Origin of the sequence: Viridibacillus arenosi (genome assembly GCF_001955655.1) — a bacterium.
GTDB lineage: Bacteria > Bacillota > Bacilli > Bacillales_A > Planococcaceae > Viridibacillus > Viridibacillus arenosi.
This window is the reverse complement of the sequence record NZ_MSPW01000013.1, coordinates 1-57671: the sequence shown is the minus strand read 5'-3', so window position 1 is coordinate 57671 and position 57671 is coordinate 1. Positions and strand designations below refer to the sequence as shown.

Annotated in this window: 59 protein-coding genes, 1 pseudogene and 1 riboswitch; of the genes and pseudogenes, 38 read left to right on the top strand and 22 right to left on the bottom strand. The window is 36.2% G+C overall.

Going from position 1 to position 57671, the window contains the following annotated elements; translation table 11 throughout:
• The 8 genes from BK137_RS18770 to BK137_RS18735 all read left to right on the top strand — a co-directional run bounded on the left by BK137_RS18770 (position 1) and on the right by BK137_RS18735 (position 8405).
• Positions 1–597 carry a VanZ family protein gene (locus BK137_RS18770; protein ID WP_051448535.1) on the top strand — a complete coding sequence of 199 codons (597 nt, stop codon included), beginning with the start codon at positions 1–3 and terminating at the stop codon, positions 595–597.
• A gap of 57 nt (positions 598–654) precedes the next feature.
• Entirely contained in the window at positions 655–807 is a 153-nt protein-coding gene (locus tag BK137_RS18765) for a Fur-regulated basic protein FbpA (RefSeq protein WP_076035144.1), read from the top strand.
• A gap of 214 nt (positions 808–1021) precedes the next feature.
• Positions 1022–2842, top strand: coding sequence for an asparagine synthase (glutamine-hydrolyzing) (asnB, locus tag BK137_RS18760; RefSeq protein WP_038178612.1), 1821 nt, complete (start codon positions 1022–1024; stop codon positions 2840–2842).
• Positions 2843–2898: 56 nt separating this feature from the next.
• Positions 2899–3870: a C39 family peptidase gene (locus BK137_RS18755; protein ID WP_081729987.1), complete on the top strand. Its 972-nt coding sequence runs from the start codon at positions 2899–2901 to the stop codon at positions 3868–3870.
• Between the two features lie 131 nt (positions 3871–4001).
• Positions 4002–5222: a carboxylate--amine ligase gene (locus tag BK137_RS18750; protein WP_038178610.1), complete on the top strand. Its 1221-nt coding sequence runs from the start codon at positions 4002–4004 to the stop codon at positions 5220–5222.
• A gap of 3 nt (positions 5223–5225) precedes the next feature.
• Positions 5226–5927, top strand: coding sequence for a cysteate racemase (cuyB, locus tag BK137_RS18745; protein WP_038178608.1), 702 nt, complete (start codon positions 5226–5228; stop codon positions 5925–5927).
• Between the two features lie 100 nt (positions 5928–6027).
• On the top strand, positions 6028–7173 hold the full coding sequence (locus BK137_RS18740; RefSeq protein ID WP_038178606.1) for a DEAD/DEAH box helicase: 1146 nt from the start codon (positions 6028–6030) through the stop codon (positions 7171–7173).
• Between the two features lie 2 nt (positions 7174–7175).
• Entirely contained in the window at positions 7176–8405 is a 1230-nt protein-coding gene (locus BK137_RS18735) for an aminopeptidase (protein WP_038178603.1), read from the top strand.
• Positions 8406–8636: 231 nt separating this feature from the next.
• Here BK137_RS18735 and BK137_RS22725 read toward each other — a convergent pair whose 3' ends face one another.
• From BK137_RS22725 to BK137_RS22710, 5 genes are all read right to left on the bottom strand, one after another.
• A complete protein-coding gene (locus BK137_RS22725) occupies positions 8637–8771 on the bottom strand; it encodes a hypothetical protein (protein WP_235175658.1) in 135 nt (44 codons plus the stop codon).
• A 58-nt stretch (positions 8772–8829) separates the two neighbouring features.
• Positions 8830–9093 carry a hypothetical protein gene (locus BK137_RS18730; protein WP_235175657.1) on the bottom strand — a complete coding sequence of 88 codons (264 nt, stop codon included), beginning with the start codon at positions 9091–9093 and terminating at the stop codon, positions 8830–8832.
• Between the two features lie 120 nt (positions 9094–9213).
• Positions 9214–9744 carry a M20/M25/M40 family metallo-hydrolase gene (locus BK137_RS22720; protein WP_268746449.1) on the bottom strand — a complete coding sequence of 177 codons (531 nt, stop codon included), beginning with the start codon at positions 9742–9744 and terminating at the stop codon, positions 9214–9216.
• Positions 9690–9824, bottom strand: a complete 135-nt coding sequence (locus BK137_RS22850; RefSeq protein ID WP_268746448.1) for a peptidase dimerization domain-containing protein — start codon at positions 9822–9824, stop codon at positions 9690–9692. The genes BK137_RS22720 and BK137_RS22850 overlap by 55 nt, the downstream gene beginning before the upstream one ends.
• Before the next feature lie 85 nt (positions 9825–9909).
• On the bottom strand, positions 9910–10275 hold the full coding sequence (locus BK137_RS22710; protein WP_235175656.1) for a M20/M25/M40 family metallo-hydrolase: 366 nt from the start codon (positions 10273–10275) through the stop codon (positions 9910–9912).
• A 146-nt stretch (positions 10276–10421) separates the two neighbouring features.
• Positions 10422–10527, top strand: a riboswitch (TPP riboswitch).
• A gap of 134 nt (positions 10528–10661) precedes the next feature.
• Here BK137_RS22710 and thiT point away from each other — a divergent pair.
• Positions 10662–11222 carry an energy-coupled thiamine transporter ThiT gene (gene thiT / locus BK137_RS18720; RefSeq protein ID WP_038178602.1) on the top strand — a complete coding sequence of 187 codons (561 nt, stop codon included), beginning with the start codon at positions 10662–10664 and terminating at the stop codon, positions 11220–11222.
• Positions 11223–11425: 203 nt separating this feature from the next.
• On the top strand, positions 11426–12178 hold the full coding sequence (gene map, locus BK137_RS18715; RefSeq protein ID WP_038178600.1) for a type I methionyl aminopeptidase: 753 nt from the start codon (positions 11426–11428) through the stop codon (positions 12176–12178).
• Positions 12179–12237: 59 nt separating this feature from the next.
• Here the strand turns inward: map and BK137_RS18710 are convergent, their stop codons facing one another.
• Complete coding sequence (locus tag BK137_RS18710) at positions 12238–12966, bottom strand: tryptophan-rich sensory protein (protein ID WP_038178598.1); 729 nt, start codon at positions 12964–12966, stop codon at positions 12238–12240.
• Positions 12967–13186: 220 nt separating this feature from the next.
• Here BK137_RS18710 and BK137_RS18705 point away from each other — a divergent pair, with 220 nt between their 5' ends.
• From BK137_RS18705 to BK137_RS18695, 3 genes are all read left to right on the top strand, one after another.
• Positions 13187–13957 (top strand): polyphosphate kinase 2 family protein, encoded by a 771-nt coding sequence (locus BK137_RS18705; RefSeq protein WP_038178597.1) that lies wholly within the window; start codon positions 13187–13189, stop codon positions 13955–13957.
• 63 nt (positions 13958–14020) lie between these two features.
• Positions 14021–15811: a M3 family oligoendopeptidase gene (locus BK137_RS18700; protein ID WP_038178595.1), complete on the top strand. Its 1791-nt coding sequence runs from the start codon at positions 14021–14023 to the stop codon at positions 15809–15811.
• A 6-nt stretch (positions 15812–15817) separates the two neighbouring features.
• Positions 15818–16363 carry a GNAT family N-acetyltransferase gene (locus tag BK137_RS18695; RefSeq protein WP_038178593.1) on the top strand — a complete coding sequence of 182 codons (546 nt, stop codon included), beginning with the start codon at positions 15818–15820 and terminating at the stop codon, positions 16361–16363.
• Between the two features lie 162 nt (positions 16364–16525).
• Here the strand turns inward: BK137_RS18695 and BK137_RS18690 are convergent, their stop codons facing one another.
• The 4 genes from BK137_RS18690 to BK137_RS18680 form a co-directional block, all read right to left on the bottom strand.
• Positions 16526–17086 (bottom strand): beta-class carbonic anhydrase, encoded by a 561-nt coding sequence (locus BK137_RS18690; protein WP_038178591.1) that lies wholly within the window; start codon positions 17084–17086, stop codon positions 16526–16528.
• Positions 17087–17158: 72 nt separating this feature from the next.
• Positions 17159–18166, bottom strand: coding sequence for a rod-share determining protein MreBH (mreBH, locus tag BK137_RS18685; protein ID WP_038178589.1), 1008 nt, complete (start codon positions 18164–18166; stop codon positions 17159–17161).
• Positions 18167–18406: 240 nt separating this feature from the next.
• On the bottom strand, positions 18407–18541 hold the full coding sequence (locus BK137_RS22845) for a hypothetical protein (protein ID WP_255511482.1): 135 nt from the start codon (positions 18539–18541) through the stop codon (positions 18407–18409).
• A gap of 192 nt (positions 18542–18733) precedes the next feature.
• Positions 18734–19966 carry an aminopeptidase gene (locus BK137_RS18680; protein ID WP_038178582.1) on the bottom strand — a complete coding sequence of 411 codons (1233 nt, stop codon included), beginning with the start codon at positions 19964–19966 and terminating at the stop codon, positions 18734–18736.
• Between the two features lie 191 nt (positions 19967–20157).
• Here BK137_RS18680 and motA point away from each other — a divergent pair, with 191 nt between their 5' ends.
• The 4 genes from motA to BK137_RS18660 all read left to right on the top strand — a co-directional run bounded on the left by motA (position 20158) and on the right by BK137_RS18660 (position 23832).
• Entirely contained in the window at positions 20158–20961 is an 804-nt protein-coding gene (gene motA, locus BK137_RS18675) for a flagellar motor stator protein MotA (RefSeq protein ID WP_038178580.1), read from the top strand.
• Complete coding sequence (gene motB / locus BK137_RS18670; protein WP_038178578.1) at positions 20945–21730, top strand: flagellar motor protein MotB; 786 nt, start codon at positions 20945–20947, stop codon at positions 21728–21730. Before motA ends, motB begins: the two co-directional genes overlap by 17 nt.
• 98 nt (positions 21731–21828) lie before the next feature.
• On the top strand, positions 21829–22920 hold the full coding sequence (locus tag BK137_RS18665; RefSeq protein ID WP_038178716.1) for a carbohydrate kinase: 1092 nt from the start codon (positions 21829–21831) through the stop codon (positions 22918–22920).
• 3 nt (positions 22921–22923) lie between these two features.
• Entirely contained in the window at positions 22924–23832 is a 909-nt protein-coding gene (locus BK137_RS18660; RefSeq protein WP_038178576.1) for a pseudouridine-5'-phosphate glycosidase, read from the top strand.
• A 55-nt stretch (positions 23833–23887) separates the two neighbouring features.
• Here BK137_RS18660 and BK137_RS18655 read toward each other — a convergent pair whose 3' ends face one another.
• Both BK137_RS18655 and BK137_RS18650 read right to left on the bottom strand, forming a co-directional pair.
• Positions 23888–24112: a DUF1128 domain-containing protein gene (locus BK137_RS18655; protein ID WP_038178574.1), complete on the bottom strand. Its 225-nt coding sequence runs from the start codon at positions 24110–24112 to the stop codon at positions 23888–23890.
• 71 nt (positions 24113–24183) lie between these two features.
• Positions 24184–25523 (bottom strand): annotated as a pseudogene (locus tag BK137_RS18650) (alanine/glycine:cation symporter family protein).
• A gap of 208 nt (positions 25524–25731) precedes the next feature.
• Between BK137_RS18650 and BK137_RS18645 the strand changes: the two are divergent.
• Together BK137_RS18645 and BK137_RS18640 are read left to right on the top strand one after the other, a co-directional pair.
• A complete protein-coding gene (locus BK137_RS18645) occupies positions 25732–26088 on the top strand; it encodes a hypothetical protein (protein ID WP_038178572.1) in 357 nt (118 codons plus the stop codon).
• Positions 26089–26111: 23 nt separating this feature from the next.
• Entirely contained in the window at positions 26112–27053 is a 942-nt protein-coding gene (locus BK137_RS18640) for a YihY/virulence factor BrkB family protein (RefSeq protein WP_051448533.1), read from the top strand.
• Between the two features lie 23 nt (positions 27054–27076).
• Here BK137_RS18640 and BK137_RS18635 read toward each other — a convergent pair whose 3' ends face one another.
• From BK137_RS18635 to BK137_RS18625, 3 genes are all read right to left on the bottom strand, one after another.
• Positions 27077–28981: a heavy metal translocating P-type ATPase gene (locus tag BK137_RS18635; protein ID WP_038178570.1), complete on the bottom strand. Its 1905-nt coding sequence runs from the start codon at positions 28979–28981 to the stop codon at positions 27077–27079.
• A gap of 244 nt (positions 28982–29225) precedes the next feature.
• A complete protein-coding gene (locus tag BK137_RS18630; protein ID WP_038178568.1) occupies positions 29226–30761 on the bottom strand; it encodes a fumarate hydratase in 1536 nt (511 codons plus the stop codon).
• A gap of 136 nt (positions 30762–30897) precedes the next feature.
• Positions 30898–31086, bottom strand: coding sequence for an SE1561 family protein (locus BK137_RS18625; RefSeq protein WP_038178566.1), 189 nt, complete (start codon positions 31084–31086; stop codon positions 30898–30900).
• A 427-nt stretch (positions 31087–31513) separates the two neighbouring features.
• Here BK137_RS18625 and BK137_RS18620 point away from each other — a divergent pair, with 427 nt between their 5' ends.
• From BK137_RS18620 to BK137_RS18610, 3 genes are all read left to right on the top strand, one after another.
• On the top strand, positions 31514–32680 hold the full coding sequence (locus BK137_RS18620) for an MFS transporter (protein WP_179078291.1): 1167 nt from the start codon (positions 31514–31516) through the stop codon (positions 32678–32680).
• Between the two features lie 136 nt (positions 32681–32816).
• Positions 32817–33707, top strand: a complete 891-nt coding sequence (locus BK137_RS18615; RefSeq protein ID WP_235175655.1) for a D-alanyl-D-alanine carboxypeptidase family protein — start codon at positions 32817–32819, stop codon at positions 33705–33707.
• A gap of 111 nt (positions 33708–33818) precedes the next feature.
• A complete protein-coding gene (locus tag BK137_RS18610; protein ID WP_038178562.1) occupies positions 33819–34661 on the top strand; it encodes a class I SAM-dependent methyltransferase in 843 nt (280 codons plus the stop codon).
• A gap of 44 nt (positions 34662–34705) precedes the next feature.
• Here BK137_RS18610 and BK137_RS18605 read toward each other — a convergent pair whose 3' ends face one another.
• The 4 genes from BK137_RS18605 to BK137_RS18590 form a co-directional block, all read right to left on the bottom strand.
• Positions 34706–36454, bottom strand: a complete 1749-nt coding sequence (locus BK137_RS18605) for a methyl-accepting chemotaxis protein (protein ID WP_038178560.1) — start codon at positions 36452–36454, stop codon at positions 34706–34708.
• Positions 36455–36720: 266 nt separating this feature from the next.
• Positions 36721–38091: a 23S rRNA (uracil(1939)-C(5))-methyltransferase RlmD gene (gene rlmD / locus BK137_RS18600; protein WP_143691088.1), complete on the bottom strand. Its 1371-nt coding sequence runs from the start codon at positions 38089–38091 to the stop codon at positions 36721–36723.
• Between the two features lie 33 nt (positions 38092–38124).
• Complete coding sequence (locus BK137_RS18595; protein WP_038178558.1) at positions 38125–38946, bottom strand: polysaccharide deacetylase family protein; 822 nt, start codon at positions 38944–38946, stop codon at positions 38125–38127.
• A gap of 51 nt (positions 38947–38997) precedes the next feature.
• Positions 38998–39897, bottom strand: coding sequence for a TIGR01777 family oxidoreductase (locus tag BK137_RS18590; protein WP_038178556.1), 900 nt, complete (start codon positions 39895–39897; stop codon positions 38998–39000).
• A 181-nt stretch (positions 39898–40078) separates the two neighbouring features.
• Between BK137_RS18590 and recX the strand changes: the two genes are divergently transcribed.
• From recX to BK137_RS18575, 3 genes are read left to right on the top strand one after another with little or no spacing between them, the layout of a single operon-like run.
• A complete protein-coding gene (gene recX / locus BK137_RS18585; RefSeq protein WP_038178554.1) occupies positions 40079–40888 on the top strand; it encodes a recombination regulator RecX in 810 nt (269 codons plus the stop codon).
• Positions 40881–41207, top strand: a complete 327-nt coding sequence (locus BK137_RS18580) for a YfhH family protein (protein WP_038178552.1) — start codon at positions 40881–40883, stop codon at positions 41205–41207. The genes recX and BK137_RS18580 overlap by 8 nt, the downstream gene beginning before the upstream one ends.
• A 1-nt stretch (position 41208) precedes the next feature.
• Complete coding sequence (locus BK137_RS18575) at positions 41209–41469, top strand: YfhJ family protein (protein WP_038178550.1); 261 nt, start codon at positions 41209–41211, stop codon at positions 41467–41469.
• A gap of 237 nt (positions 41470–41706) precedes the next feature.
• Here BK137_RS18575 and BK137_RS18570 read toward each other — a convergent pair whose 3' ends face one another.
• Positions 41707–42684, bottom strand: a complete 978-nt coding sequence (locus BK137_RS18570) for a metal-dependent hydrolase (protein ID WP_038178549.1) — start codon at positions 42682–42684, stop codon at positions 41707–41709.
• A 128-nt stretch (positions 42685–42812) separates the two neighbouring features.
• Between BK137_RS18570 and mutY the strand changes: the two genes are divergently transcribed.
• The 9 genes from mutY to BK137_RS18525 all read left to right on the top strand — a co-directional run bounded on the left by mutY (position 42813) and on the right by BK137_RS18525 (position 52429).
• On the top strand, positions 42813–43886 hold the full coding sequence (gene mutY / locus BK137_RS18565; protein ID WP_038178547.1) for an A/G-specific adenine glycosylase: 1074 nt from the start codon (positions 42813–42815) through the stop codon (positions 43884–43886).
• A 65-nt stretch (positions 43887–43951) separates the two neighbouring features.
• A complete protein-coding gene (locus tag BK137_RS18560) occupies positions 43952–44140 on the top strand; it encodes a gamma-type small acid-soluble spore protein (protein WP_038178545.1) in 189 nt (62 codons plus the stop codon).
• Between the two features lie 136 nt (positions 44141–44276).
• On the top strand, positions 44277–44822 hold the full coding sequence (gene ntdP, locus BK137_RS18555) for a nucleoside tri-diphosphate phosphatase (RefSeq protein ID WP_038178543.1): 546 nt from the start codon (positions 44277–44279) through the stop codon (positions 44820–44822).
• Positions 44823–44877: 55 nt separating this feature from the next.
• Positions 44878–46626: an ABC transporter ATP-binding protein gene (locus tag BK137_RS18550; protein ID WP_038178541.1), complete on the top strand. Its 1749-nt coding sequence runs from the start codon at positions 44878–44880 to the stop codon at positions 46624–46626.
• Positions 46627–46790: 164 nt separating this feature from the next.
• Entirely contained in the window at positions 46791–47810 is a 1020-nt protein-coding gene (locus BK137_RS18545; RefSeq protein WP_038178539.1) for an ABC transporter ATP-binding protein, read from the top strand.
• Entirely contained in the window at positions 47785–48768 is a 984-nt protein-coding gene (locus tag BK137_RS18540) for an ABC transporter ATP-binding protein (protein WP_038178537.1), read from the top strand. The genes BK137_RS18545 and BK137_RS18540 overlap by 26 nt, the downstream gene beginning before the upstream one ends.
• A 31-nt stretch (positions 48769–48799) precedes the next feature.
• Positions 48800–50413 (top strand): ABC transporter substrate-binding protein, encoded by a 1614-nt coding sequence (locus BK137_RS18535; protein ID WP_038178535.1) that lies wholly within the window; start codon positions 48800–48802, stop codon positions 50411–50413.
• A 97-nt stretch (positions 50414–50510) separates the two neighbouring features.
• Positions 50511–51515, top strand: coding sequence for an ABC transporter permease (locus BK137_RS18530; RefSeq protein WP_038178533.1), 1005 nt, complete (start codon positions 50511–50513; stop codon positions 51513–51515).
• Positions 51516–51532: 17 nt separating this feature from the next.
• Positions 51533–52429, top strand: coding sequence for an ABC transporter permease (locus BK137_RS18525; protein ID WP_038178531.1), 897 nt, complete (start codon positions 51533–51535; stop codon positions 52427–52429).
• Between the two features lie 50 nt (positions 52430–52479).
• Here BK137_RS18525 and BK137_RS18520 read toward each other — a convergent pair whose 3' ends face one another.
• Entirely contained in the window at positions 52480–53571 is a 1092-nt protein-coding gene (locus BK137_RS18520) for an FUSC family protein (RefSeq protein ID WP_038178529.1), read from the bottom strand.
• 189 nt (positions 53572–53760) lie between these two features.
• On the opposite strand from BK137_RS18520, the gene bcp reads away from it, so the two are divergent.
• The 3 genes from bcp to perR all read left to right on the top strand — a co-directional run bounded on the left by bcp (position 53761) and on the right by perR (position 55871).
• Positions 53761–54234, top strand: a complete 474-nt coding sequence (gene bcp / locus BK137_RS18515; RefSeq protein WP_038178527.1) for a thioredoxin-dependent thiol peroxidase — start codon at positions 53761–53763, stop codon at positions 54232–54234.
• A 2-nt stretch (positions 54235–54236) separates the two neighbouring features.
• Complete coding sequence (locus tag BK137_RS18510; protein WP_038178526.1) at positions 54237–55181, top strand: D-2-hydroxyacid dehydrogenase; 945 nt, start codon at positions 54237–54239, stop codon at positions 55179–55181.
• A gap of 246 nt (positions 55182–55427) precedes the next feature.
• Complete coding sequence (perR, locus tag BK137_RS18505; protein ID WP_179078290.1) at positions 55428–55871, top strand: peroxide-responsive transcriptional repressor PerR; 444 nt, start codon at positions 55428–55430, stop codon at positions 55869–55871.
• 117 nt (positions 55872–55988) lie between these two features.
• On the opposite strand, the gene BK137_RS18500 is transcribed toward perR, so the two are convergent.
• Complete coding sequence (locus tag BK137_RS18500; RefSeq protein WP_038178495.1) at positions 55989–56345, bottom strand: YgzB family protein; 357 nt, start codon at positions 56343–56345, stop codon at positions 55989–55991.
• 140 nt (positions 56346–56485) lie between these two features.
• Between BK137_RS18500 and BK137_RS18495 the strand changes: the two genes are divergently transcribed.
• The gene (locus tag BK137_RS18495) at positions 56486–57361 is read left to right on the top strand and encodes a nucleotidyltransferase-like protein (protein ID WP_038178493.1); all 876 of its coding nucleotides are present in this window, start codon (positions 56486–56488) and stop codon (positions 57359–57361) included.
• The last annotated feature ends 310 nt before the right edge of the window (positions 57362–57671 follow it).

Here is a 57671-nt window from a genome sequence, read left to right as displayed (position 1 = left end):
TTGTCAGATATACTGTATTACCTACTTGAAATGATCCCTGTTATGATTGTGGCGATTCCTTTTGTCGTTTATTTACGATTCAAGTCTCGCAAAAGAAAAGGGAATCCTCCGACTAATAGGTGGCATGAAATAGGGTTATTGTTCTTTTCTGTGTATGTAATTGGTTTGTTCTATGAAACAATCGTACCTAGAAATGGCATGAGTCTACAGCATCTTCAAATGCGCTTCCAAGAGGATATGATTTTAGGTGTGAATTTAAAATTGTTCCAAGTGTTCACGGATGTGTATAACGCTATTCATTATTTAGATTTATGGCAGCCATTTTTCATTAACTTTCTTGGTAATATAGCCATTTTCATGCCAATTGGTTTTTTACTACCACTGTTATGGCGCAAGATGGAGATGTTTCCTTATGTTTTTATTACAGCTTTGAGTTTATCTTTCTTTATCGAAACAATGCAACTACCACAAATGCGTAGTACTGATGTAGATGATCTTTGGTTAAATACATTGGGTGCGATATTAGGCTATCTTGTATACAAAGGGATGAAAAAGGGGTTGCCAAGTATCGGGTCAAAATGTAAGCAAATTGTTTAATTTACGAACTTTCGGGTATGGATAATGGAGCAATTTATGTAAGAAAGGGTTTTTTAAATGATTGAACAACGAGAACAATTAGAAGAAAATAAAAAGATGCATATTATAGATGATTTAATGGCGTTAGGTGTTTTTAAAGTTAATGATCAACAGCTTTATCAAGTATCTATAGAGGAGCTTGTGGAAGAATATCAAAAGCATTGTCAATAAAAGATTGCTACTTGGTGGCAATCTTTTTCGATTTTGCGAGGAAATAGTATAATAATCGTGGATACTAGGCGATAAAATGACTTTGTTATCATAGACAAACATTGGAGAAATAGAGAAAATAGCGTATAATTACTATGTGATTTTTTATTATAAAGCAAACTAGTGCGTGTTAAAATATATGACTGAATGTAACAAGATAGGAGAATTTAAATATATGTGTGGATTTACAGGATTTATAGGTGAGGTTTCAAACCCTGACGTAGTGTTAGAGAATATGATGAATCAAATTATTCACCGTGGACCAGACTCTGCAGGTACTTTTACAGATGGTGAAGCTGCACTTGGTTTCCGTCGTTTAAGTATTATTGACTTAGAAAATGGTAGCCAACCTTTGTATAATGAAGACCAATCTTTAGTATTAATTTTCAATGGTGAAATTTATAACTATCAAGATATCCGTAAAGACCTAATAGAAAAAGGGCATACATTTACAACTGAAACAGATAGTGAAGTTTTAATTCATGGTTATGAAGAATACGGTACTAAATTAGTAACTAAATTACGTGGTATGTTCGCATTCGTTATTTGGGATCGTAACAAAAAACGAGCATTTGCTGCACGTGATATGTTCGGTATTAAACCATTTTATTATGCCCATATGAATGGTACTTTAATGTTCGGTTCAGAAATTAAAACCTTCTTGCCACATCCACATTTCGATAAAGTATTAAATGAAAAAGCGTTAAAGCCTTATTTAACATTCCAATTCCCAGTGTTAAACGAGACATTCTTTAAGGGTGTTTTCAAATTGCCAGCAGCTCACTATATGACGTACGAAAATGGCAAAGTGACAACTACTCGCTACTGGGAACCAAAATTTAATCCTGAAGAGCGTCCACTTGATGAAATCGTTGAAGAGATCGATAGTGTCGTGCGTGACTCAATTAAAGCACACCAAATCTCAGATGTTAAAGTTGGTTCATTCCTATCAAGTGGTGTTGACTCAAGCTATGTAGCCTCTGTTTTAAAACCAGATAAAACTTTCACGGTAGGTTTTAGCGCTCAAAACTTCTCTGAAATTGACACTGCAAAAGAGTTATCTAAAGAGCTCGGTATTGAAAATGTCAATGAAGTACTTGATCCAGAAGAATGCTTTAACAAAATCGATGAGATTCAATATATTATGGATGAACCACATTCAAACCCATCAATCGTACCACTTTACTTCTTAGCTGAGCTTGCACGCAAACATGTAACAGTAGTGTTATCTGGTGAAGGTGCCGATGAATTATTTGGTGGTTATGAAGAATACGACGAATCATCGTCTATGAAAAAATATAAAAAAGTACCGGGCTTCATCCGTCGTCCAGTATCTGAAGTTGCCAAAATGCTTCCAGAAGTAAGAGGTAAACACTTCTTGATGAAAGGTGGCTTACCAGTAGAGGAAACATTTATTGGACAAGCACACATCTTCGAAGAGCAAGAAGCAGCTAATATTTTAACAGCAAAATATAACGATGCACCATCTGTCAAAGATATCGTAATGCCTGTTTATAAAAAGGCTGCAGGCGAAGACGATTTAACGAAAAAACAAATCTTAGACTTAAACTTATGGTTAGTCGACGATATTTTATTAAAAGCAGATAAAATGAGTATGGCGCACTCAATTGAATTGCGCGTACCATTCCTTGATAAAGAAGTAATGAAAGTGGCTTCGAAAGTACCGACTCGCTACCGAGTTAATGATGTTGATACGAAATATGCATTCCGTGTAGCTTCTAAACGCGCATTGCCTGAAGCATGGGCAAATCGTAAAAAAATCGGTTTCCCAGTACCAATTCGTTTATGGATACAAGAAGAAAAATACTTCAACAAGATTAAAGAATCATTTGAATCTCCAGAAGCAGCACAATTCTTTGACCAACAAGCAATTGTTAAATTATTAACAGACCATTACGAAGGCAAAGCGAAAAATCAACGTAAAATCTGGACAATTTATATGTTCTTAGTTTGGTACAAAAAATATTTCAGCTAAAAACAAGTGATAAGTAGAAGGGATCATCAGCATTGGATATGAGAGGTAAAATGCCAATGAGGCTGCTCCTCTTTTGCTTTGTACTGCTGGTAGCAGTGAGCGGTTGCAGCAGCATTTCCCCAGCAAAAGAAAAGCAGCTAGATGAGGGCATAAAAGTACTCATTGTTGAATTCGGTAGCCGCACGCCGATACCTGATATGAAAGTGACCGTCCGAGATATGGAGACGAATGAGGATGTAACGACAGCGACTGGGGATATAGAAGGAGAAGCTATCATTACTGACTTACAAGAAGGGCATCAATATTTGTTTGTCCCTTCATCAATTTATACAGATGATAGTGAACAGGAAAAAAGTGTCGGTAAAGTTGTGACGATTCAAGAAGATATGGGCTATGTAGTGTTGGAGACGTATTTTGAACGTGAGGAACAGCAATTAGATGTGCCGATCATAATGCAAAATCCTGAACTACCCCATGGCTGTGAAATCACAGCTTTAACTGCAGCACTTAATTATTACGGGTTAAATTTATCAAAAACAGATATGGCTAAAAACTATTTACCAAAACAAGAGATTGTTGAAAAAGGGAATAAACGCATAGGTCCTGATCCAGCAAAAGCGTATGCGGGTGATCCATTTAACAAACTTACAGGTACCTATGTCTTTGCGCCAGTGATTGAAAAGGTAGCAAAGAAAATAGCAAAAGACAAGGACGTATCGTTGAAAGTAGAAAATGTAAGTGGTCAAAGTGCAGAGGAAATAGTCTCGCTTGTTCAAGAGGGAGTACCTGTTGTAGTTTGGGTTACACTTGATCTATCTAAGCCTACTTTTAAAGAAGGCTGGTGGGTTAAGGGAACAAATAGAAAACTGGATATGTATCGTAATCTTCATGCTGTTGTTCTAACTGGGCATATGGATGATAAAGTAATTGTAATGGATCCGTTACACGGCTATGTTTCTCACGACGAAACTAGCTTTTTCAAAAGTTATAAGAAACTCGGATCACAAGCTGTTGCAATTTGGAAGTAATCATCACAGGGGGATTAACCTCTGTGATTTTTTGATAAGGGTATACAAGTCGTATATGAACATTCAAAAAGAATTTACGAAATATGTTACACTAATGGCAAAACAATAGACTATAAGTGAGATGATATACAATGGCAGAACAACCATTTTTACCAATATTAATCGGATCAGATATGAATGCATACGGAATGGCTCGTTCATTTTATGAAGCATACGGCATTAAACCAATCGTTATCGGTCGTTCACATTTAACTGCAACGCAAAATAGTAGTATTCTACACTTTGAACAAGTACCCAATTTAAACGAGCAAGAAACTTTCGTAGATGAAATGGTGAAAGTAGCAAAGAAATATTCTCATAAAAAATTATTGCTACTAGCTTGTGGCGATGATTATGCGAAACTAATTATTAAAAACAAACCAGAGCTAATCAAATATTTCACAGTGCCATATATCGATGAATCATTAATGGATCAAATTTTGTTGAAAGAAAACTTTTACAAAATGTGTGAGAAATATAATTTCAGCTATCCAAAAACTGATACTTGCACGTATGAAACATATGAAAGCTTTGATGTGAAATTTAAATACCCTATTATTATTAAAGCGTCTAACTCAGTTGAATACTGGGCATGTAGTTTCCCAGGTAAGAAAAAAGTATTCGTTGCACATGATGAAGCTGAGAAAACTGCAATATTAAAAGCTATTTATAGCTCAACATATAAAGACCATCTAATCATCCAAGAATTCATCCCTGGTGATGATTCGTATATGCGAGTATTGAATGCTTATGTTGGACAAGATGGTAAAGTGAAATTGATGTCTCTTGGTAATCCAATCCTTGAAGAGCATTCACCAGAAGGAATTGGTAGCTATGCAGCTATCATTAACACATATGATAAAGAAATTATGGACCGAGTACGTATCTTCCTAGAGGATATCGGTTATACAGGTTTTGCTAACTTCGATATGAAGTACGATTCTCGTGATGGTGAATATAAATTATTCGAAATCAATTTACGTAACGGTCGTAGTAGCTACTACGTAACAGCAAGCGGACATAACTTGATGAAGTATGTAGCAGATGATCGTATGTTAGGTAAAGATTTAGGATTAACGTATGCGAAGGAAAAGCATTTATGGATGATTATCCCCAAAGGCGTTCTATTCAAATATGCTCAAAATGAGGAACTTAAAGCAGAAGCCAAACGTTTAATCAGAGCGGGTAAAATGACGAATTCGTTATTTTATAAAAAGGATTTTAACATTAAACGTTGGTTTAAATTAACGCTTAACAATTTAAACTACTACCGTAAATATAAAAAATATTTTAATAACAAAGGTTTGTCTTAAGTCATGAATAAAAAAACATTAGGTATTATTGGTGGAGTAGGACCACTTGCAACAATGCTTGTAGGAGAAATGATTGTCCGTAGAACGAAAGCTTTCAAAGATCAGGAACATGTGCATTTCATTATAGATAATGATACGCGTATTCCTGACAGAACAGCTCATATTCTGAATCCATCTGAACCAAGTCCGGTACCTTTAATGGTTGAGGATACGCATAAGCTAGCGACTGCTGGAGCAGAGCTAATTGCAATTCCTTGTAACACAGCACATACATTTTATGATGAGCTACAAGAAAACTCACCGGTACCAGTACTGCATATGATTCGAGAAACAGCTAATAAAGCAAAACAACTCGGTGCAAAACGAGTAGGAGTATTAGCAACAACCGGTACCCTTACCTCAGGTGTATATCAACATGCATTGGAAGAGGTTGGGTTAGAACCAGTTATCCCAAATGAACAACTGCAAAAGCAAGTCATGTCAATCATTTATGACTATGTGAAAGCAGGAAAAGCCGTTACACATAACGAATGGAATATGATTGAAGAAGCGATAAAAGCTGAAGGCTGTGATCGTATTATTTTAGGATGTACAGAGCTCTCAATTGTAAATCGTGAGCTTGCTCTTGATGATTCTTATATTGATTCGTTACTTGTACTTGCTGATTGTGCTATTGTTAGTTGTGGATATGAATTACTAGATTAGAGCGCAAAAACCTGTCCTTCATCTCAATTAAAGGGCAGGTTTTTATATAAAAACTATATTTCACATTACATATATGTGAATGGGAGAAGGTGGAACAGCAATGTCTTTTTTAACTTTATTAAACGAAGATTTACAAAAAAAATGGACTTTTGAACATACAATGCCAATCCAAGATGAAATGATTCCCGCATTACTTGAGGGCAAAGACGTCGTAGCAGAATCTCCGACAGGAACGGGTAAAACACTTGCGTATCTTTTACCAATTTTACAATCAGTTGACGGTACTAAAAAAGCAACACAAGCATTAATTATCGCTCCATCACAAGAGTTATGTATGCAAATTGTTGAAGTTATCCGTACGTGGGTTGCAGGAACGAACATTACAGTCGTTCCATTAATAGGTGGCGCGAATCCACAACGTCAAATTGATAAACTAAAGAAAAAACCAACAATCGTTGTCGGCACACCTGGACGTCTAAACGAATTAGTAAAAGCAAAAAAACTAAAGCTTCATGAACTAACGAAAATTGTCCTTGATGAAGGGGACCAACTTCTTAGTCGTGACTATCGCGTATTAGTAAAATCATTTATCGATGGAGCAAGTCATGGTCGCCAAGTAGCTGTTGTTTCTGCAACAATTACTGAGGAAATCGAGCTAGTCGCTGCACGTATGATGAATGAGCCTGTACGCTTCAAAGTTAGCTTAGATGAAATGCCAAACCAAGGAAAGGTAACGCATTCATTTATGAAAATCGAAGAGAGAAATAAAACAGAAATGTTACGTAAGCTTTCAAATGTAGAAGGTTTACGTGGTTTAGCATTTGTAAATAATTTAGATCAATTATTGATGAAAGAAACAAAATTATCATACCGTGCTGCACCAATTGTTGTTTTACACTCAGAAATGAAAAAAGAAGAGCGTAAAAAGGCACTAGATTCGTTCCGTAAAGGCGAAGCACGTATTTTAATTGCGACAGATGTAGCTGCACGTGGATTAGATATTGAAGGTCTAACACATGTAATACATGTAGATGTACCACATACAATGGAGCAATACTTACATCGTTCAGGCCGTACAGGACGCGCAGGAGCAGATGGTGAAGTATTAACATTACTTGCACACCATGAAGAGCATACGTATCGTAAATGGACTCGTGAGCTGCCATCAAAACCCGTTGAAAAAACGTGGACAGCTGGAAAATTAATCGAAGGAACAACAAAACCTACTGTGAAAAGGGGCAAATAAGAATGACATTCCAGGAGAAATTAGCACAATTTGCTGAGCTTGCTGTAAAAGTAGGCGTTAATATTCAAAAAGGTCAAACACTTCTAATTAACACAACTACAGATACAATTGAGTTTACACGTTTAGTTGTAAAAGAAGCATATGCAGCAGGAGCAGGTCGCGTTACTGTCAATTTTTCTGATGGAGAGATTGACCGCGCTTTTTTTGATAATGCTCCTGAGGATGAATTTGCAAAATACCCCCGTTGGATTAGTGAACAGCGTGACGAACTAATCGAACGAAAAGGTGCCTTATTATGGATTGATGCCGCAGATCCAGATTTACTATCAGGTGTCCCTGTGTCTAAGTTATCTGCACAACAAAAAGCAGCGGGTAAAGCATTAGCGAATTACCGTAATGCTGTTATGAACGATAAAGTTGCATGGGCAATCATTGCTGTTCCGTCGAAGCAATGGGCAGCGAAAGTATTCCCAAATTTAGAAGCTGACAAACAAGTGGAAGCCTTATGGGAAGCGATTTTCAAAACAGTTCGTATTGGCGAAGGAAATGCAGTTGAAAACTGGCAAGGTCATTTAGAAAACCTAGATACTCGTGCGGCTATACTGAATGCTAAACGCTTTGTAAAACTTCACTACACAGCTCCAGGAACTGATTTGACAATCGAATTGCCTGACAAACATATTTGGCAAACTGGTGCTAGTAAAACACCAGAGAATACTTCATTTGTGGCTAATATGCCGACGGAAGAAGTATATACAATGCCATCAAAATATGGAGTAGACGGATTTGTATCAAATACAAAACCTCTTGTCTTCCAAGGCAATATCATTGATGATTTCAAATTAACGTTTGAAAATGGTAAAATCGTCAAAGCTGAAGCTGGCGTGGGCAATGATTTATTACAAGAATTGATCAAAGCTGATGAAGGTTCAAAATACCTTGGTGAAGTAGCATTAGTGCCACATGAATCACCAATTTCTGCATCAAATATTCTTTACTACAACACATTATTTGATGAAAATGCTTCTAATCACTTAGCTATCGGTGAAGCATATCCAACGTGCTATGAAGATGGTAGTGAGTTATCTCCCGAACAACTAGAAGAGCACGGTATTAATACTTCTATTACACATGAGGATTTCATGATTGGTAGTGCCGACATGAATATTGACGGTGTTTTAGAAGATGGTACAATAGAACCGATCTTCCGTAATGGTAGTTGGGCATTTTAATTAATTGAGTAAAACTGGTACGTCTCCTTGGAGGGCGTTCCAGTTTTTTTATTGTTATAGAAGAATATAACTGGGTGATGTTTAGCTTTTATTTGGAATGAAAAGGACGTGAATATTCTGCTGAATTACAAACAGATGACTTAGTGCAACAAATCCTAAAGTTAAAGCAACAATCACAATTCCATAAAAAAACCCCTATGCATGGATTTATCCGCATAGGAGTAATTAATACTATGGTTTATATCTTGTTGTGGGTGCTTGTTTTGCTTTTGATTTTGCTTTACGAGAATCAATAACTTTAATAACGATTGGATAAACAATTGGTGCTAATTTAATTGCAGTTTTTACTACGTTTCTTACCTTCATTTAGTCGCACTCCATTTCTTATAAGCTAATAATAATTTATTCCCATTGATGCTTCATCTTAAACGCGTAGTACACGAACACCTTGGATGATATTCCAAATGATTACTGCTACAGATATTAGAATTTCTAAAATGATAAACGAGATAATTAAAATTGGCCCTGTACTTATAAAATTATCAGAACCACTGCCATAAAATCCAAACACGACAAAGAAAATAATGAAACCGATAATGGATGGGATAATGAGTAAAAGATGTGATATGAATGCTCGTTTCGCATGGTTTTTTACATTCGAATCAGCACTGACAAAATAAACAATCACTGGCAAAATAAATCCGGCAAAAAATATACTAAAGTAACACAATGCAGACAATACTCGATTGTTATCCAGCCCAAGCACCTCCAGTCATATTATTATCTACGCTACAAAGCCCAAAAAGATTCAACTCAATGCATGTACTTTTATTATATCTGCGTAACGGTATACAGATGAAATACTGACATATTCAGTGGGACCATGCCAATCTGCTCCAGTCGGTCCGAATTCGATGGCTCCTACACCATCTGCAGCATAAAATCGAGTATCAGCAGATCCATGTTGTCCAAATAGCATGTCCTGTTTGTCGCAAACTGTTGTCATTGTTTTTATTAATGATAAAACAAATGGATCATCAGCATCTGTTTTAACTGCAGGAGCAATACTGTGAATAATTATTTCAGCTGATATTTTTTCATCATCGAGAATTTTTTGAATTTCATTTAGAATATCTTCTGCTGATTGTCCTCGGACGTATCGAATATAATAGCGTACATTGCACTGATCTGGGACGACATTAAAACGTTCACCTGCTTGTATTGTTGCCAAATTAATTGATGGAGAATCATAAAATACATTACGAGCATTTGTTATTGGTGATTCTAACAGTTTGAGTGGAATTGCAGGGCTTGTAAAACGGCATTTAACCCCTCCCAAGGAAGACTACCATGTGATGCTTTACCTTTAAATTGAAGTTCGAATTGAAGAATGCCTTTTGCTTGTAAACCAATCTGCATTTGTGTAGGTACACCACAAATTGGCCATTGTAGCCATTACGAGCAAGCGTACCAGAGGTATTTTCACCGCCAATTTCTTCGTCTGTCACCAGATGAAGTTGAAGGCGTCTAGGCAGCTTGTCAGCTGATTAGATAACTCTACAAAGCTGAACATCATCGCCGCAACTCCGGCTTTCATTTCAGCAGCTCCACGTCCGTATAAAAGATCACCATCTACAAAGGGGGTATATTGTTCAATTGCTGCTGGGACGACATCAACATGGCCGTTCCAGATAAGACAATCTGCACCTTGTCCAATTTCAGCTGTTAAAATATCAAATCCATTATTTTGATGTAGGTTAACATCTATACCTTGTTTCTCAAGCCAATTAGCACAAAATTGTAATGCTTCATTTGCGCCAGTAGGAGTATCACTTTTATATATGATTAGCTTTTTAAGTAAACTAATCATCTAATTGTAATCACTTCAATTAAATTCCATTTTGTTTATTATATACGTTTTGAAAGAAATCTCTCATTCATTTCAGAGTAATCTATTGAAATAAAAGAATTGTTTGAGTACAATAGGGGTGTTCTACAATTACAATTAAATGATGTATTTACCACAAGGGGAGCCGAAATGGTCGGCTGAGAGTGAACCCAAAGTTCTAACCCTTTGAACCTGTAAGTTAATGCTTGCGTAGGAATGTGGATAGAAACCGACATATAACCGATGTCAGGACCTGTCCTGATGTCGTTTTTTTGTTGCCAAAAGTTTTACTATCTAGAGCCCATTTACAAATGGGATACGTTTAGGTCTTGTGTGTTCTACATCAGAACTACGGGAGGATATTTATTTTGAACAAAAAGAGATTGTTGTTTTTAATCGAGATTGCAATTTTTTCTGCAATCGGCTTAATTTTGGATCAGTTATCATTTAAGCTATGGGCTCAAGGTGGTTCTATTAGTCTTGTTATGGTACCAATTGTATTAATGGCATTCCGATGGGGTGTATCGGGTGGTTTAATTACCGGGTTTTTAATTGGTTTATTGCAAGTGGCGATGGGTGCTTCAATTTTCACACCTGTTCAGGGATTTATCGATTACTTTATAGCATTTACTGTAGTCGGTCTAGCTGGTGTTGTGAGACATCTAGTTTTTGCAGCGAGTAAGCAATTAAACAAAAAAGCAATGACTTTGTATATTGTGCTCGGTACAACTCTAGGTGGTTTATTGAGGTATATTGCTCATACTACAGCAGGGATTGTCTTCTTTAGCGAATATGCAGGTGACCAAAATGTTTATTTGTATTCTATAATTTATAATGGTACGTATATGTTGCCAGCTACTATACTAACAGCGGTTGTAGCTGTACTTTTATTTACTTCAGCACCGCGATTATTACAACAAAAAAATTAAAAAAAAGAGGATTCCTTATAGATGGAGTCCTCTTTTAGTACTTTCAGTTATGTAATTTCATATGTTAAACATAAGAACTAAATAAAATTATTCTAAATATATAGACATTTGAAATAGCTATATACGCGATTTTCATGTTCTTCATTTTGCGAAAAAAGTGTTATAGTAGAGAGTAGACATATGAGAAGAAGGGATCGTATAAAATGATAGCTATAACTCAAGAGGATATTGCAGGATTGAAAAAAGCTGGACGTGTGATGGCCCAAATCCGTGAAGCGATGAAGGCAGCAACAAAACCAGGAATTACAACTAAAGAATTAGATGAAATTGGTGGCCGTTTATTTGAAGAAAATGGAGCCGTTTCAGGACCTAAAAGTGAATATGATTTTCCAGGATATACATGCATAAGTGTGAACGAACAAGTTGCACACGGCATTCCAGGGAACCTTACTCTAAAAGAGGGAGACCTTATTAATATTGACGTTTCAGGTCATGTTAATGGCTATTTTGCAGATACTGGCGTGTCATTTGTTGTAGGTGAAGGATCTTACCCAGAAATCGATAAACTTTGTCAAGTTGCAGAAAGCGCATTTGATCGTGCGATGACGAAAGTAAAACCAGGTGCACGTTTAAACCAAATTGGTAAAGCGGTCGAACGTGAAGCGAAGGCAAACGGTTTAGCAGTTATTATGAACTTAACAGGTCATGGCATTGGCCGTTCACTTCATGAAGATCCACAACATGTATTAAATTATTTTGATGCATGGGATCGCACCATTTTAAAAGAAGGTATGGTTTTAGCTGTTGAACCGTTCATCTCTCAAAAAGCAGAACATATCGTTGAAGCAGGTGATGGTTGGACATTTATAACGCCTGACAAATCACTAGTTGCTCAATATGAACATACAATCATCGTAACAGATGGTGAACCTATTATTACAACTAAATTAGACTAAAATAATGAAAAAGCCTCCCTTGAATTTTCTTCAAGGGAGGCTTTTTTTGTTTTCTACAGTTATTTAGAAGGCTTTTGTTTTTTTATAAATAAGATTCCTGCCAATAAGACGCCACTTAAAAAAAGTGCTGCGGTCGTTACTAGTAATTCCTCAAAGCCATTTTTTATCGCAATCCCTATATAAGCCCAAATGAAGACGATAGGAAAATAAATATCATAATGGTGGAAACGAATATGAAGTGCAATAGCGGTACCTAGAGTAAGCATAATAACAGCCCACAAAGGATTACTTAAACCTAAGCCATTCCAATGATTAGACGTTAAAACGAAAGAGATATTTGTTATTGTTGCTACGCAAATCCAAGCAAAGTAAATGGAAATGGGTATGCGCTTTGACCATGTTTGTTCATCATTACTATATGAGAAATATAGAAGTGCTAAACAAGATAATAATAGTAGCATTACAACAACAGTAAGTTGGAAGTAATTATAATGCCACAGGAAAATCCACAAAACATTAAGTAGTGAACTGGCTGTAAATAACAATGTTTGTTGAATAGAAATCGTGTTCTTTATCTGATGATTGAACCAATGTTTATAAATCCAGTAAGCTAAAGTTATGTATATAAAGCCCCAAATAGTAAAAACATATCGTGCTGGAGTGAAAAGAACCGTATAACTGTCGGAGATTTCGCCAGTAGTTTGACCATTTAGTGGAAGAATATTAGCAGCTAAGTTTACGGTTACCATTGCAATATAAGCGATGGTAATAATAATCAATCTCCCCAATAAAATCTCCTCCTTCATGTTGGGAATAGTATAAAAATCTGAATGTTGTTGCACTCTGAAGTAGAAAAGAATCTCGATAAAATTGCGTATATATACAAACAATATCTTCCGATTTTAATGTATATGTATAAAGTATACATTCGATTAGTTAGAACAACAAATATCATTTCAGTACAATTTGCTGTAAAATAATAGTATAAAAGTAAAAGGAGTGGTTAAAGTGAGTAAACGCATTGAAGATATAAAATTAGACAAACATCTAAACGATAAACCTTCCTACAAAAAGGAACTAAAAAAATTACAATTTGAACTATTAAATATTCAACAGTTCTTGTTCAATCATAATATAGGGCTTGTGTTAGCCTTTGAAGGGATGGACGCAGCTGGTAAAGGTGGAGCGATTAAACGTTTAACACAACGACTGGATCCTCGTGGATATATCGTACATCCAATTGCCGCACCGCAACCCTTCGAACTAAAATATAACTATCTACATCGCTTTTGGACGCGCCTACCTTACAAAGGGCAAATCGGCATTTTCGATCGTTCATGGTATGGACGAGTACTAGTAGAACGTATTGAAGGCTTTGCTAAACAAGAAGAATGGCAACGTGCCTACGAAGAAATTAACCGATTTGAAAAACTACTTACAGATGATAACTATATCGTAGCGAAATTCTGGATTCAAGTGTCAAATGAAGAACAATTAAATCGATTTAAAGAACGACAAGAAGATCCCTATAAAAAATGGAAGCTTACAGATGAAGATTGGCGCAATCGTGACAAGTGGCCACTTTATGTTGAAGCAGCAAATGATATGTTCAAGAAGACCGATAAACCTCATGCACCATGGATTTTAATATCAGGTGATGATAAAAATTACGCACGAATTCAAGTGTTAAAAGAAATAATCGCACATGTTACAAGAGAATGTGAACTTAGAGGATTAAAAATTACTGATCCCTCGGAAACTATTAGCGAAGAAGTCTAACTATTTCGTGTCCAGAAGTATTATACTGAATATGTAAGATAATTTAGTAATGGAGGTCGGAATATGACAAACAAAAAATTCCCAGAAGTATGGGATTTAGAGTCCGTATTTACAGGAGGTAGCAATTCAGAAGAATTAAGAATCCAATTAGACAGAATCCAAGTTGAATTAGAAGAACTTCAAAATGCAGTTTCAAGTATTGTGGCAGAAGATGCAAAATCCATTTTAAATGTTCTAGAACTAATGAAAGAAGTATATATTAATATGGGGCAAGCAGGTTCATTTGTATCTTGTTTACAAGCGCAAGATATGACTGATAAAAAAGCATCTTTACTACGTGGTGAAATTTCATCATTAGCTGCGAATTTTGCACCGATTAAATTGCAATTTCAACAAGTATTAAGTGGCATAGAAGAAGAAAAGTGGACAGATTTACTAACTACTGAGGAGTTATCACAATTCAATTTCACTTTAAATGAATGGCGAGATGAAACTAAATTAAAACTTTCTGAGCAGGAAGAGAATATTATTTCTGCATTAAAAGTAGATGGTTATAATGCTTGGGGAGAAATGTATGATCTATTGATTAGCGATATTAAAATTCCTTTTACAATTGATGGTGAGGAAAAAGAGCTTTCGGTAGGCCAAGCGAATAACTTAAGTTCACATCCAGATGCTACAGTGCGTCAAGCTGCTTATGAAGCGCTTGAAAAAACATGGACTGAAAAAGAGGAATTCTTTGCAAAAACGTTGAATCATATAGCAGGGTTCCGATTAGCTACATACAAAAAAAGAGGTTGGGATTCGGTATTACAAGAGCCACTTCAAACTAACCGTATGCAACCTGAAACGATTGATGCAATGTGGGGTGCAATTACAGATCATAAAGCACCTTTCGTTGAATATTTAAAGCGTAAGGCAGAGCTGTTAAATACAAGTACAATGGATTGGTTTAACTTAGATGCCCCAATTACTGCATCAACTGAGACGATTTCTTATCAAGAAGGCGCAGCATTTGTCATTAAAAATTTCGGACGTTTCGGCAAGAAGCTAGAAACCTTCGCTACAAATGCAATTGAAAACGGATGGATTGAAGCAGAAAATCGCCCAAATAAACGTCCAGGTGGATTTTGTACTGGTTTACCATTAACGAAAGAATCACGAATTTTCATGACTTATAGTGGTACTATGTCTAATGTTGCAACATTAGCACATGAATTAGGTCATGCATTCCATTCGTATGCATTACGTCCGATTCATACTTTGAATACTGGCTATGCAATGGGTGTAGCAGAAACAGCTTCTACATTTGCTGAAATGATTGTTGCAGATGCAGCTGTTCAAGAAGCAAACTCGGTAGATGAAAAAATAGCATTACTTGAAGATAAAATTCAGCGCAGTGTCGCATTCTTCATGAATATTCATGCTCGATTCTTATTCGAAACACGTTTTTATGAAGAACGTAAAGAAGGAATTGTACCAGCTCAACGCTTGAATGAAATAATGGAAGAAGCACAAAAAGAAGCTTATGCAGGTGCGCTAAATGTTGCTCATCCCCATTTCTGGGCTTCAAAATTGCACTTCTATATGACAAGCGTGCCATTTTATAATTTCCCATATACATTTGGCTATTTATTCTCATTAAGTATTTATGCTAAGGCGAAAGAAGAAGGTAGTAGTTTTGAAGATAAATATATCGCTTTATTACAAGATACAGCTGTTATGTCTGTAGAAGATTTAGCGATGAAACATTTAGGTGAGGATATTACAGAAAAGGCATTCTGGGAAAAGGGAATTCGTATATGTGAACAGGATGTTGAACAGTTTTTAGAATTAACCACTCAAAAAGGGTGATCTGACATGGTGTTTCTTGAAGGAAATCGCTGCTATTTACGAACATTAGAGGAAGCCGATGTTTCGGCATTCACAAATCTAGTTAAGCGTAATAAGCGCTATTGGTCGATCTATGAGCCATTACATGAGGATGAGTTTTATACAGAACACACTCAAAGAAAGAAGATTATTGAGTCTATTCAGCGTATGAGACTCAACCGTGAGTATAGTTTTGCAATATTTGCAATGGGAACGTCGGATCTTGTAGGACATATATCGATTTATTCTATCAAGAGATTACCATTTGCAAGTGCTTTTGTCGGTTATTCAGTAGATAAACGTTATATTGGACAAGGAATTGCATCTGAGGCGCTAGAGCTAGTAGTTAAATTTGGCTTTGAAGATTTGTCGCTACATCGAGTAGAAGCTTACGTATCGCCTAAGAACATTGGCTCTGTCCGCGTTTTAGAGAAAACAGGATTCCAGCGAGAAGGATTATTAAGAAAGCTACTGTACATTAACGGAAACTGGGAAGATCATTATTTGTATTCTTATATAGATGATGAATTTTGAAAGGGTAAGGCCGTCTGGCGGAGATGGAAAAGTACTGTCAGAGGGATGCTGTACGGAATGAAATAATTAGCGAATCATTTCCTGGGAAATACGTCGATTTCTGTTCGAAAAAGAAGAAGCGAGGGTCACTTAACAGGTGACTCTCGCTTTTTGTCATATCAATTATTTTGAACCGTCTTCAACTACATCAAGACGTCCTGTACTTGGGTCAATTACTAAACCGTGAACGGGAATAGAGTCGATAACTAAAGGATGACTTCGAATCATCTCAACACTATTTCGTACGTTTTCAGTTACATCATCAAAGCCTCTTAACCAGTCATGTAAGTTTGCACCAGAGTAATTTAGAAGATCAATGGTATCTTGAGAAACACCACGATCAACCATTTTAGCTAACATGTTGTCAGGGTTAACTGCACTCATACCACAATCGTAGTGCCCAATGACAAAAATCTCATCTGCTTGTAACTCATAAATTGCAACAAGTAGACTGCGCATAATACCACCAAATGGATGGTTTAATGTTGCACCTGCACTTTTAACGATTTTGACATCGCCATTACGTAAATTCATTGCTTTTGGTAATAGTTCCACAAGGCGAGTATCCATGCATGTTAAAATAACAAAATGCTTATCTGGAAATTTACTTGTAATAAAAGGCTCATATTGCTTTTCTTCTACAAAGGCTTCATTGAATGTAAGAATCTCATTTATTATAGACATTAAAAAGTTCCCCTTTCCTTACATACTTATTTTAGAATAACTATTCAGAAAAGAGAATAAGTTTTCACGAATTTAAGAATTCAATTTTTGTAAAAGGTTCATTGTATCTAGAGAACGTCCAGTACCAATTGCAACAGATTCTAATGGTGATGGAGCTAGAATAACAGGAACAAGTAGTTCATCTGAAAGCCATTCAGGCATACCTTTTAATAGAGAACCGCCACCTGTTAACACAACACCTCGGTCTACAATATCTCCGGATAACTCTGGTGGGCAGCTTTCTAATGTTCTACGAATAACCTCTAAGATTGAAAGAAGAGATTCTTTAAGGCAACCTTGAATTTCTTCTGAATTTAAAGTGATCGTTTTTGGTAAACCAGTTACTATATCTCTACCACGTACTTCCATGAACTCTTTATCATGTTGAATTAAAGCATAACCAATTTCTTTCTTAATATTCTCAGCAGTATGTTCACCGATTAGCACGCTATATTCCTTACGTGCAAAATGAATAATCTCATCATTCATTCGGTCGCCACCTAGTTTCATAGTGTTTGAAGTAACAACACCACCAAATGAAATGATTCCGACCTCTGTTGTTCCTCCACCGATATCAACGATGACACTTGCGATAGGTTCACTAACGGGAAGATCAGCACCAATTGCAGCAGCAACTGGTTCCTCGATTAAGAAGACTTCTTTAGCTCCACATTGTTTAACAGCATCTTTTATAGCTAAGCGCTCAACTGAAGTAGCTCCTGAGGGAGTGCAGACAATTACACTTGGTTTACGGATTGAGCCACCTATAATTTTTCCGACCTTTTGCATAATGACTTTAATCATTTCGGTAGTCATATCAAAGTCGGCAATGACACCATCGCGAAGGGGACGGATTGCTTGAATATTCGCGGGCGTTTTACCGATCATATTCTTCGCTTCAGTACCGATTGCGATAACTTCATTTGTAGTTGTATTTACTGAAATAACTGATGGTTCATTTAATAAAATTCCTTTGTTTTTTGTATATACTAACGTATTGGCTGTGCCAAGATCGATTCCAATTGCAGTTGTTGAAAACATTGTATACTTCCTCCCTTATAACATTGCCTCATAAGTATAGAGGAAAAACGATAAAACACATATGTTACATTTTGGAAGTTGTAAATCGTATTAAGGAAATATGTGAAATTAGTATTTTTTGATAATCATTTTTTGGTAAAAATATAGGTAATTAGTTTCATTATGTCACAAGTTTGTTACAAAATTGTGAGGAAAATATAAAAAAACAGTTACTTATTAGTAACTGTTTTGGATTAAAAGTTAGTTTTTTGGTTTTGGATCAACAAGAGTTGCAGTTGAAGTATCTAATCCTACTAGTAAATAGTGAATAAGGATTCCACCAGTGATTAGGATAAGTGCTGAAAATCCTAATACTGTTACTATAAATGTACCCATGATAAAACTCCTCTCTACCATTATTAAAGATTCATTAACTACCAGTATACATGATATTTTGCTTCAACATAAGTCTAATTTATGGATTACCATTTTACCAATGCATTATATGTACGTAAGTTGTACACTTCAGTAGGATTTAGAGTGCAAAATAATAGTTACATTATTATTTGTAGAAAACTTGCTGGAATATTAAAATGCCCAGCTTCCTTGGCGGAATATTGGTTCTACGTTGTTATCTTCTGTAATACCGTCTATATCCATCTTGTCAGAACCAATCATAAAATCTACATGTGTTAGACTTTGGTTTAAGCCGTTCTCGGCAATATCTTCACGGGACATGGTTTTACCACCTTCTATGTTGAATGCGTAAGCACTACCAATAGCTAAATGGTTGGAAGCATTTTCGTCAAACAGTGTGTTATAGAATAATAGACCCGATTGCGAAATAGGTGAATTGTGTGGAACTAAAGCAACTTCACCTAAATAATGTGAACCTTCGTCAGTAGCTACAAGTTGTTTAAGTACTTCCTCACCTTGCTCAGCAGATACGTCCACGATTCGACCATTTTCAAAGGTAATTTTAAATTGATCAATAATATTGCCACCATAGCTTAATGGTTTAGTACTAGAAACAAAACCGTTAACGCCGGTTTTAAAAGGTGCAGTAAAGACTTCTTCTGTAGGCATGTTAGCCATAAACTCTTTACCATTCACATTGACACTTCCGCCACCACACCATAAATGGTTTTTAGGAAGCTCGATTGTAAGGTCTGTTCCAGGTGCACGGTAATGCAATTTATGGTATTTTTTTTCGTTTAAATAGGATACTTTATCGTGTAGTGATTCATCAAGTGTTTTCCAGGCTTGGATTGGATCTGCTACATCGACTCTTACAGCTTTGAAAATTGCGTTCCAAAGTTGCTCAACTTGTTGGTCTTGAGGTAGTTCAGGGAAAACTTTGGCAGCCCAATCTTTAGAAGATGCTGCAATAACATTCCAACTAATTTTATCAGATTGTGCATATTCTCTATATTTACTCAAGGCTTTACCGGTAGCTTTTTGGAATGCAGAGATACGGCTAGATTCAATCCCCGCTAGTAAATCTGGACTTTGGGAAACAATGCTTATGAAAGCAGCACCTTGTTCTGCTAACCAATTGCGTTCTTCCGTTTTCCAATGTGGGTAAAAGTCAAAAGAGTCTGCGGGAGCTAACTCATAACGTAAACGGTTAATTTGATCATCTGCGAAATCAACAAATACTTGTTTAGCGCCAGCTTCATAAGCTTTTTTAGTAATTAAGCGGACTAACTCTACATTATCAGTAGAAGTGCTGATGTAAAGAAATTGATTGGGTTGGATGTTGACACCTATTTTAACAGCAAGTTCAGCATAACGATCTAATTTCTCATTGAATGAAATCATGACGACATTCCTCCTTAATTTAAGTTAATTGTAACAATTTTTGAAAGATTATAAAAGAAAAAGTGAAGGACCATAATTTTGTCCTTTTCACGAAATTTCAGCAAATATCTTCTATTGTTTACAATAGATTATTAAAATAATGAAATATAAACCGAAATAAAAAAAAGAATGACGATTTTGGGGGTACTAAAATGGATTTATCATCGATTATTGGTTTAATAATAGCTTTTGTTTCGCTATTAGCAGGAATGTATTTTAAAGGTGTTACTCCTGATGCATTACTGAATCCAGCAGCGATACTTATTATCATCTTCGGTACGATCGCAGCGATTACGATCGCATTTCCTAAGAATGAACTAAAACGTATACCTAAGCTGTTTGGTCTTATCTTCAAGGAGCAAAAGTTAGTAAGTGATGTAGAGATTATTAAAATGTTTTCGCAATGGGCAGATTTAGCTCGTCGTGAAGGGCTACTTGCACTTGAAAGTAAAGTATCGGAAATTGATGATCCATTTTTGAAAAATGGATTGACTTTGGCTATTGATGGTCAAAATGCAGATTATATCCGCGACGTCTTAAATGAAGAAGTGGAAGCGATGGAAGATCGCCATGCAAGTGGAGCTTTGATTTTCTCACAAGCAGGTACATATGCCCCAACTTTAGGGGTACTTGGTGCAGTAATTGGTCTTATCGCAGCACTAAGAGATTTAAACGATATTGAAAAATTGGGACATGCTATTTCAGCAGCGTTCGTAGCGACACTTCTAGGTATCTTCACAGGATATGTATTATGGCATCCATTTGCAAATAAGTTAAAACGTAAATCTAGCCAAGAAATTCGTCAAAAAACAATGATGATTGAAGGTATTTTATCGGTTCTAGAAGGTGAAGCTCCTCGCGTAATCGAACAGAAATTGGCATCTTATTTAACCAAAGAAGATCGCTCTCAAATAATGGACGAAAGCGGGGCGAGTGGCCTTGGCAAAGAGATCTAAAAGAAGAAAAAAGCATGAAGAACATACAGATGAATCTTGGCTAATTCCATATGCCGATATCCTAACATTATTATTAGCGCTCTTTATTGTCTTATTTGCTTCTAGTACTGTCGATGTACAAAAAATGCAACAGCTTTCTACAGTTTTTAGCTCTATTTTCGATTCAGGTGAGGGCGTATTTGAGCAGCCCTCACCAGTTGAACCACAAAAACCAGAAAGTACTGAAAAAGATAGCAACTCAGCATATTTAGAAGATCAAGAAGCCTTATCACAGATAAAAGGGAATGTAGATGAATTTATTGCTGTGAATGAGCTTGAAAAGCAATTCGCAACAAAGCTGACAGATGAAGGATTACTCGTAACAATTCGTGATAGTATTCTCTTTGATCCAGGTAAAGCTAATGTAAAAGATGAATATCAAAATATTGCGAAAGAATTATCCAAGTTACTTGTATTCGATCCACCACGTCATGTAATTATTACAGGTTATACAGATGATGTACCAATGAACAATGCAGAATTTGCTTCGAATTGGGAGCTAAGTGTTATGCGTGCAGTTAATTTCTTGAAATTAGTTGTAGATGAAAATGTTAAACTTGATCCAGCATTTTTTAGTGCAAAAGGATATGGGGAAAATGAACCTGTTGCATCTAATAAGACAGATGAAGGTCGTGCGAAAAATAGACGTGTAGAAGTACTTATTCAGCCTTTAGTGAAAAAAGAAGATACAAATACAAACGAAAAAGAAACATCAGCAAAATCAGAATAAGAAAAAACGATATGTATTTTACATATCGTTTTTTTTTTTTTTTTGACATTATAAAAACAAAAGTTTATAATCTAAACAAAAGTAATAAGGGTGATGACATGAATGAAAAAGAGTTAATGATCCTAAAGCTTATTCGCCAAAACCCTTTTTTGTCCCAACAAGAAATGGCCGAAGAGTTAAATATGTCTAGACCCGCTTTAGCGAATATTATCTCAGGGTTAACACGTCAAGGTAAAATTGTCGGGAGGGCGTATATATTGCCGGAAGAAAATGAAGTAATTTGTATCGGTGGAGCTAATATGGACCGTAAGTTTCATATTAAAGGTAAAGCTCAGTTGGGAACCTCTAATCCAGCTGCCGTTACACAAAGTATCGGTGGTGTAACTCGAAACATTGCTGAAAATTTAGGGCGCCTAGGACACCATGTTTCACTTTTAACAGGTGCAGGCAAGGATTCAGATTGGAATGCTATTAAAGAAGCTTCAGCAAGCTATATGAATGTTTCTAACGTAGAACAATTCCAAAGCGCTTCAACTGGCTCTTATACGGCAGTTTTAGATGAGCAAGGAGAAATGCTTTTAGCTGTAGCGAATATGGATGTGTATGATCTATTAGTACCAGAGTTGCTGATGAAGCACGAGGCAACGATGTCAAATGCAGCATGTATCGTTATGGATTTGAATTGTCCTAAAGAAACAATCGAGAGTATTAAAGAACTTGCATTGGTTAGACAAATTCCATTTGTATTAATTCCAGTATCGTCACCGAAGATGGATCGTATGCCAAAAGATTTAAATGGCGTAACATGGTTTATCTGTAATCGCGATGAAGCAGAAACGTATTTGGATAGTACGATTACCTCAGAGGAAGACTGGAAAAAAGCAGTACAAGCTTTATTGGAAAAAGGTGCAGAAAATGTTGTTATTACAGCAGGCAGTAAAGGCGTCTACGCAGCGTCTAAAGATTTGCCTGTGAAGAGCTATGCTGCAATTCAAATTGATCATGTTGAAGATGTGACTGGTGCTGGAGATGCTTTTGTAGGAGCATTGCTACATAGTTGGATTCTACAAGAACCTTTCGCTGAAAATATTCAAAATGGTTTGATGAACGCAGCAAAAACTTTACAAAGTGCATTTACAGTAAGACCAGAGTTATCTGCAAATAAACTAAAAAATGAGCTGGAGGAATAATTCATGAAACAATATTTATCATTCTCAGAAGAAGTAAAAGCTGCACAAGAAAAAGGGCTACCAATCGTAGCGTTAGAATCTACAATCATTTCACATGGTATGCCATATCCACAAAACGTTGTTACAGCACGTGAAGTAGAACAAATCATCCGCGATAACGGTGCAGTACCAGCAACAATTGCTATTTTAGATGGTAAAATCAAAATCGGTCTTTCTGATGAAGAGTTAGAAGTACTAGGTAACTCACCAGACGTTGCAAAAACATCTCGTCGTGACCTTGCTTATTTACTAGCAACAAAACAAAAAGGTGCTACTACAGTGGCTGCAACAATGATCTGTGCAGAATTAGCTGGCATCGAAATGTTCGTAACAGGTGGTATCGGTGGTGTTCACCGTGGCGCTGAAACAACAATGGATATTTCAGCTGACTTAGAAGAACTTTCACAAACAAATGTAGCTGTAGTATGTGCGGGTGCAAAATCTATTCTAGATATCGGATTGACATTAGAGTACCTTGAAACAAAGGGTGTTCCAGTAATCGGTTATGAAACAGACTTAGTACCAGCATTCTATACACGTGAAAGTGATTTCGCTGTAAACTTCCGTGCAGATAACCCTGAAACGGTAGCAGAAACATTACGTGCAAAATGGGATCTTGGACTTAAGGGTGGAGCAGTAATTGCTAATCCAATTCCAGAAGCTGATGCAATGGATCATGAATTCATCACTAACATCATTGAAACAGCATTGCAAGAAGCTAAAGAAAATGGTATTAGTGGTAAAAAAGTAACTCCATTCTTATTAGGTAAAGTGAAAGAATTAACAGAGGGCAAGAGCTTAGTAGCTAATATCGCATTAGTAAAACATAATGCTGTAATAGGTTCTAAAATTGCTGTAGCTTTAAATAAATAATTGGATGAAAAAAGCTAGGAACATAGCCGTTACATTATGGCTGTTCCTAGCTTTTTTATGATTTTCGGAGTGAGCCTAACTCACTTACAATTGCTTGCATTTCACTTGGGCTAAATGCATCACGTTTCATTACCATTTCATAAAGATAGACAAGGTCCTCGTATTGCTCGGTATCAAAATGCTCTGGTTTCATTGCGTCGGCATTAACCATACGAAGTTTATCTTTGATCATATCAATCATATAGATGACATTCTCAGTAGAGGGTTCAGTTAAATTCATAGGATTCCCTACCTTTCGTTACATACATAGTATCATTTCATGCAATGTATTGAATGTCAATTAAAAATTGATTAAGCTTTTGCAGATTGCTCAGCTTTGTTATTTAATTTTTCTTTTTTCTCTTCTTTTAGCTTTTCTTTAATACGTTTTGTTTCAAAAACAACTATCCCTGATAGGCCAATAAGACCGATTAAGTTTGGAATGGCCATTAAGCCATTTGCAACATCAGAGAATGTCCAAACGATATTAAGTGGAATAGTTGCACCGATAAATACGAAAGCTACGAAAATAATACGATAAACTAAAAGAGCAAACGGATTTTTAAATAAGTACTGGAAGCATTTTTCACCATAATATGCCCATCCTAAAATAGTTGAAGAAGCAAAGAAAATTAACCCGATTGCTACAACAATTGGTCCCCAACTACCTAAGAAGTGACCAAATGCTTGAGTTGTTAGTGCATTTGCTTCTAGTTTTGGATTTGTATAAACACCGGACATAACGATAGTTAAGCCAGTAATTGAGCAGATTAAGAATGTATCAAAGAAAACTTGTGTCATTGAAATAAGTGCTTGTCGTCCAGGTAAATCTGTTTTCGCAGCAGCAGCAGCTATTGGAGCAGAGCCTAGACCAGCTTCATTAGAGAATACTCCTCGAGCAACACCATAGCGAATTGCTGCACCAATTGCTCCACCTGCAGCAGCTTCTCCAGAGAATGCCATTTTAATAATTGTCATAAATGCTTCAGGTACAGCAGTAATATTCATAATAATAATGATTAACCCAGAAGCTAAATAAAAAATAGCCATAACTGGAACAAAAACTGCAGTTACTTTACCAATAGATTGAATTCCACCTAAAATAACAAGGCCAACAAAAATAGTTAAAATAATACCAGTAATCCATGGATCAATTTTAAAAGTAGAATTTACAACCCCGGCAACTGAGTTAGATTGTGTACCATTTCCGATACCAAATGAAGCTAAAACACCAAATAATGCGAATAATACAGCTAGCCATTTCTGTTTAAGACCATGCTCAAGATAGTACATCGGTCCACCAGCCATTTGCCCCTTGGAATCTTTTACGCGGAAGCGAACTGCTAAAATAGCCTCACTATACTTGGTTGCCATACCAAAGAATGCAGAGAACCACATCCACCAACGATATTACCGGTACCAACTGTAGCAGCAAGTGCTGTTGTTAAAGCTTGGAATTGTGAAATATCGCCTTCAGCATCTGTTGCATGTTTTTTAGAGAATACGAGTCTAAGAGCTGTTGGTAATAGTCTAAGTTGTAACACACCCACTCGAATAGTGAGATAAATCCCTGAACCGACAATTAGGACGATTAAGGGGATTCCCCATAGTACGCCTGATATTGATCCTAAAATCTCATTTAACTTATCCATTCAACAATTCCTCCTCATCCACTTTTTGTAAAACATTCCTCCTATTTCTATTAATTTCCCTACTACATACTATTATTCTTAATTTTCTGTCTATAAGTCAAGAAATATTTTTTAAAGAGATTACATTGTATAGCCATCACTTTAGTTTTATTGTTAAAGTATAAGGGCATACTATTTCAAAGGGATTAAATGCAAGGAGGAATTTATAATGTCGAATAAGTTATTTGTAGGAATCGCAATTGGTGCAATTGCTGGAGCAGCAATTAGTATGTTGGATAGGAGTACTCGTGAGAGCACGTGTAGAAAAGCGAAAAGTATTTCAAGTGATGTTAAATACTATGCAAAGAATCGCGATGAATTCGTGGAAAAAGTACAAAATAAAGTGGAAAAGTATCAAACTTTATACGATTCATTTTCAACAGAAAAAGATTATTTAATGGAAAAAGTTGATGAGATTAGAACATATACACCACAAGTGAAAAATCTACTAGCGGATACTAAAAATGCATTTGTATCTTCAACAGAAAAAGAGGAAGAGGAAGATCCTAACATAATTCATCTTTGATCTGAACAAAGGGGGAGAGATCAATGAGTAGAAACAATCGTGATGATTTAAAGTCTTCAACAGTATTTGATAAGATGAAGATGATGCAAATAGAGAAAAAGGGTAAGGATGGGAGAGTTAATGATATAACGACATCTAAAGGTTTTATGATGGAGTTTATACAAAGGATAAAAGATGGAGACATTTCAGGCTTTAGTGCGCAATTAGCGTATTTCTTCCTATTATCTTTTTTCCCATTACTCATTTTTTTAGTGACATTACTGCCGTTTTTAAATATTGATCCAGATCAAATTTATTTGTTTTTGAATGCCATTTTACCTGATCAAGTGTACTCATTGATAAATGGGACAATTAGTGAAGTTTTAGAAAATAGGAATGGTGGATTATTGTCGATAGGTATCATTGGTACGATTTGGTCAGCATCTAAAGGTGTAGATGCGTTGATCAAATCTATAAACCGTTCATATGATAAAAACGAAACAAGGCCCTTCATCATAGCGAGATTTGTGTCTGTTATTTTCACATTTTTATTAGTTGGATTAATCATTGTGGCATTGCTACTATCGGTCTTTGGTAGACAAATCGGTGTTATACTATTCTCTTACTTTGGATTAGCAGTAGATTTCTTAAAGATATGGAATAGCATTCGTTCGATCATACCGCCACTATTGATTTTCACAGTATTAACGACAATGTATTGGATTGTACCTAATATAAAGTTGTATTTACGCAGTGTATTACTCGGTTCGGCTGTTGCGACGGTTGCATGGATAGTATTATCTTACGGATTTTCTTACTATATTAGTAATTTTGCGAATTACTCTGCAACGTATGGTAGTATCGGGGGAATTATCATATTAATGTTATGGTTATATTTCACAGGCATGATTTTAATGGCCAGTGGACAAATTAATGCCATTATGCAAAATAGACTAGAAATATTGGAAGTACGAAAAAAAGAGTGACCTTAAATGGTCACTCTCTTTTTTTATATGTTTTTATTTAATAGTCTCAAACCGTTTAAAATCACTAGAATTGTACTACCTTCATGCCCAATAACACCTAAAGGTAAATCTACTGCTTGTAGGAAGTTTGAGATAATAAGTAAGGCAATGACTGAAATAGAAAATGCAATATTCTGCTTAACAGTTTTCTGCATTTTACGCGACAGTTTAATTGCATAAGCAATTTTAGAAAGGTCATTTTTCATTAATACAACATCAGCTGTCTCTAATGCAACATCTGTTCCTTCACCCATCGCAATCCCTGTAGTAGCTGTTGCTAGTGCAGGTGCATCATTAATACCGTCACCAACCATTCCAACATGTTTGTACTTAGCCATTAAATCCTTCATATGTTGTACTTTTGTTTCAGGCAAACACTCTGCAATATAAGCATCAACACCTGCTTCTTTAGCGATTACTTTAGCGGTATTCTCATTATCCCCAGTTAACATAATTGTGTGAATACCTAGCTCTTTTAGAAGAGCAATTGCGCGTTTTGCTTCTTCACGAACTGTATCTTTCATCGCAGCGATGGCAACAATTCCTTCTTCATCACGTACGAAAATAACCGTTTTGCCTTCATCCGCTAATGTAAGTGCAACCCCATTAGCAAAACGCATTGCGTCTTCACGACCTACGAAATCAGTTTTCCCTACTTTATAAGAAGTGTTATCTACAATTGCTTTCATACCCCAACCAGGAACATCTTCAATTTGAGCTTTATGGAAGGATGTCAGTCCTTGTTGTTTCGCATAAGCTGTAATCGATTGAGCAAGTGGGTGATTGGATTGTGATTCAATACCAGCGACTATAGAGAGCATGTGTTGTTGATCAATACCTTCACGAACTATAAACTCAGTGACAATTGGTTTACCTCGTGTAAGTGTTCCTGTTTTATCAAATGCGATAGCGTTTAATACACTTAAATTTTCTAAGTGAACGCCACCTTTAAATAGAATACCGCTTTTTGCACCATTAGAAATGGCCGAAAGTGTAGCTGGCATTATTGATGCCACAAGAGCACAAGGTGATGCAACAACTAGTAATACCATTGCGCGATAAAAAGTAGTTGTCCAATCCCAATCAAGTAAGAAGTGGGGGATGAACATCATTAGCAAAACAGCGATTAATACAAATTTTACATAAGTACCTTCAAATCGTTCAATAAATTGCTGAGAGGGAGATTTTTCATCTTGAGCAGATTGTACAAGGTCAATGATTTTCTGGAATAGTGATTCGGAGTTTGGTTTCGTCATTTCCATAGTCACTGCACCACTCATATTGACAGTCCCTGCAAATACTTCGTCACCTTCAAGCTTTGTAACAGGTATTGCTTCGCCGCTAATAGCAGCCTCATCAATTGCGGTAGTACCTTCAAAAATCACTCCATCAGCTGGAACTCTTTCACCTGGTTTAATAAAGAGATGGTCACCTTTTTTTAAAGTAGAAACAGAGACGCGAGTTAGTTCTCCTTGTTCATTTACTAACCATGCTTCTTCAGGTTGTAAATTCATAAGTGCTGAAATTTCCTTATGACTTTTATTCATTGCGTATGTTTCAAGTGCACCACTTACTGCGAATATAAAGATTAAAATTGCGCCTTCAGTCCAATAACCAATAATTGCTGAACCGATTGCTGCTAAAATCATAAGGAATTCTACATTTAGTTCCTTATTAGCAATTGTTTCTTCAACACCTTCTTTTGCTTTTGCGAAGCCACCAATTATAAATGCAAGAACATAAACAAGTATGGATAAAGTGTTCAGATCATTTTTACCTAGTAGCCAAGCAATTAAAATGAAGACTCCTGAAGCTAGAGCTGCGATTAGTTCAGCGTGTTCTTTCGTATTCTCAATTAGCGGGTACTTTTGTTGTTTTATAGATTCCATTGTTATACCTCCTGATAATGAATATCAATATCAAAACCTTTATTAATCAACAAAACTGGCTTACCACAAGGGATTACCAGTTACTTTTACAATCATTTTTAATTTAGAATTATTATAACATAGAGATGATAATTGGGGAAGTGGATTGTTTAATAAATGTTAGTTTAAGAGAAAATGTACATGTAGAAAATAAAAAAACTCTCGAAAACTATAAATAGTCTTCGAGAGTTTCATAAAGATTCTATTAAAATACGCGTTCAGCGTGTAGTGCTAATTTATCAAGAGATGATTTTTGAACATCTGCGTGTAATGAGTTACCGTGAGAATCCATTGTTACGACAGCTGTGAAACCTTCAACTGATAAGTGCCACATTGCTTCTGGAATACCGAACTCCATTAAGTCTACACCATCGACTGATTTGATACAGTCAGCATAGTATTGTGCAGCACCACCGATTGCATTTAAGTAAACGCCACCGTGTTCAGCTAAAGCAGCAAGTGTTTTTGGTCCCATACCGCCTTTACCCATAACTGCGCGGATACCGAATTTTTTCATAATATCGCCTTGGTAAGGTTCTTCACGGATAGAAGTTGTTGGACCAGCAGCTTTTACTGTCCAGTGATCATTTTCATCTTTTGCCATTACAGGACCACAGTGATATACGATTTGTCCGTTTAAATCGACTGGAGCGTCATGACTCATTAAGTGATGGTGGATAGCGTCACGGCCAGTATACATACGACCAGTGATTTTAACTACATCACCAACGTTTAATGAACGAATTTGTTCTTCAGAGATTGGTGCTGTTAATTCAACAACTTTTTTCTCCGATTTTGGTTCTTCTGTTTGTGGTTCTTCTTTGAACGAGATTTTCTCGCCGTCTTGGTAATGCCAGTTTTTGATTTCACCAGTAGTAGCATCAACATCGATTGCCATACGACGGTAAGCCCAACAGTTATAAGCTACAGATACGTAGAATGATGCTGGGATACGGTTCATAACGCCAACTTTACAGCCAAGTAATGTTGCTTCACCACCGAAGCCCATTGTACCGATACCTAATGTATTAGCTTTTTCAAGTATGTAATCTTCTAATTTAGCTAAATCAGGATTTGGATTTGTATCATCAACATGACGGAATAGTTGTTCTTTTGCTAAATCATATCCAGATGAGCGGTCTCCACCAATCCCAACACCGATGAATCCAGCTGAACAGCCTTGTCCTTGTGCTTGGTATACAGAGTGAAGAACACATTTACGGATACCATCTAAGTCACGACCAGCGCGTCCAAGTCCTTCTAATTCAGTTGGTAAGCTGTATTGAATATTTTTGTTTTCACAGCCGCCACCTTTTAAGATTAACTTAATTTCGATGAAGTCATTTTCCCATTGTTCAAATTTCATAACAGGAAGACCTTCACCTAAGTTATCACCACTGTTTGCGCCAGTTAATGAGTCTACTGAGTTTGGACGAAGTTTAGCATCAGCAGTAGCACTAGCGATTGCTTTTTTGATGACCTTTTTAATTTCAATTTGGTTTACACCAACAGGAGTTTTTATCTTGAATGTTGGAAGTCCAGTATCTTGACAGATAGGTGAAATATTATCGTCAGCCATATGAATGTTAGTAGCGATTGTATCTAAACTCATAGCAGCGCGAGTACCAGCATTTTCAGCATCTTTCGCTTTTTTTATTGCGCGGCGTACATCTTTTGGTAAGTTTGTAGATGTTTCAGTTACTAAATCATAAATGCTTTGTTCAAGCTTTTCTAAATTCATGTGAATTGCCCCCTCAAATAAGGAAATGTTTTAATTCCATACTCATTATACCCTTTTCAAAATATGAAAAAAAGAGCGTGAATTCACGCTCTTTTTTAAACTGATAAAAATGATAGAAATTATTCGTTTTCACTGATTAGTTTTCAGGTCTGTCATTGAATTGATCCATTTTTTCTTCTAAATCGTCCATCATCTGAATAAGGCGATCGATATCTTCTAATTCAGTAGTTTCAGGGTCAATTGCGTCTAGAACTTCTAAAAAGATTTGAAGACGTTCTTTTAGGTAGGTCACTTGCTGATCTTTATCTGTAATTGATTTACCCATCATTACACCTCATTTCTTCTACCCAATAGTAGCTGATTTGTATAGTTTTTTCAATTGAATTACGGAAATACTAGGACTTATTAAATGTTTTAATGTTATTTGTATTTAGAAAATTTACATTATTTAAGTATTATGATAAAGTGAATATAAGAATAGGAAAGGAGAATAATTAGTAAAGCAAATTGAAAATCTTGTAGTAGAGGGAGGGAGATAGCAGTTAACGGCGAACTACCGCTAAGGATTTAAAGGCAACTGCAAATTAAATGAATATTAGTCATTGTTAGAGGGCTCAGTACACATGTTATCAATGTGAACTGGGCCTTCATTTTTTATGGAAAAAATCATATCAGCTTCCAACTGAATTATGATAATATTGTACAAGAATTAAGTAGTACTTAAATTGATATAAATTCGCAAGGAGGAAGAAATGGAGCATAGTATTAATTTTGAAAAGAGAAGATTTTGGATTTTGGTAATTATGGTCTCCATTTCGGGCTTCTCTCAAGGTATGTTATTGCCGCTTGTGTCGGTAATTTTTGAGCAGGATGGTGTTTCTTCTGCTTTGAATGGTTTGAATGCAACAGGTTTATATATCGGAACATTATTAATAGCTCCTTTTATCGAACAACCGTTACGCAAGTTTGGGTATAAACCAATTATTGTGATAGGTGGAGCACTTGTCTTTTTATCTTTACTCATGTTTCCGTTATGGAAAAGTATAACGTTCTGGTTTATATTACGATTGCTGATCGGTATTGGGGATCACGCATTGCATTATGCAACACAAACGTGGATTACAAGTACGGCACCAGCAAATCGACTTGGTAAAAGCATCGCTATTTATGGCTTATCTTTTGGTCTAGGTTTTGCAGTCGGACCTTTATTTGTACCATTGATGAACGTTTTCGAGGCACTACCATTTATCGTGTCATCGGCTCTTTGTTTAGTAGCATGGTCACTTATTTTCTTATTGAAAAATGAGCGTCCAGAGTCAATTCAAATGACAAATGTAGATGAAAAAGCATGGGGACGTTATGTATCGACCATGAGATATGCTTGGGTAGCATTTTTACCACCATTTTGTTATGGCTTTTTAGAATCATCATTAAATGCATTGTTCCCGGTTTATGCACTACGACTATCATTTGATGTATCAATGTTATCTTTTATTTTAGCAGCTTTCTCAGCGGGGGGGATTATTTCTCAAGTCCCATTAGGTATGCTTGGAGATAAGATTGGACGTCGTAGAATCCTATTAATTGCCTTAGCGGGTGGGGGAATGATTTTCGGAATCGGCAGCTTTCTTGAGGGATCTGAAATTTTGGTAGCTGTTGTCTTTTTATGTGCAGGGTTATTTGCAGGGTCATTATTCTCATTAGGAATTACATATATGACAGATTTAACTCCAAAAGAATTGTTGCCAACTGGCAATTTACTATGTGGTATATTTTTTAGCTTAGGTAGCTTGAGTGGGCCATTTTTAGGCGGACTTTATTTACAATTTGTAACGCAATATAGCTTCCTTTTACTTGTATCAATCATGTTACTCAGTGTGTTTTTCATTTCTTTAATTGGTGGAAGAACTGTAAAGTGAGTTATATAGTTGCGGGTCTTTGTTATTTTTTATGTAACAAAGACTTTTTGCTTGAAAAATTAAGAAAAAAATCAGAATTCCTTTATGCTTCCTTCATTTCTATTTGGTTTAATAGAAGTGAAAGGAGATGTTGCATGTGAAGAAAAGAAAGTTGAATTTAAGAGTTAAATTAGTGATGGCTCTATTAGTATTATGTTTATTATGGATTGCTAATTTATTTATAAATGATGATAGGCAACAAGTAACACAGGCAGAACCGGGGCTATTTAGTGAAAATGCCATTTTAGTTGATTTAAATAGTGGAAAGGTTTTGCTTGATAAACAAAGTGAAATGGAAATTTATCCTGCATCTTTAACGAAAATGATGACCGCCATTGTAGCAATAGAGAACTTACCTGATTTAGAACAACGGATTACCATTCCGAGTGCGATGTTCGATAAGATTCGTGCTGAAAATGCCTCTGTAGCAGGGTTTGTTGCACAAGAACAGGTTACAGTACGTGATTTATTATACGGTAATTTGTTACCTTCTGGAGCAGATGCGTCGATTAGCTTAGCTATTGCTGTTTCAGGTTCAGAGAAAGGCTTTGTAAAGTTAATGAATGACAAGGCAAATAAACTTGGAATGAATGATACGCACTTTATGAATGCAACAGGTTTACAAGATAATAAGCACTTTTCGACTGTTAAGGATTTATCGAAATTACTACGTTATGCTTTACAGGATGAAACATTCTATAAGGTGTTTACGGCAAAGCATTATACTACTTCGGCAACAAATGTACATCCAGATGGCATTACTTTTAATAGCTCAATGTTTGAAAAGCTACCCTCCACCACTATTGAAGGTGGAACGATTTTAGGTGGCAAAACAGGCTATACAGATAAAGCAGGGCTTTGTTTGGCGAGTTTAGCTGAGAAAGATGGTAAGCAGTATATATTCATTACTACGGGAGCACCTGGAGATCATAATACGGAGCAGTTTCATATGACGGATGCTCTATCAGTTTATAATCAAATATTCTAATGATTCGGATTGTACTTGTGAGTGCGATCCTTTTTTCGTTGCGGCAGTGATGTTGTCACTATATGATGAAGATAGTGAATAATTTGAATATAGTGGAATAGGAAGTGTGTAATGATTATTGAGACAAGAGAAAAAGTTGATTTCGAAAAAGTTTGGCAAGAAGGGATGAAAGATTGGTCAGGGAAGATGCCAGAGCGCATGGTCAATGATGCTTTAGAAGAGCAGTTTTGGGCTCAATATATTGAAAAAAATGCTGGTAAAGAGACAGATCCTTATGCAGAGGGTATCTTTCAAACCATTGCAAAGTTCATTGAGCAAACTGATACGGTTCTAGAAATTGGACCTGGATGGGGGAATTATACATTTCCACTTGCTAACCACGTTGAGAAGCTTACTTGTGTAGATAGTTCTGCAAGTATGATTCATTATTTGCAAAACAAATGTGATTCCGATAATTATAACAATATTTCCTTTATTCATGAGAAGTGGGAGGATTATAATAGAACTGAGCAATATGATATTGTTTTTGGAATGAATTGTTTTTATCGCATATATGAAATAAAGAGAGCGCTACAACAAATACATAATAGTGCCAAGAAGTTAGCCATCATTGGTGTGACTTTTGCACCGATGCGGCCGCATTATATAGATTTACAAAATAACTTTGGTTATTCGCTGAAGTATCCAAGAAGAGACTATATAGATTTGATGAATATTCTTTATGAATTGGATATTCATGCAAATTGTCAAATAGTAGATTTGGAGAAAACGTATACGTATAATTCTTATGACGAGATGATTGATGCCAACAGTGTAAAGTTATTGACGCCAAATGTTGGGCGGTCGCAAGTTGAGGAAGCTGTGCAGAAGTATGTTGAATACAATAAAGGTAAATATATTTATAAGCATCAATTTAAAGCTGCTCTTTTATATTGGAGTCCTAGTAGTCTATAAAGAAGAAAGCCGTCCTCATTAAATTGAGGACGGCTTTTGTCTGTTTATTTTAGCTTGAATTGTGCAATCGATGATTTTAATGAATTAATTTCATTCGATAACTGCGCTGCAGATTTAGCTACAATATCCATGACATGTTGCTGTTCATCAACTGAAGCAAATACCTCTGTAGAAGCTTTGGCATTTTGATCACTTATTTCAGCAATGCTTTCAATTGCAAAAGTGAACATCTCAGTAGAAGCCATTAATATATTGACGCTCTCTGTGACGTTTTCGATGGATGTAATGATAGTACCTACATTCGATTTAATATCTTCAAATGACATTTCTGTATTTGAAACAGCTACATTTTGTTCTTTGACAATCAAAGATGTTTTGTCAATTTCTTGGTTTGCAAGTAAGGTTTCCTGTTCAATACCACGTAACGTTTGTTGAACACTTTCCGTGGATGCTGCAGTCTGTTCAGCTAGTTTTCTGACTTCGTTTGCTACAACAGCAAACCCTTTACCATGTTCACCAGCTCTAGCAGCTTCAATGCTTGCATTAAGAGCTAGTAAATTTGTTTGAGCAGAGATTTGATTAATCGTTTGTATAATATTTTCAATATCCTTCATTTTAGAAGATAGGGATTGGAATACTTTTTGTACATGTTCTACTAGGTCAGCTGATTTTGTCGATTTCTCTTTTAATAATGATAAATTATTAAGCCCTTGCTCATTGGAGTGTTGCATCTGTTCTGAAGATTGCTGCATAAACTCGTTTTTTTGATATAGATTTTTTATTTGTTCTGAGATACCAATAATGACTCGTTTTGTTTCCTCTGCGTCTCTTGCTTGCTGTAATGATCCAGCTGAGACATCCGATACAGCACGTGTAATTTCTGTTGTAGAGGCAGTTGCCTCTTCGGATACAGCGGTTAATGTTGATGAGGCATCTTGTATATCATTTGTTGTGGTATTTACTTCACTTATTAATGTTTTTAGTTGTGTTACCATCACATCAAAATGAGTATTCAATTGCCCTAACTCATCTCCGCGATTTACTTCATGTAATTGGACAGTTAAGTCACCAGTAGAAATTTTCTTTACCTTATTTGTTAGTCTTAAAATGGGAGTACCAAAATGTTTAGCTAATAAGTACATAATAATAGTCGCGATGATAAGTGACACCGCAAAGGATACACCCATGACGACAAGTAAATTTTGTGCGGATGAGTTAAAGTCTTTTTTGTAGCTTCCGGCACTTACAACCCAACCCCAGTGTGGGTCGATATCAGCATATGTAATTTTTTCAGCAAGCTTTTTTTCATCATCAGGTAGATGGAATGGATATTCTACAAAACCACCACCGTCTTTTGCATTTTTAATGATTTTTTGAATAAAATATTGTCCACTACTATCTTTTAACTCCCACGATTGTTGATTTTCAATATTAGGATGGGCAAGCATTAAGCCATCTTCTTGCAAAATGAAATTATAACCACTTTCTCCTAAGTTACCAGGATATGTAATCTCTCTATGTCCATCCGCTGTCTTTTTACCGATGATTTGAACCTTAACAGCTTCTTGCGCATCCTCTAGGGACAAGTTTCCTTTTTGTACTTCAGCATCTAGTGAAGCAATTAACTGCATCGTCGATTGGACACTGTTTTTAACAATCGTTTCACCTAATTTATCCATATTAGATTTTGCGCTTTGATAACTGAAAAAACCAATAATAATACATGGTATTGCGACAAGAAGTAACGAATTTAACATGAGCTTCCATTGAATAGAGTTACGTATCCTTTGCATTGAGAACCCTCCTGCATTGTAAAAAATCTGTTAATACTATTATGGATTCGTAAACTATGATAATCAATGAGAAAAAATGCAGAAAAATGTAATAATTTGTCGAAAAGTAGATATAAATGTGTTATTTTAGTAAATTGTACTGTGTTGTAAGTAGGGAAATGGACTTTTTTTATTAAAATGATTTAGGAGTTTAAATCTATGGAAGGGGGTAATAAGTAATGATAAAAAAGATTGAAGCTCATAAGAACTTCAATCTTTTTAATGGATTATTTCAATGTTAATAATGTGACTGATTCAACATGCGCTGTTTGGGGAAACATGTCAATCGGTTGAATATATTGAATGTCATATACTTTTGTAAGCTCCTGTAAGTCCTTTGCTAAAGTCGATGGATTACAAGAAGTATATACAAATCGTTTTGGTTTAACTTGTAAAATTGTATTTAGAAGGCTTGGTGCTAGACCTGTTCTTGGAGGATCTACTGTCAGTACATCTGGCACGAACTTTTCTTTGCGCCATTTGGCTAACCATTCTTCAGCAGAGCCTGTCACATATTTAACATGGTCAAAACCATGCTTTTTCGCGTTCAGCTTAGCATCTTGAATACTTTCAGGAATAATATCCATCCCACGTACTTCTTTTGCGTCCTTTGCCAACCAAAGGCCGATTGTACCAACGCCGCAATAAGCGTCAACAACAGTTTCTTTGCCTGTTAAAGCAGCTGCTTTTTTAATCTCATTATAGAGATGAACAGTTTGTGTAGGGTTAAGTTGGAAGAATGCACGTGCTGATAAATCAAAAGCAAGTTCACCAAGTTCTTCATGAATTGTATCTTTTCCAGTTAGTGTATATGTCTCGTCACCGAATATTAATGAAGTTTTTTCAGCATTAATATTTTGTACGATGGATACGACAGCTGGATCAATTTGTTTTAATCGTTCAACAAGCACTTCTTTTTTAGGGAAGTTTTTTCGCGTCGTAATAAGCACGAGTTGAACTTCACCGGTCTTTATTCCAGTACGAACAACAATTGTACGTACAATTCCTTTTGAGCGACCATCGTAAATGGGGATGTTAAGTTCATCTAAAATACGTTTTGTAGCCGTTGTGACTTTCGTTGTTGCAGGATGTTGTACAACGCACTCTTCTATGTTCAATAGTTTATGGCTATTGGCAGAATACAAACCAGCTAGTACTTTATTTCCAGGCTTCCGTACTTGGAATTGGCTTTTATTTCGGTAATGCCAAGGATCTTCCATGCCCATTGTAGGACGCACATTGATTTTGTTTGCTTGTGATTTTACATACTTTGTTAGAGCTTGAACGATGACATCTCGTTTTGCTGCTAACTGTCCTTTGTATGTTATATGTTGTAATTGGCAACCGCCACATTCCTCATAAACTGGACATGGTGGTGTTTGGCGTATCGGTGATTTTTTGTGAATTTTCACAACTTCCGCTTCTGCAAAGTTTCGATTTACTTTTGTCACTTGTGCAATGACGTCCTCACCAGGAAGAGCGCCTTTGACGAAAACTACGTTCCGCTTATAATAGCCGATTCCTTCACCATTAATGCCGAGCCTTTTAATTGTTATATTAAGTTTTTGTCCCATTTCCATAATTGATTGTTGCGTCAAAAATTACACGTCCTTTTTCGCTATGTCCATTCATTATAACGAACGGTCGTGTGTTTTGAAAGAACCAGCTAAACCAGCTTCTTTGTTTACAAGATTATTAATGGAATCAAATCGATAGCCTTTCTTGCGTGCAGCTTCGATGAATTTTGGTAAAGCTTCCGCATTATCAGGCGACACTGTATGCATGAGGACGATGGCACCAGGATGTAGCTGTGACATAAGGTTATCATATGAATATTTCCAGCCTTGAGGTTTGTCAGCAAGCCAGTCTTTAAAGGCAACTGACCAGAAAATGTGTCGGTAGCCAGCATCATTTCCTACTTGAAGTAGTTTTTCGTTAAATGAGCCTTCAGGTGGTCTTGCAAAAATAGTTCGTTCAACTTTTGTAATCTCTCTTAGCTTATCATCGAATTTCTTCCATTCCTTTAATATTTCTTCTTCACTTATTCTGGCCATATTTGGGTGCCCATATGAGTGGTTACCAATATCATGACCTTCTTCAATCATGCGCTTAACAAGTGGGGTAGCACTCGTTAAATAATGACCTGTCAGGAAAAATGTCGCTTGAATTTTTTCCTTTTTTAAAGTGTCCAGTATGCTTGCTGTATAGCCATTTTCATAGCCGTTATCGAAAGTTAGATAAATAACCTTTTCATCAGGACTTCCTTTATAAAGGGCGCCGTATTTCTCTAAGGTTTGATCAAATGCTGCTCCAGCTTCTGCTGGTTGTTCGTTTTGAGCTTTTTTAAAACCCCAATGAAGTTCATCTGCAAAAGCGCTAAATGGATTGACGGTGGCACCAATAAAAACAATAGCACTTGCAATGACGACTCCGAGCAAATGGTTTTTCCACATATTTAACGCAACCTTTCTATTTTTAAGGTAGGTTGCGCCAAGGAACGTTCTTTATGCGTACAAATTTTCTAAGGCCGCTTCAAGTGTTGGGTATTCAAAATGAAAGTTTTCTGTTAGTAAAACTTTCGGTAAAACCTGCTGTCCTTCTAAAACGAGATTACTTTTTTCCCCTAATGCAATTTTTAGTAAAAATGACGGAGTAGGAAACCAATGTGGTCTACTTAGAATAGAGGCTATCATTTCTCCTACTTGCTTCATCCGAATTGGATTAGGTGATGTTATGTTAAATGGGCCAACAATTTGGTCATTTTCTAATGCAAAACATAATGCAGATGCAACATCTTTGACATGAACCCAAGATACCCATTGTGAGCCAGAACCAACTGTACCACCTACATAAAGTTTATAAGGTAAAACCATTAGAGAAAGTGCACTAGAATCTTTACCTAAGATGACACCGAAACGTGCCATTGCTACACGGACTCCAAAGTTTTCGGCTTTTTTTGCTTCTTGCTCCCAGTGTTTGACTGTTTTACCTAAAAAGTCTTTTGCGACTTGAGATGAGCCTTCTGTGTAGGTTGCAGCTTTTGAAGATGGATAGATGCCAATTGCACTAGCATTAATCAGTACTTTAGGTTTCACATCAAGTGTTTCAATAATACGTAGAACTTCTTTTGTAGCAGAGATGCGACTGTCGTAAATGTCCTTTTTACGCTTATCTGTCCAACGACCTTCATTTAATGAAGTACCAGCTAGATTAATAAAGGCATCTATACTTTGTAAATGTTCTTCAGGCATTGCATTTTCTGTTAGCCATTGTATATAGTGAATACCATTTGCTTCATAGCTTTTTTTTCGCGTTAAGATAAAAACGTCATGACCTTGTTGTTGTAAAAGTTTTGTAAGCTCACGACCTACAAAACCTGTGCCACCTGCAATTGCAATTTTCATAATTTTGTCGTCCCTCCATGTATGATTAGTCAGTGAAAAAACATGAACTATTTGAATGCTCTAATCAGATCAAGTGTATTAGCTTTCCATACATATGTATGCTTTCATTATATGTAAGTATAGATGAAATGAAGGTAACTTAGAAAAGATGTATACTATATTTAAGTGAAGGAGTGTTTCGATGACTCGAGTAATCACAAAAATTACGCGCCAAAAGAAAAATCAAGAGCGCTATAATATCTTTTTAAATGAAGAATACGCTTTTAGTGTTGATGAAACCATTTTAATTCAGTTTGGCCTGACAAAAGGAAAAGTGATTGAAGGGCTCGAGCTAGATGAGATTGCCTTTGATGATGAAATTCAAAGAGCATATAATCGTGCACTGGGCTTTTTGAGTTATCAAATGCGCAGTGAATATGAAGTAAGAAAGAAGCTTCTTGACTTAGAATTTGGAGAGGCTGTTATTCAAGAGGCAATTCAAAAATTAAATAAACATGGCTTCTTAAATGATGCCACATATACAAAAGCACTTCTTGAAACGAAGAAGAAGACTGCAAAAAAAGGTCCTCGTGCAATTAGACAAGATATGCAGAAAAAAGGTATAGATAAAAAGTTACAGGAAGAAGTACTTGAAACCTTTTCTGAGGAAGAGCAGCTTAGCATTGCCTTGAAGCTAGGAGAGAAGGTAGCTTTTTCTGAACGACGTAAAACACCGACTCAAGTAAAACAGAAAATTCAAGATAACTTAATGCGAAAAGGCTATTCCTTTGCGATAATAGAGCAAGTGCTTGAACAAATTGAATTTTCACGAGAAGATGATGAATGGCAACAAATGATTCAAGTACAAGGTGACAAAGCATGGCGTAAATATGCTACGAAATATAGCGGATATGATCTGCATATGCGTGTAAAGCAAACTCTATATCAAAAAGGCTTTCCTGCTAATATTATAGAAACTTTCATAGAAGAGAAGGAGCAAGAAAATGGATAAAAAATATAGCGATATGACACCATCAGAATTACGAACAGAAATCGCAACATTAAAAGAAAAGGCGAGAAAAGCAGAGCAACTAGGCATTCTCAATGAATTTGCCGTTTATGAACGAAAAGCATTGATGGCGCAAGCATTTTTATTGAACCCAGATGATTTCAAACCAGGCGAAATGTATCGTATTGAAGGTGATCCAGGTGTGTTCTTCCAATTGGAATACTTAAAAGGACGCTTTGGATGGGGATATCGACTTGGTGGTGATCATTATGAAGAAGCATTACCAATCTCAATGTTAACACCAGTAAAGGAAGGTATGTAAATTGGAATCAATAGTAGATCAACTTGTATTGGAACTAAAAGATAGTAATGAATTATTAACAGAAGAACGTGCACGCGTGTGGATTGAATTATTATGGTCTGATTTTGAAGCGACATATGCAAAAGCAGGTTATGATTATCAAGGTGCTGAAATGACGGAGAAAATTATTCGCCAATGGATTCAAGGCTATGGTCATCAACTACATGAATTCGCAGGACGTAATCCAAAATACGCTCACTTACTAGACGCAACTGACAACTGATTACAATAAACTGACCGCTACGTTATTATGTAGCGGTCAGTTTATTGAGGGTGTTTATTAGTTGATAGCATTTTTAAAATGAGATGCTTGATTGAAAATTGATAAGCTTATATTTATAATGCTCATCAAGCAATTTCATTAGAAACAATAAAAGCTGCCGATTTCGGCAGCTTTTCTAAAGGTTTGATAAGTTAGTGCAACAGTTGGATTGCTGAATTGGCCGCTTCAGCATTTAAGTTAATCCACAACCAGTTTTTTCCGTAGTTTGTCTTCGCTAAATATCCAGCCTGTGTATGATTGGATAACATCATGATTGTCGTTTAGTAGTGCGACGGCTACGAATGGATAATGATTTTCGCTTCGATAACGTAGATCGATTAACCGTACTTCATGGTAATTATTTTCAAGCTCACTTACTTCCCAACGATATAACGGAGAGAATGATACGAATGCAGCTAAATTGGAATCTTCTAACGCTGCGTGGAATAATGGAGTGTCTGGTAGTGGTTCTATTGGGAATTTATCATATACGGTGATAGATCGCCCATAAGCTCGTCCGACATAGTGAGTGGAGCTTGAGTTTACTGCAACACGCCATTGGAAAAAGCGCATTGTTGGTGAAAGTATTATTTTCTCGGCATCTGGAATGGTATTTTTAACAGCATGCTTAACTGCTTGCTGTAAGGTAAAGCGGATTAAATAGTAAATCACAATAATGCAATACAAACTGGTTATTGTCCAAACGGGATCAGAGCCAAACGCCCATAGCATTAGCGCTATTACATGTAATCCAAAAATTATAGGATCGAATGTATTAATAACACCGAGCGCAATCCATTTCTTTGATAGTGGCCGAAATGCTTGTGTTCCATAAGCGTTAAAAATATCAACAAAAACGTGAAGAAAAACAGCCAAAAATGTCCAAAGCCATAGATGTAATATATTAGCACCTTGAAATAACAAAGATAACACGCCTGTGATTAGAATAGGCCATAATATAACAGCGGGAATTGAATGTGTAATCCCTCGATGGTTCCGAATATAGACAGCATTATTACGCAGTTTTAAAACTGTATCGATATCGGGTGCTTGTGATCCAATGATTGTTGCTGTAATAACTGCAGCTGTTGTCATGGAACTACCTGCTACTACTGGGTCAGCCAATGCTAAACCACCTAGTGCAATACCCATTACTAAATGTGTACCTGAATCCAAAAATAATCAGCTCCTTAAATATTGGGAGAGAAATTGTTTCAATTTTATTAGATAAAAATTATCAGTTGGTTTACATTTTATAGCTTTATGCATTTTTAAAATAAATCGAAAATACCTAGGAGGAAAAAGTGTACTATCAATATAAACATCAATTCCAACAAGCATTAGTCGAGTGGTTTAAAAAAGAAAAACGGGATTTACCGTGGAGAAAAACGACAGACCCTTATAAAATTTGGGTATCAGAAGTAATGCTTCAACAGACAAGAGTCGACACGGTTATCCCATATTATGAACGATTTTTAAGTGAATTTCCAACAATTCGACATTTGGCAGACGCTCCAGAGGAGAAGTTGTTGAAGCAATGGGAAGGATTAGGATATTATTCACGTGCACGCAATTTACAAGCTGGTGTTCGAGAAGTAGTCGAAAATTATAACAGCAAAGTACCTGACAATCGACCAGAAATTTCTAAACTAAAAGGTGTTGGGCCATATACTGCAGGAGCGGTTCTTAGTATTGCCTATAATAAAGCAGAGCATGCTGTTGATGGCAATGTTATGCGTGTTCTAAGCAGAGTTTTACTAATTGAAGAAGATATTGCACTTCCCAAGACTAAAAAAACGTTTGAAAATGCTGTTATGGAACTCATTGATCCAATTCATCCATCCGAATTTAATCAAGGCTTAATGGAGTTAGGTGCGATGATTTGTACTCCGACCTCTCCAAAGTGTTTATTATGCCCAGTACGAGAATTTTGTACAGCTTTCAATGAGGGCAATCCTGAGAAGTTACCTATTAAAACGAAAAAAATAAAGATGAAGCACATTCCATATGACGTGTATGTTGTGAGAAATACTAAAGGCCAATTTTTAATCGAAAAGCGTCCTGAAAAAGGACTACTAGCGAATATGTGGCAATTTCCAATGATTGAGCAAAAAAATGATACCGATACTACAAACGAAACGACATTAGCAGAACAATATAGCTTAAACTTATTATCACGCGAAAAATTAACTTCATTCAAACATATTTTTTCACATTTAACTTGGCATATAGAAAGTTACTTTGTTAGTTGTGAGGAGCAACAAATCATACCTAATAATTGTCAATGGTTTACGGTTGAAGAGATGGCTGCTTTGCCAATGCCAGTACCAATGCAAAAAGTGTGGCAAAGATATCAAATCGAATTATCAAATTTATAAAGGAAATATTACCAAGAATAAATATCTCCAAGCTACGCAAATTAGATAGCACGGAGGTGATTTCCATGAAAAAGAATCAAAACAGTGCAAACAAGTCACAAAATAATGCGCAAAACAACGCGCAAAACATGTTTGAGGAGTTTGGAGCTGAAACTGATTTCAGCGAAGTAGCAAAGCAAAATAATAAAGCTGAGCAAAACAAGCAAAAAGCTTCGGGTAAATTTGCTAAGAATAATCAAAATAACTCGAACTAATCATGGGACACACCCTAATGAGCGAAGGCTTTTGGCCTTCGCTTATTTTTTGCTACAAGTTTTTATTCATGATTGTTATAATGTTAAGCAAAGAGCGCTTTTCCAATAAGTGTTTATCGAAAAGGTGGGCATTAGCATGGCGATTCCATTAGAAGGTGAAACAATACAAATACATAGTTATAAACACAATGGCCGTATCCACCGTGTCTGGCAAGAAACGATGGTATTGAAAGGCACAAAAAATATAGTCATCGGAGCGAATGAACGTACACTCGTAACGGAGGCGGATGGTAGAACATGGTTAACACGTGAACCGTCCATTTGTTACTTTCATGCAGAGCACTGGTTTAATATTATTTGTATGTTGAGAGAAGATGGAGTATATTACTACTGTAATATGAGCTCTCCATTTGTTTTTGATAATAACGCTATTAAGTATATTGACTATGACCTAGATGTAAAAGTGTTTCCCGATATGTCTTATACTTTACTTGATGAAGATGAGTATGAACAACATAAAAAGGAAATGAGTTATCCATCTGTAATTGATCAAATATTGAAATCAAATGTTGATAAGTTACTTAGTTGGATTCACCAAAGACGTGGACCATTTGCGCCTGACTTTATAGAGGCTTGGACGAGCCGTTATCAATTTCAAAGAAAGCTTCATGATAATGACTAATAAATGCCTGTTGGTGAAAACCAGCAGGCTTTTCGCTTGAAAAGGGAGTGACTTTTTGGACAGTATTAAACGCTATATGCGATTCGTAAAGCCTTATAATTGGGAGATTCTATTAACACTTGTTATAGGAATTGTTAAATTCGCAATCCCATTATTTATTCCGATATTAATCAAAATTGTAATTGATGATATTGTGATGGCCGAAAATTTAACAAACGATGAAAAAACGTTACAGCTTTTCTATTGGCTTGGCGGGACAGCTGTTGTATTTTTTGTTTTAAGACCACCGATAGAATATTATCGTCAGTATTTTGCTCAGCATGTGAGTAATAAGATATTATATGATATTCGCAAAGAATTGTATGGACATCTCCAAAAGCTAAGCATGAACTATTATGCAAATTCACGTGCTGGTGAAATTATTTCCCGTGTCATTAATGATGTGGAGCAAACTAAGAATTTTATCATGACTGGTCTGATGAATGTTTGGCTGGATTTAGCAACAATTCTAATCGCTATTGGGATTATGCTAACATTAGATGTGAAATTGACGTTAGTAACGTTAATCGTCTTTCCATTCTACGCGTTTTGTGTAAAATATTTTTTCGGTAGATTACGTGATTTAACACGCAAACGCTCACAAGCATTAGCAGGAGTACAAAGCTATTTACATGAACGTGTTCAAGGAATGAGCATTATAAAAAGCTTCACATTAGAGAAGCATGAACAGAAATTTTTCGATGAGACAAACGGGGAGTTTTTAGACAAGGCACTTGATCAAACCAAATGGAATGCTAAAGCTTTTGCTGTGATTAATACGATTACTGAAGTAGCTCCGTTACTCGTTATTGGTTTTGCAGGTTATATGGTTATTCAAGGCCCCCTTTCTGTTGGTGCGATGGTAGCGTTTGTTGCTTATATCGATCGCCTATATGGACCATTACGTAGACTTGTAACTTCTTCAACGACATTAACTCAATCAATCGCCTCGATGGATCGTGTATTTGAGTTGATAGATGAGAAATACGATGTAGAAAACCAACCAAATGCCGCTGCACTACCTCCACTAAAAGGGGATGTACAATTTGAAAAAGTATCATTCCGATATACTGAAGATGAACAGAAAGTATTGAACAATGTAAGCTTTAACATTCAAGCAGGTCAAACAATTGCGCTAGTTGGAATGAGTGGTGGAGGTAAATCCACGATAGTCGGACTAATACCTCGATTTTACGACGTGGTGGAAGGTGCTATAAAAGTTGACGGAATTGATATTAGAGAGGCAACAATCCATTCGTTACGCTCACAAATTGGAATCGTACTACAAGATAATATTTTATTTAGCGATTCTGTTAAATCAAATATTTTAATGGGACGTCCAGATGCATCTAATGAGGAAGTAATTGCAGCGGCCAAGGCAGCTAATGCTCATGACTTCATCATGTCACTACCAGAAGGGTACGATACGAAAGTTGGAGAACGTGGTGTTAAATTATCTGGTGGACAAAAACAACGAGTTGCTATCGCCAGAGTCTTTTTGAAAAATCCACCGATCCTTATTCTGGATGAAGCAACATCAGCATTAGATTTAGAAAGTGAATCACTAATTCAAGAATCATTAGACAAGTTAGCTCATGATAGAACAACAATCGTTGTAGCTCACCGCTTATCAACAATCACACATGCCGATCAGATTCTAGTTATAGATCATGGTGAACTAAAAGAACAAGGTACACATGAGCAACTGATAGAACAACAAGGAATTTATCATAACCTGTTCCATATGCAAAGACTAGATGCATAATGAAGATGAAAAAAAGACTTCTCATTTATGGGAAGTCTTTTTTTGTTATAAAAATACTTAAATATGAAAAGTATTGCAATTTTTCAAATTAACAGTATAAAATAGATAAAAAGAATTGAATATTTAGAAAATATCGAATTATCGAATTAAAAAGGAGGGACTAAATGAGTGATCGTAAAGAATTACTACGAGTGAGAGGACTTCAGACGACATTTTTCACAGATGATGGTGAAATCCCTGCAGTAGATAATATTAATTTTTCGGTAAGAGAAGGTGAAATACTTGGCATTGTAGGTGAGTCGGGCTGTGGTAAGAGTGTAAGCGCTTTATCAATTATGGGGCTTGTACCATCTCCGCCGGGTAAAATTACAGATGGACAAATAGAATTTGATGGCAAGGATTTAACTAAGCTTTCTCAAAAAGAAATGCGTAAAGTACGAGGGAAAGATATAGCGATGATTTTCCAAGAACCAATGACGTCACTGAATCCGCTATTTACAATAGGGAATCAATTGATGGAAGCAATTTTAATCCATCATAAAGATTGGTCAAAAAAACAGGCTAGAAATCGTGCTATTGAAATGATGAAGTTAGTAGGTTTACCAAGAGCTGAAGAGTTAATAAAGGAATACCCACATCAATTATCTGGTGGTATGCGCCAACGTGTGATGATAGCGATGGCACTTGTCTGTGATCCAAAAGTACTTATTGCAGATGAACCAACGACAGCATTAGACGTAACGATTCAAGCACAAATTTTACAATTAATGAAAGACCTAAATGAGAGATTGAATACAGCAGTTATTATGATTACACATGATTTAGGCGTTGTCGCAGAAACGTGTGAGCGAGTTGTCGTTATGTATGGAGGGCAAGTAGTAGAAGAGGGTCCCGTCAAATTATTATTCAACGACCCACAACATCCGTATACAAAAGGACTTATTCAATCTGTGCCAGATATGCGCTTTAAAAAACAACGATTATATTCCATACCTGGAAACGTGCCAAAACCGGGATCTGTTCGTACTGGTTGTCGTTTTGCTGCTCGTTGTGAATTTGCATTCGAACAATGCCGTGTAGAAAATCCGAATTTATATCAAACAAGCCCAGAACATAAGACGAGATGCTTCTTGCACGAAAGAAAGGAGGTGTCCGCAGTTGACAGAGCCGTTGTTGAAAGTTAAAGGGTTGAAGAAATACTTTCCGATTCGCCAAGGTACACTTGGAAAAGTATCAGGTCAGGTCAAAGCGGTTGATGATGTTTCCTTTTATGTGAATGAAGGTGAAACGCTTGGGATTGTAGGGGAATCCGGCTGTGGTAAATCTACTACGGGTCGTATGCTTATGAGATTGCTAGAGCCAACAGAAGGAAGCATTGAATTTGACGGTAAATTACTATCCGATTTAACAAAAGAGGAAATGCGTAAAGCTCGCCGTGAAATTCAAATGGTTTTCCAAGATCCTTATGCCTCACTAAATCCTCGACATTCAATAGGCAAGATTCTAGAGGAGCCTCTAATTGTTCATGGTATTGGAGATGCAAAAGAACGTAAGAAAAGGGTCAATGAGCTCCTAGAAATTGTTGGTCTCAGTAGCTATCATGCCAGACGATACCCACATCAATTTAGTGGGGGACAAAGACAACGTATTGGTATAGCAAGAGCGTTAATGACAAATCCGAAATTGATTATTGCAGATGAACCTGTTTCAGCTTTAGACGTTTCGATTCAAGCTCAAGTTTTAAATTTAATGCAAGATTTGCAAAAGGATTTAAAGCTTACTTATATATTTATAGCGCATGATCTAGGTGTTGTTCGTCACATCAGTGACCGTGTAGGGGTCATGTATTTAGGGAAGATGGTTGAGCTAGCAGATAGTGAGTCTTTATATAGTAAACCATTGCATCCTTATTCAAAGGCTTTATTATCAGCAGTTCCTGTACCAGATCCGAACTTTACACGGGAGCAAATATTGATAACAGGGGACATTCCAAGTCCTTCAAATCCTCCTGCGGGATGTACATTCCATACAAGATGTCCATTTAAAATGGATATTTGTTCGAAAACAGTACCTGTATTAAAGGAAGTTGAGAAAGGTCATTCTGTTGCTTGTCATTTATATAATGAGCAAGGTCAACAATGATAATAGAGCAAAGTGTGGAGGGGTTATGTATATGAGGAAAAAGAGATGGTTAGCGCTAGGCTTGATGTTATTACTAGTGTTGTCTACAGCATTAGCAGCATGTTCATCCGATGAAAAGGATGATGTTAAGGGCGATGATAAAGGCGGCGGAGAGAAAAAAGAAAAAACGTTAGTCTTTGGTCGTGGGGGAGATTCTGTATCACTTGATCCTATTGCTACAACAGAGGGAGAGACTTACAAAGTAACAGAGAACTTATATGAAAAACTAATCAACTTTGGTGAACAAGATACAACATTAAACCCTGGTTTAGCTAAGTCTTGGGAGGCTGCTAAAGATGGTTTAAGCTACACATTTGACTTACAAGAAGGCGTAAAATTCCATGATGGCACTGATTTTAACGCTGATGCAGTAGTGAAAAACTTTGAACGCTGGATGAACGGCGATGCAGAGAAATTCCCTTACTTTAAATCAGTATTTGGTGGCTTTAAAGATGATAAAAGTCTAGTAATCAAATCTGTGAAAGCTGACGGTGATTTAAAAGTAGTTATCACTTTAAAACAACCTCAAGCTCCATTCTTGAAAAACCTTGCAATGAGTCCATTCGCTATTGCGAGTCCGACAGCATTTGAAAAGTTTGGTGATAAATTTGGGGAAAATCCAGTAGGTACTGGACCATTCAAATTTGTCTCTTGGAAACGTAATGACTCAATTACAATTGAAAAGAATCCAGATTATTGGCAAGAAGGATTACCGAAACTAGATAAAGTGGTATTCCGTTCTATGCCTGATAACTCTGCTCGTTTAAATGCTTTAACAACAGGTGAAATCGATTTAGCAGATGGTATTAGTCCATCGGATGCTGCATCGATTGAAGGTAATGCTGATTTACAATTACTTAAACGTCCATCTATGAACATTGGTTATCTTGGTTTAACTGTAACGAGACCACCTTTTGATAATGTAAAAGTTCGTCAAGCGATGAACTATGCAATTGATAAGCAAGCGATTGTTGATGCTTTCTTCGAAGGTCAAGCTGAAGTTGCGAAAAACCAAATGCCGCCAGTAATTGGTGGTTACAATGACGATGTTAAAGGCTATGAATATGATCCAGAAAAAGCTAAGGCTCTATTAAAAGAAGCTGGCTATGATGGTAAACAAATCGAATTATGGGCTATGCCTGTGCCACGTCCGTATATGCCAGATGGCCAAAAAATTGCTGAAGCAATTCAAAAGAACCTAGCTGACGTTGGTATGAAGAGCAAAATCGTTTCATATGAATGGGGCGTATATTTAGATAAAGCTGAAAAAGGGGAAGCAGATGCATTCTTACTTGGCTGGACTGGCGATAACGGAGATGCTGATAACTTCTTATATGCCCTTCTTGATGAGGATAGCATCGGCAGTAACAACTACTCTTACTACAAAAATTCTAAAACACACAAATTATTAATTGAAGCTCAAACAGAAGTAGATGAAGAGAAGCGTAATGCGATATACAAAGAAGTTCAAGAAATCTTTAATGAAGAAGCACCTTGGGTTCCGCTGGCTCACTCTACACCACTATTAGCTAGTAAATCAGATGTCATTAACTTATTACCACACCCAACTGGTTCTGACAGATTAGAAAAAGTAGATTTTAAATAAGCTAGACAACTAAACTACGCCTTTCGCTTATTTGGCGGAAGGCGAGTTTTTTCAAACGAGAATTATTCAACACGATTGAGATGGAGAGGTGAAGAAAATGCTTCACTATATTGGAAAAAGACTACTACAGTTAATCCCGGTTTTGCTCGGAATGACCTTTATTGTATTTTTAATAATACGTGCAATTCCAGGTGATCCTGCTCAAGTAATTTTAGGACAGCAGGCTACAAAAGAAGCGAAAGCGGCATTGCGAGCAAGCCTAGGATTGGATAACCCTTGGTATATTCAGTATGTTAATTATTTAGGTGATCTATTGACAGGTGATTTAGGTGAGTCGATGCGTACGAAAGCAACGGTATCAAGTGAATTGTGGCCGTATTTAGCAGCGACATTTGAATTGGCTCTTTTTGCAATGATTTTAGCAGTAATCATTGGTGTGAATGCAGGAATTGTTTCAGCATGGTTCCAAAATTCTTGGTTTGATTATTTTGCAATGATTTTAGCACTTATCGGTGTATCTATGCCTATTTTCTGGTTAGGTTTAATGGGGCAGTGGGTATTTGGTATTCAAATGGATTTACTCCCTACATCAGGTAGAGAGGATGCCAGGAATCCTGTCGATCCTATTACATACTTGTATGTTGTAGATACGATTATTCATGGTCGATTTGATCAGCTTTGGGATGTATTAAAACATTTAATATTACCAGCAATTGCATTAGCGACAATCCCGATGGCAATTATTGCGAGAATGACACGTTCGAGTATGCTTGAAGTGATGCGTTCTGATTATGTTCGAACAGCACGAGCTAAAGGGCAAAATATGTTCTGGGTTGTTTACAAACATGCTCTCAAAAATGCCATCATTCCTGTATTAACAGTAATTGGTTTGCAAATGGGACTATTATTAGGTGGTGCTATCCTTACTGAGACTATCTTTAGTTGGCCTGGTATTGGTCGCTACATTTACGATGCTATTGGATTCCGTGATTATCCGGTTATACAATCTGGTATATTAGTGATCGCTTTTGTTTTTGTTATGATCAATTTAATCGTAGATATTTTATATAGTTTTATTGATCCGAGGATTAAATATGACTAAGGAGGGGGGAGTCCGATATGTCTGAAATGGCACCGAATGCAACTATAGATGTAGTTATTAAACAAAATCAATCGGTTGGTCCATGGAAAGAAGCATGGCGTAGCTTTAAGAAAAGTAAAGCTGCGCTTGTAGGGGCAGTAATTGTTGCATTCTTCATCCTTCTAGCTATTATTGGTCCATTGTTAGTTACAGAGGGAATTAATGATCAAGTGTTAAAGGACCGTTTACAGCCACCATCAGCTGATCATTGGTTTGGTACAGATGATTTTGGTCGGGATATTTTTTCACGGGTCGTTCACGGCGCCAGAATATCACTATGGGTTGGTTTTTCTTCAGTTATTGGTTCTGTTGTAGTAGGAAGTATATTGGGGATTATTGCTGGTTATTATGGTCGCTGGATTGATACCATCATCTCACGAATTTTTGATATTATGTTAGCATTTCCAAGTATATTACTTGCGATTGCAGTTGTATCAATACTTGGTCCATCTTTGCAAAATGCTTTAATTGCTATTGCAATTATTAATGTTCCGAACTTTGGAAGACTCATTCGTTCAAAGGTATTGAGTATAAAGCAAGAAGAGTATATTACTTCTGCAAAAGCGATTGGTATGAAAGATGCGCGGATTCTTTTTTCGCATATATTACCGAATTCGATGACACCGGTCATTGTGCAAGGAACACTTGCCATCGCATCTGCAATTATTGAAGCGGCTGCACTTGGTTTTCTTGGACTTGGAGCAGAAGCACCTACACCAGAGTGGGGTAAAATGCTAGCTGATGCACGTATCTATTTAATCAATGCTCCTTGGACTATGATTTTCCCAGGTTTAGCGATTATGCTAACTGTTCTAGGGTTTAACTTAATGGGGGATGGTTTAAGAGATGCTCTTGATCCTAAAATGAAAAATTAAATGATAAAAGCATCCAATGTATCGAGTAAAACGATACATTGGATGCTTTTTTAGAATATGCTGTCTTCAATTTCAAGTTTAATTTCATCACCATGGTGATTTTGATATGACATAATAAGAGTATCTAAATGCTCTAAGTTTTCTTCGTAATCTAAAATACGAGAGAGTATATGCAGTAAATGATAGCTTGAAAATTCTTCGTCCTCATCATTTTCGCGTGAAATTGCAATTTGTTCTGCGAAAATATCCATTACTTCGTTTCTTTGTAAATATTCCTCTTGACCAATCCAAGCCTTATGATCAGGCTTTAGTTTCCCAGAATATTTCAAAAAGAGTTGTTCGTGATAAGTAAGTAGGAAATCTAAACGTTCTTGAATCATAATATGAAACTGCTCAGGAAGTTTTGATAACTCGTTCTCATGTAAATGTAGTCTTTGTAAAACTTCTAAACTTTTCTTCGATGTTGTAATCATTTGTCTATAAACAACAAGCTTTCTTGCTTTTACATGCTTTTCATTTTTTATATATCTACGTTCTTCCTTATAAAATAAATATAACTGGTTGAGTTTCAAATGATGCTCTTTTAATTTCCGCAAAGACTGTTTTGTTGATGTATGTTCAGATGCTTGACGAACTGCAAGACGAGTCCAGCGAATAATTTCATCCTGCAACAGATTGATGGATTGAAATAATCTTGTTTCATAACGAGGTGGTAAAAATACTAGGTTGACGATGAATGCTGCAAGTACCCCGATGAGTACTGTAACAAATCGAATCAAACCGAAAGTAAGAAAATCATCACCTTGAACTTCTAAAATCGCGATGACGGTTACAAGAGATAAGGAAATACAATTTTCCAAACCAAGTCGAATGACGATAGAAATAGTTATGATAGCAGCTAATCCAACGGCTACATATTGATGGCCGAATAGTAGACCAAATGAAACAGCTATTGCAGCACCGATTAGATTCGATTGTACTTGTTCTAAAATTGTTAAATAAGAGCGATAAATAGATGGTTGGATTGCGAAAATAGCAGCAATGCCGGCAAAGACGGGTGATGGTAAGTTAAGCAAATTTGCAATATATAGTGCAAATACAATAGCTAAACCTGTTTTTAAAATACGGGCACCTAATTTCATTTGAAATGGGTAACCTCTCTTTCTGTATACTAGTATTCCGCTACTTTAACCGATTACCTCAAGATGGTCAACAACGGATTATTCATGAGCTTAATTAACTTATGATAGTAACCTATAGTGTAGACAAAAAAACGACGTTTCTTCAAAAAATTGATACAATTATTGTAAAAGTGAATAGGAGGATTAAATATGACTGTACTAGAAGGACAACAAGCACCAAATTTCACTCTGAAAAATGAACAGGGTGAACTGGTATCGCTCGCAGATTATAATGGAAAGAAATCGGTAGTGCTCTATTTTTACCCAAAAGATATGACACCTGGTTGTACAACAGAGGCACGTGAATTTAGAGACTTTCATAGTGATTTCTCTGATTTAAATACTGTTATTTTAGGAGTAAGTCCTGATGATGAAAAAAGACATGAGAAATTTATAGAAAAACATGGTTTACCATTTTCGCTATTAGTAGATGAGGATCATGCAGTTGCGGAAAAATACGGCGTTTGGAAATTGAAGAAAATGTACGGACGTGAATATATGGGTATCGAACGCTCTACTTTTATGATAGACGAAAATGGGGTAATTATTAAAGAGTGGCGCAAAGTCCGGGTGAAGGGACATATTGAAGATGTGCTAACTTATATACGGGAGAAGGGGGAATAGTTATGATAGTATATTTTACTTTTGATCCAAGACCAGATTTAAAAGAGGGACTAATACAAGATTTCCCTACGATTGATTTTATCTTCCATGACAATATGGATCATACTGTATTAAAAGAGGCAGAAGTTATAGTTACTTATGGTGAAGATATTGAAGCGGAGCAAATAAGGTTAGCGAAGAAGCTAAAATGGATAATGGTTGCTTCGGCAGGGATAGAGAAAATGCCTCAAAAGGAAATTGCTGAACGTGGTATTGTTGTTTCTAATGTACGTGGCATTCATAAAGTCCCGATGGCAGAATCTGTACTTGCCCACATTCTATCATATAAACGTGGACTCGCATGGATCTATGAACAAGAGCAAAAAGCTGAATGGAACCGTAAGTCTAAAGCAACGGAACTTCATGGTTCTACCGCTCTTATTTTAGGACCGGGTGCAATTGGTTCCGAGATTGGCCGATTGTTGCAAGCTTTTGGCGTACATACTATAGGGTGTAATCGCTCAGGAAATACGGCAGATTATATGGATGATATGATTTCTTTTAGTGCATTGCTAAAGGAATTACCAAGTGCTGATATAGTTATTTCGGTCTTACCAAGTACTCCAGATACACAACATTTATTAAATAGTGAACATTTCAAAGCGATGAAAGGTAGTGCATTATTCATGAACTTTGGCCGCGGCGATTTAGTATCCACAGATGTATTGATAAACGCATTGAATGCAGGAGAAATCGCACATGCAGTTTTAGATGTATATGAAGAAGAACCGTTACCAGCAGATCATCCTTTTTGGCAGATGAGTACTGTTACTGTTTCGCCTCATGTCTCAAGTCATTCTTCTAGGTATTTGGAGCGTAGTTTAGAGATTTTCAAACCTAACTTAACAAAGTGGCTAGAGGGAGATACAGACCTTATTAACAAAATGGATATTACCAGAGGTTATTAGTCAGGAACTTTTATAGTAGTAGGTGAAAGTATCATTAACTAGGAGCAATTGAGAATGATACAAGGAATAAAATGATATATTTTTGATAATTAGAGCTAATTTTTGATGCTTAGTAAATTATCCTTATTAAAAACCAGAACAAAAAGGTGACTCATAGATGGATATGTTGACATTTGCCCTAGTTTTTAAGTAAACTAATTATAACAATTATAAACTAATAATTTTTATGAATTGAGGTGCATGGCGATGACTGAAGTGCAATTGAAAAGCGCTCTAGACACGCTAAAGACAACAGGCGTAAGGATCACCCCCCAACGTCATGCTATTTTAGAGTACTTAATCGAAACAATGTCACATCCAACAGCTGATGAAATATACAAAGCACTTGAAGGGAAATTCCCTAATATGAGTGTAGCAACGGTTTATAATAATCTTCGTGTATTCCGAGAATCAGGTTTAGTGAAAGAATTAACATATGGTGATAGCGCAAGTCGTTTTGATTTTGTTACAAATAAGCACTATCACATTATTTGTGAAGGTTGTGGGAAGATTGTAGACTTCCATTACCCAGGACTTGATGAGGTTGAACATTTCGCCGCTCATGTCACTGGCTTCAAAATCAACTCGCACAGAATGGAAATTTACGGAACTTGTCCGACGTGTTCTGAGCAAGCTACGAAAGTTCAATAAGTAAGGGAGCTACTTAACTGTCAAGAATGACACATAGGTAGCTTCTTTTTATGGTAAACTATTTAATGGTTTTTCAATAAAAAACCCCCGTTACAATTTAGTAACGGGGTGAAGGCATTAATCATTACGCTTTGTGCGATTGTTTAATGATTGATCAAACTCTTGTCCTTCTAATGAAGGATCTAAAGTAAGTGGTTCATTGCAATACATACACATATCTACACGTCCAAGCACTTTTGTGTGTTTATGGCACCCCGGACATTCTACTAATACTGCTCGGGTTGAAAGGAATCCAATCCATCCATATACAAAAGTACTTCCAAGAATACAGAGGATACCTAGTGTCATGAAGATAATAACTAACCATTGGTGTTCTCTGAAGAAAATGGCGCCGTACATGATGATAAAGCCTATAAATATGAGAGATAAAGCAAATGAACGGATTTTATTTATCTTATTTTTATATGGTTTCATTTGTAAGCCTCCTAATCTACAACATACTATAACACAAAATGATATCGTAATATGAAGTGAAAATTTTATGCAGGAATCTTATTATTTTTGTCGAACGTTTAAGACAGAGTAAATTGACTATTGACTATAGGAGGATCATTATGGAGCAGCTACTACGACCCATATACCAAGAACGAGCAAGTCACCCGAATACAATAGGTGTAATTTTAATAGAAAAAAGGGAAGAAGTTAGCCCGATAACAGATACATTTGATACGGTACTTCTTATTATTACAAAACAAAGTGACCGACCAGTCTTTACGAAACATTATACATTTAAAGATAAAAAAGCTGCTATGCACATTATTACGGAGAAGCAGTTAAACAAATGGTTATTAGTAGGAACTAATAAGAAGATAGTCGACTGGCTATTCTTTGGAAAAGTATTATTCGATCGTAATGAGTATCTTTTTAATTTAAAAAAGGAACTGAAGGAGTTCCCTTTTTATGGTCGGAAAATTAAAATGGGTATTGAGTTTGCAAAGCTTATACGAAGATACTTAGAAGGTAAAGTATGTTTCGAAGAGAAAAATTACTTAGATGCCTATAATCATGTTGTTGAATCATTGCATCATTTAGCTCGACTTGCTGTAATGGATAAAGGAATGTACCCTGAGGTTACAGTGTGGTCGCAAGTAAAACAAATTGATCCAGCCATTTATAAATTATATGAAGAACTTATTACAAGTGAAGAATCGTTGGATAAACGATTAGAGTTATTATTTTTAGCAAGCGAGTTCTTTATTCATTCTCGTACTGCAGATGGAGCAACACATGTAATAGAAGTAATGTCTAAGAAAGACTTTTGGACAATTCAAGAATTGCATGAACAAGAGGAGCTGAAAAACTATTCAGTTAACCTTGAAGTTTTCATCGAATACTTAATAGATAAAGGCTACATCTCTGTAGAGCGTGTAGAGACTAAAGGAAATAACATATATCATAGAGATTATAAGGTTGAAGAAATCGCTGAATAGTTGTATATTAATTGAGGCGTTTAAAACGCCTCGGATTTTTTTAGAAAAAGTGTTGACATGAGTATCGACACTATTGTATTATATTAATTGTCGCTAAGACGTGTTGTTAAAACTTAAAACTTTCACTCAAAAAACTTTTTCAAAAAAGTTATTGACATCAAAAATGAAAGATGTTAAGATATTAAAGTCGCTGCAACAAGCGATTACAATAACAACAAAATGAACCTTGAAAACTGAACATGCAAGACGTTAATCAATAAATGTTTTTGAACATCAACTCTGTTGGTGGATCAAAACGAAAATAGATATC

What these genes read in the sequence shown, in the direction of transcription:
- BK137_RS18765 (WP_076035144.1), top strand. Translation starts at nt 655, where the DNA reads ATGATTGAACAACGAGAACAATTAGAAGAAAATAAAAAGATGCATATT.
- asnB (WP_038178612.1), top strand. Translation starts at nt 1,022, where the DNA reads ATGTGTGGATTTACAGGATTTATAGGTGAGGTTTCAAACCCTGACGTA.
- BK137_RS18755 (WP_081729987.1), top strand. Translation starts at nt 2,899, where the DNA reads ATGAGGCTGCTCCTCTTTTGCTTTGTACTGCTGGTAGCAGTGAGCGGT.
- BK137_RS18750 (WP_038178610.1), top strand. Translation starts at nt 4,002, where the DNA reads ATGGCAGAACAACCATTTTTACCAATATTAATCGGATCAGATATGAAT.
- cuyB (WP_038178608.1), top strand. Translation starts at nt 5,226, where the DNA reads ATGAATAAAAAAACATTAGGTATTATTGGTGGAGTAGGACCACTTGCA.
- BK137_RS18740 (WP_038178606.1), top strand. Translation starts at nt 6,028, where the DNA reads ATGTCTTTTTTAACTTTATTAAACGAAGATTTACAAAAAAAATGGACT.
- BK137_RS18735 (WP_038178603.1), top strand. Translation starts at nt 7,176, where the DNA reads ATGACATTCCAGGAGAAATTAGCACAATTTGCTGAGCTTGCTGTAAAA.
- BK137_RS22725 (WP_235175658.1), bottom strand. Translation starts at nt 8,771, where the DNA reads ATGAAGGTAAGAAACGTAGTAAAAACTGCAATTAAATTAGCACCAATT.
- BK137_RS22850 (WP_268746448.1), bottom strand. Translation starts at nt 9,824, where the DNA reads ATGCAGATTGGTTTACAAGCAAAAGGCATTCTTCAATTCGAACTTCAA.
- BK137_RS22710 (WP_235175656.1), bottom strand. Translation starts at nt 10,275, where the DNA reads ATGATTAGTTTACTTAAAAAGCTAATCATATATAAAAGTGATACTCCT.
- map (WP_038178600.1), top strand. Translation starts at nt 11,426, where the DNA reads ATGATAGCTATAACTCAAGAGGATATTGCAGGATTGAAAAAAGCTGGA.
- BK137_RS18700 (WP_038178595.1), top strand. Translation starts at nt 14,021, where the DNA reads ATGACAAACAAAAAATTCCCAGAAGTATGGGATTTAGAGTCCGTATTT.
- BK137_RS18695 (WP_038178593.1), top strand. Translation starts at nt 15,818, where the DNA reads ATGGTGTTTCTTGAAGGAAATCGCTGCTATTTACGAACATTAGAGGAA.
- BK137_RS18690 (WP_038178591.1), bottom strand. Translation starts at nt 17,086, where the DNA reads ATGTCTATAATAAATGAGATTCTTACATTCAATGAAGCCTTTGTAGAA.
- mreBH (WP_038178589.1), bottom strand. Translation starts at nt 18,166, where the DNA reads ATGTTTTCAACAACTGCAATTGGAATCGATCTTGGCACAGCCAATACG.
- BK137_RS22845 (WP_255511482.1), bottom strand. Translation starts at nt 18,541, where the DNA reads ATGGGTACATTTATAGTAACAGTATTAGGATTTTCAGCACTTATCCTA.
- BK137_RS18680 (WP_038178582.1), bottom strand. Translation starts at nt 19,966, where the DNA reads ATGATTTCATTCAATGAGAAATTAGATCGTTATGCTGAACTTGCTGTT.
- motA (WP_038178580.1), top strand. Translation starts at nt 20,158, where the DNA reads ATGGATTTATCATCGATTATTGGTTTAATAATAGCTTTTGTTTCGCTA.
- BK137_RS18665 (WP_038178716.1), top strand. Translation starts at nt 21,829, where the DNA reads ATGAATGAAAAAGAGTTAATGATCCTAAAGCTTATTCGCCAAAACCCT.
- BK137_RS18660 (WP_038178576.1), top strand. Translation starts at nt 22,924, where the DNA reads ATGAAACAATATTTATCATTCTCAGAAGAAGTAAAAGCTGCACAAGAA.
- BK137_RS18655 (WP_038178574.1), bottom strand. Translation starts at nt 24,112, where the DNA reads ATGAATTTAACTGAACCCTCTACTGAGAATGTCATCTATATGATTGAT.
- BK137_RS18645 (WP_038178572.1), top strand. Translation starts at nt 25,732, where the DNA reads ATGTCGAATAAGTTATTTGTAGGAATCGCAATTGGTGCAATTGCTGGA.
- BK137_RS18640 (WP_051448533.1), top strand. Translation starts at nt 26,112, where the DNA reads ATGAGTAGAAACAATCGTGATGATTTAAAGTCTTCAACAGTATTTGAT.
- BK137_RS18635 (WP_038178570.1), bottom strand. Translation starts at nt 28,981, where the DNA reads ATGGAATCTATAAAACAACAAAAGTACCCGCTAATTGAGAATACGAAA.
- BK137_RS18630 (WP_038178568.1), bottom strand. Translation starts at nt 30,761, where the DNA reads ATGAATTTAGAAAAGCTTGAACAAAGCATTTATGATTTAGTAACTGAA.
- BK137_RS18625 (WP_038178566.1), bottom strand. Translation starts at nt 31,086, where the DNA reads ATGGGTAAATCAATTACAGATAAAGATCAGCAAGTGACCTACCTAAAA.
- BK137_RS18620 (WP_179078291.1), top strand. Translation starts at nt 31,514, where the DNA reads ATGGAGCATAGTATTAATTTTGAAAAGAGAAGATTTTGGATTTTGGTA.
- BK137_RS18610 (WP_038178562.1), top strand. Translation starts at nt 33,819, where the DNA reads ATGATTATTGAGACAAGAGAAAAAGTTGATTTCGAAAAAGTTTGGCAA.
- BK137_RS18605 (WP_038178560.1), bottom strand. Translation starts at nt 36,454, where the DNA reads ATGCAAAGGATACGTAACTCTATTCAATGGAAGCTCATGTTAAATTCG.
- BK137_RS18595 (WP_038178558.1), bottom strand. Translation starts at nt 38,946, where the DNA reads ATGTGGAAAAACCATTTGCTCGGAGTCGTCATTGCAAGTGCTATTGTT.
- BK137_RS18590 (WP_038178556.1), bottom strand. Translation starts at nt 39,897, where the DNA reads ATGAAAATTGCAATTGCAGGTGGCACAGGTTTTGTAGGTCGTGAGCTT.
- recX (WP_038178554.1), top strand. Translation starts at nt 40,079, where the DNA reads ATGACTCGAGTAATCACAAAAATTACGCGCCAAAAGAAAAATCAAGAG.
- BK137_RS18580 (WP_038178552.1), top strand. Translation starts at nt 40,881, where the DNA reads ATGGATAAAAAATATAGCGATATGACACCATCAGAATTACGAACAGAA.
- BK137_RS18560 (WP_038178545.1), top strand. Translation starts at nt 43,952, where the DNA reads ATGAAAAAGAATCAAAACAGTGCAAACAAGTCACAAAATAATGCGCAA.
- ntdP (WP_038178543.1), top strand. Translation starts at nt 44,277, where the DNA reads ATGGCGATTCCATTAGAAGGTGAAACAATACAAATACATAGTTATAAA.
- BK137_RS18545 (WP_038178539.1), top strand. Translation starts at nt 46,791, where the DNA reads ATGAGTGATCGTAAAGAATTACTACGAGTGAGAGGACTTCAGACGACA.
- BK137_RS18535 (WP_038178535.1), top strand. Translation starts at nt 48,800, where the DNA reads ATGAGGAAAAAGAGATGGTTAGCGCTAGGCTTGATGTTATTACTAGTG.
- BK137_RS18530 (WP_038178533.1), top strand. Translation starts at nt 50,511, where the DNA reads ATGCTTCACTATATTGGAAAAAGACTACTACAGTTAATCCCGGTTTTG.
- BK137_RS18525 (WP_038178531.1), top strand. Translation starts at nt 51,533, where the DNA reads ATGTCTGAAATGGCACCGAATGCAACTATAGATGTAGTTATTAAACAA.
- BK137_RS18520 (WP_038178529.1), bottom strand. Translation starts at nt 53,571, where the DNA reads ATGAAATTAGGTGCCCGTATTTTAAAAACAGGTTTAGCTATTGTATTT.
- bcp (WP_038178527.1), top strand. Translation starts at nt 53,761, where the DNA reads ATGACTGTACTAGAAGGACAACAAGCACCAAATTTCACTCTGAAAAAT.
- BK137_RS18510 (WP_038178526.1), top strand. Translation starts at nt 54,237, where the DNA reads ATGATAGTATATTTTACTTTTGATCCAAGACCAGATTTAAAAGAGGGA.
- perR (WP_179078290.1), top strand. Translation starts at nt 55,428, where the DNA reads ATGACTGAAGTGCAATTGAAAAGCGCTCTAGACACGCTAAAGACAACA.
- BK137_RS18500 (WP_038178495.1), bottom strand. Translation starts at nt 56,345, where the DNA reads ATGAAACCATATAAAAATAAGATAAATAAAATCCGTTCATTTGCTTTA.
- BK137_RS18495 (WP_038178493.1), top strand. Translation starts at nt 56,486, where the DNA reads ATGGAGCAGCTACTACGACCCATATACCAAGAACGAGCAAGTCACCCG.